The organism is Flavobacterium cutihirudinis (assembly GCF_003385895.1).
GTDB lineage: Bacteria > Bacteroidota > Bacteroidia > Flavobacteriales > Flavobacteriaceae > Flavobacterium > Flavobacterium cutihirudinis.
The window spans coordinates 57672-115342 of record NZ_QRDQ01000011.1; the positions used below are offsets into that span (position 1 = coordinate 57672).

Annotated in this window: 52 protein-coding genes and 2 tRNA genes (2 of these 54 cut by a window edge); 29 read left to right on the plus strand and 25 right to left on the minus strand. The window is 33.6% G+C overall.

All coding sequences use genetic code 11. The features are described from left to right. Nucleotides 1–451: the 5' portion of a CBS domain-containing protein gene (locus BD847_RS16755; RefSeq protein WP_115889431.1), read on the minus strand. The gene continues 209 nt to the left of window position 1, outside the view; the window shows 451 of its 660 coding nt (coding positions 1–451); it begins with the start codon at nt 449–451; the stop codon falls past the left edge of the window. A 116-nt stretch (nt 452–567) separates the two neighbouring features. Between BD847_RS16755 and BD847_RS16760 the strand changes: the two genes are divergently transcribed. The 3 genes from BD847_RS16760 to BD847_RS16770 all read left to right on the plus strand — a co-directional run bounded on the left by BD847_RS16760 (nt 568) and on the right by BD847_RS16770 (nt 4496). Next, entirely contained in the window at nt 568–1281 is a 714-nt protein-coding gene (locus BD847_RS16760) for a pyridoxine 5'-phosphate synthase (protein WP_115889432.1), read from the plus strand. 80 nt (nt 1282–1361) lie between these two features. After that, nucleotides 1362–3638, plus strand: coding sequence for a TonB-dependent receptor (locus BD847_RS16765; protein ID WP_115889433.1), 2277 nt, complete (start codon nt 1362–1364; stop codon nt 3636–3638). A gap of 3 nt (nt 3639–3641) precedes the next feature. After that, on the plus strand, nt 3642–4496 hold the full coding sequence (locus tag BD847_RS16770) for a DUF4249 domain-containing protein (protein WP_115889434.1): 855 nt from the start codon (nt 3642–3644) through the stop codon (nt 4494–4496). Between the two features lie 48 nt (nt 4497–4544). Here BD847_RS16770 and BD847_RS16775 read toward each other — a convergent pair whose 3' ends face one another. Continuing rightward, entirely contained in the window at nt 4545–5819 is a 1275-nt protein-coding gene (locus BD847_RS16775; protein ID WP_115889435.1) for a hypothetical protein, read from the minus strand. A 222-nt stretch (nt 5820–6041) separates the two neighbouring features. Between BD847_RS16775 and BD847_RS16780 the strand changes: the two genes are divergently transcribed. From BD847_RS16780 to clpX, 5 genes are all read left to right on the plus strand, one after another. Next, nucleotides 6042–6806 carry an alpha/beta fold hydrolase gene (locus tag BD847_RS16780; RefSeq protein WP_115889436.1) on the plus strand — a complete coding sequence of 255 codons (765 nt, stop codon included), beginning with the start codon at nt 6042–6044 and terminating at the stop codon, nt 6804–6806. Nucleotides 6807–6862: 56 nt separating this feature from the next. Next, nucleotides 6863–7207 carry a phage holin family protein gene (locus BD847_RS16785; RefSeq protein ID WP_115889437.1) on the plus strand — a complete coding sequence of 115 codons (345 nt, stop codon included), beginning with the start codon at nt 6863–6865 and terminating at the stop codon, nt 7205–7207. A 113-nt stretch (nt 7208–7320) separates the two neighbouring features. Continuing rightward, a complete protein-coding gene (locus BD847_RS16790) occupies nt 7321–8643 on the plus strand; it encodes a trigger factor (protein WP_115889438.1) in 1323 nt (440 codons plus the stop codon). Between the two features lie 329 nt (nt 8644–8972). Continuing rightward, a complete protein-coding gene (gene clpP, locus BD847_RS16795) occupies nt 8973–9647 on the plus strand; it encodes an ATP-dependent Clp endopeptidase proteolytic subunit ClpP (RefSeq protein ID WP_115889439.1) in 675 nt (224 codons plus the stop codon). Nucleotides 9648–9812: 165 nt separating this feature from the next. Beyond that, a complete protein-coding gene (clpX, locus tag BD847_RS16800; protein ID WP_115889440.1) occupies nt 9813–11045 on the plus strand; it encodes an ATP-dependent Clp protease ATP-binding subunit ClpX in 1233 nt (410 codons plus the stop codon). Nucleotides 11046–11502: 457 nt separating this feature from the next. On the opposite strand, the gene BD847_RS16805 is transcribed toward clpX, so the two are convergent. Further along, entirely contained in the window at nt 11503–12465 is a 963-nt protein-coding gene (locus BD847_RS16805; RefSeq protein WP_115889441.1) for a GlxA family transcriptional regulator, read from the minus strand. 140 nt (nt 12466–12605) lie between these two features. On the opposite strand from BD847_RS16805, the gene BD847_RS16810 reads away from it, so the two are divergent. The 6 genes from BD847_RS16810 (at nt 12606) to serB (ending at nt 16471) form a co-directional block, all read left to right on the plus strand. Continuing rightward, nucleotides 12606–13016, plus strand: coding sequence for a VOC family protein (locus BD847_RS16810; protein WP_115889442.1), 411 nt, complete (start codon nt 12606–12608; stop codon nt 13014–13016). 32 nt (nt 13017–13048) lie between these two features. Further along, nucleotides 13049–13453 carry an SRPBCC family protein gene (locus BD847_RS16815; RefSeq protein WP_115889443.1) on the plus strand — a complete coding sequence of 135 codons (405 nt, stop codon included), beginning with the start codon at nt 13049–13051 and terminating at the stop codon, nt 13451–13453. Nucleotides 13454–13584: 131 nt separating this feature from the next. Further along, complete coding sequence (locus BD847_RS16820) at nt 13585–13992, plus strand: VOC family protein (RefSeq protein ID WP_115889663.1); 408 nt, start codon at nt 13585–13587, stop codon at nt 13990–13992. A gap of 2 nt (nt 13993–13994) precedes the next feature. Further along, entirely contained in the window at nt 13995–14432 is a 438-nt protein-coding gene (locus BD847_RS16825; RefSeq protein WP_115889444.1) for an SRPBCC domain-containing protein, read from the plus strand. Nucleotides 14433–14482: 50 nt separating this feature from the next. Continuing rightward, on the plus strand, nt 14483–14917 hold the full coding sequence (locus tag BD847_RS16830) for a VOC family protein (RefSeq protein ID WP_115889445.1): 435 nt from the start codon (nt 14483–14485) through the stop codon (nt 14915–14917). A 324-nt stretch (nt 14918–15241) separates the two neighbouring features. Then, nucleotides 15242–16471, plus strand: a complete 1230-nt coding sequence (gene serB / locus BD847_RS16835) for a phosphoserine phosphatase SerB (RefSeq protein WP_115889446.1) — start codon at nt 15242–15244, stop codon at nt 16469–16471. Between the two features lie 220 nt (nt 16472–16691). Here the strand turns inward: serB and BD847_RS16840 are convergent, their stop codons facing one another. Both BD847_RS16840 and BD847_RS16845 read right to left on the minus strand, forming a co-directional pair. After that, nucleotides 16692–17114, minus strand: coding sequence for a DUF695 domain-containing protein (locus BD847_RS16840; protein WP_115889447.1), 423 nt, complete (start codon nt 17112–17114; stop codon nt 16692–16694). Nucleotides 17115–17139: 25 nt separating this feature from the next. Then, the gene (locus tag BD847_RS16845; protein ID WP_115889448.1) at nt 17140–18648 is read right to left on the minus strand and encodes a GH3 auxin-responsive promoter family protein; all 1509 of its coding nucleotides are present in this window, start codon (nt 18646–18648) and stop codon (nt 17140–17142) included. A 241-nt stretch (nt 18649–18889) separates the two neighbouring features. Here BD847_RS16845 and BD847_RS16850 point away from each other — a divergent pair, with 241 nt between their 5' ends. Both BD847_RS16850 and BD847_RS16855 read left to right on the plus strand, forming a co-directional pair. Beyond that, the gene (locus tag BD847_RS16850; protein WP_115889449.1) at nt 18890–19684 is read left to right on the plus strand and encodes a DUF2797 domain-containing protein; all 795 of its coding nucleotides are present in this window, start codon (nt 18890–18892) and stop codon (nt 19682–19684) included. A 252-nt stretch (nt 19685–19936) separates the two neighbouring features. Continuing rightward, nucleotides 19937–21019 carry a glycosyltransferase family 9 protein gene (locus BD847_RS16855; RefSeq protein ID WP_115889450.1) on the plus strand — a complete coding sequence of 361 codons (1083 nt, stop codon included), beginning with the start codon at nt 19937–19939 and terminating at the stop codon, nt 21017–21019. A gap of 56 nt (nt 21020–21075) precedes the next feature. On the opposite strand, the gene BD847_RS16860 is transcribed toward BD847_RS16855, so the two are convergent. From BD847_RS16860 to sppA, 3 genes are all read right to left on the minus strand, one after another. Beyond that, nucleotides 21076–23676 (minus strand): AsmA-like C-terminal region-containing protein, encoded by a 2601-nt coding sequence (locus BD847_RS16860; protein WP_115889451.1) that lies wholly within the window; start codon nt 23674–23676, stop codon nt 21076–21078. A gap of 170 nt (nt 23677–23846) precedes the next feature. Continuing rightward, a complete protein-coding gene (locus tag BD847_RS16865; RefSeq protein WP_115889452.1) occupies nt 23847–24791 on the minus strand; it encodes an alpha/beta hydrolase in 945 nt (314 codons plus the stop codon). A 10-nt stretch (nt 24792–24801) separates the two neighbouring features. Further along, entirely contained in the window at nt 24802–26559 is a 1758-nt protein-coding gene (gene sppA / locus BD847_RS16870; protein WP_115889453.1) for a signal peptide peptidase SppA, read from the minus strand. 138 nt (nt 26560–26697) lie between these two features. On the opposite strand from sppA, the gene folK reads away from it, so the two are divergent. Further along, on the plus strand, nt 26698–27831 hold the full coding sequence (gene folK / locus BD847_RS16875; RefSeq protein ID WP_115889454.1) for a 2-amino-4-hydroxy-6-hydroxymethyldihydropteridine diphosphokinase: 1134 nt from the start codon (nt 26698–26700) through the stop codon (nt 27829–27831). 84 nt (nt 27832–27915) lie between these two features. Here the strand turns inward: folK and BD847_RS16880 are convergent, their stop codons facing one another. The 3 genes from BD847_RS16880 to BD847_RS16890 all read right to left on the minus strand — a co-directional run bounded on the left by BD847_RS16880 (nt 27916) and on the right by BD847_RS16890 (nt 32364). After that, nucleotides 27916–31212 (minus strand): Ig-like domain-containing protein, encoded by a 3297-nt coding sequence (locus tag BD847_RS16880; protein ID WP_244201629.1) that lies wholly within the window; start codon nt 31210–31212, stop codon nt 27916–27918. Between the two features lie 105 nt (nt 31213–31317). Next, nucleotides 31318–31860, minus strand: coding sequence for an RNA methyltransferase (locus BD847_RS16885; RefSeq protein WP_115889455.1), 543 nt, complete (start codon nt 31858–31860; stop codon nt 31318–31320). Between the two features lie 75 nt (nt 31861–31935). Then, nucleotides 31936–32364 carry a DUF1573 domain-containing protein gene (locus tag BD847_RS16890; protein ID WP_115889456.1) on the minus strand — a complete coding sequence of 143 codons (429 nt, stop codon included), beginning with the start codon at nt 32362–32364 and terminating at the stop codon, nt 31936–31938. Between the two features lie 153 nt (nt 32365–32517). On the opposite strand from BD847_RS16890, the gene mutS reads away from it, so the two are divergent. The 4 genes from mutS (at nt 32518) to BD847_RS16910 (ending at nt 35974) form a co-directional block, all read left to right on the plus strand. After that, complete coding sequence (gene mutS / locus BD847_RS16895; RefSeq protein WP_167443878.1) at nt 32518–35124, plus strand: DNA mismatch repair protein MutS; 2607 nt, start codon at nt 32518–32520, stop codon at nt 35122–35124. Nucleotides 35125–35284: 160 nt separating this feature from the next. Then, a tRNA-Gly gene (locus tag BD847_RS16900) sits at nt 35285–35357 on the plus strand. A gap of 14 nt (nt 35358–35371) precedes the next feature. Further along, nucleotides 35372–35457 (plus strand) — tRNA-Leu (locus tag BD847_RS16905). A gap of 136 nt (nt 35458–35593) precedes the next feature. Further along, nucleotides 35594–35974, plus strand: coding sequence for a DUF1508 domain-containing protein (locus tag BD847_RS16910; protein ID WP_115889457.1), 381 nt, complete (start codon nt 35594–35596; stop codon nt 35972–35974). A 216-nt stretch (nt 35975–36190) separates the two neighbouring features. Here the strand turns inward: BD847_RS16910 and BD847_RS16915 are convergent, their stop codons facing one another. Both BD847_RS16915 and BD847_RS16920 read right to left on the minus strand, forming a co-directional pair. Next, nucleotides 36191–36415, minus strand: a complete 225-nt coding sequence (locus tag BD847_RS16915) for a PG1828 family lipoprotein (RefSeq protein ID WP_115889458.1) — start codon at nt 36413–36415, stop codon at nt 36191–36193. Between the two features lie 338 nt (nt 36416–36753). Continuing rightward, on the minus strand, nt 36754–37995 hold the full coding sequence (locus BD847_RS16920; RefSeq protein ID WP_115889459.1) for a 3-deoxy-D-manno-octulosonic acid transferase: 1242 nt from the start codon (nt 37993–37995) through the stop codon (nt 36754–36756). A gap of 133 nt (nt 37996–38128) precedes the next feature. On the opposite strand from BD847_RS16920, the gene BD847_RS16925 reads away from it, so the two are divergent. The 5 genes from BD847_RS16925 to BD847_RS16945 all read left to right on the plus strand — a co-directional run bounded on the left by BD847_RS16925 (nt 38129) and on the right by BD847_RS16945 (nt 41861). Then, nucleotides 38129–39262 carry a DegT/DnrJ/EryC1/StrS family aminotransferase gene (locus BD847_RS16925; RefSeq protein WP_115889666.1) on the plus strand — a complete coding sequence of 378 codons (1134 nt, stop codon included), beginning with the start codon at nt 38129–38131 and terminating at the stop codon, nt 39260–39262. A gap of 44 nt (nt 39263–39306) precedes the next feature. After that, nucleotides 39307–40323, plus strand: a complete 1017-nt coding sequence (gene galE, locus BD847_RS16930) for a UDP-glucose 4-epimerase GalE (RefSeq protein WP_115889460.1) — start codon at nt 39307–39309, stop codon at nt 40321–40323. 80 nt (nt 40324–40403) lie between these two features. Beyond that, the gene (locus tag BD847_RS16935) at nt 40404–41309 is read left to right on the plus strand and encodes a DMT family transporter (RefSeq protein WP_115889461.1); all 906 of its coding nucleotides are present in this window, start codon (nt 40404–40406) and stop codon (nt 41307–41309) included. Nucleotides 41310–41361: 52 nt separating this feature from the next. Beyond that, entirely contained in the window at nt 41362–41556 is a 195-nt protein-coding gene (locus tag BD847_RS16940) for a hypothetical protein (RefSeq protein ID WP_115889462.1), read from the plus strand. Then, the gene (locus BD847_RS16945; protein WP_115889463.1) at nt 41544–41861 is read left to right on the plus strand and encodes a hypothetical protein; all 318 of its coding nucleotides are present in this window, start codon (nt 41544–41546) and stop codon (nt 41859–41861) included. The genes BD847_RS16940 and BD847_RS16945 overlap by 13 nt, the downstream gene beginning before the upstream one ends. 89 nt (nt 41862–41950) lie before the next feature. On the opposite strand, the gene fabD is transcribed toward BD847_RS16945, so the two are convergent. Both fabD and BD847_RS16955 read right to left on the minus strand, forming a co-directional pair. Further along, nucleotides 41951–42826, minus strand: coding sequence for an ACP S-malonyltransferase (fabD, locus tag BD847_RS16950; RefSeq protein WP_115889464.1), 876 nt, complete (start codon nt 42824–42826; stop codon nt 41951–41953). Nucleotides 42827–42898: 72 nt separating this feature from the next. Then, nucleotides 42899–43261 carry a DUF983 domain-containing protein gene (locus BD847_RS16955; protein WP_115889465.1) on the minus strand — a complete coding sequence of 121 codons (363 nt, stop codon included), beginning with the start codon at nt 43259–43261 and terminating at the stop codon, nt 42899–42901. A gap of 172 nt (nt 43262–43433) precedes the next feature. Between BD847_RS16955 and BD847_RS16960 the strand changes: the two genes are divergently transcribed. Next, complete coding sequence (locus tag BD847_RS16960) at nt 43434–44297, plus strand: helix-turn-helix domain-containing protein (protein WP_115889466.1); 864 nt, start codon at nt 43434–43436, stop codon at nt 44295–44297. A gap of 274 nt (nt 44298–44571) precedes the next feature. Here the strand turns inward: BD847_RS16960 and BD847_RS16965 are convergent, their stop codons facing one another. The 5 genes from BD847_RS16965 to BD847_RS16985 form a co-directional block, all read right to left on the minus strand. After that, nucleotides 44572–45105, minus strand: a complete 534-nt coding sequence (locus BD847_RS16965; protein WP_115889467.1) for a YceI family protein — start codon at nt 45103–45105, stop codon at nt 44572–44574. Between the two features lie 282 nt (nt 45106–45387). Then, the gene (locus tag BD847_RS16970) at nt 45388–45618 is read right to left on the minus strand and encodes a (4Fe-4S)-binding protein (protein WP_115889667.1); all 231 of its coding nucleotides are present in this window, start codon (nt 45616–45618) and stop codon (nt 45388–45390) included. A gap of 172 nt (nt 45619–45790) precedes the next feature. Beyond that, complete coding sequence (locus tag BD847_RS16975) at nt 45791–46507, minus strand: pirin family protein (RefSeq protein WP_115889468.1); 717 nt, start codon at nt 46505–46507, stop codon at nt 45791–45793. 646 nt (nt 46508–47153) lie between these two features. Further along, nucleotides 47154–47513 carry a hypothetical protein gene (locus BD847_RS16980; RefSeq protein WP_115889469.1) on the minus strand — a complete coding sequence of 120 codons (360 nt, stop codon included), beginning with the start codon at nt 47511–47513 and terminating at the stop codon, nt 47154–47156. A 6-nt stretch (nt 47514–47519) separates the two neighbouring features. Beyond that, on the minus strand, nt 47520–49001 hold the full coding sequence (locus BD847_RS16985; RefSeq protein ID WP_115889470.1) for a helix-turn-helix domain-containing protein: 1482 nt from the start codon (nt 48999–49001) through the stop codon (nt 47520–47522). 209 nt (nt 49002–49210) lie between these two features. Here BD847_RS16985 and aceB point away from each other — a divergent pair, with 209 nt between their 5' ends. Both aceB and aceA read left to right on the plus strand, forming a co-directional pair. Continuing rightward, nucleotides 49211–50812, plus strand: coding sequence for a malate synthase A (gene aceB, locus BD847_RS16990; protein ID WP_115889471.1), 1602 nt, complete (start codon nt 49211–49213; stop codon nt 50810–50812). Between the two features lie 195 nt (nt 50813–51007). Beyond that, nucleotides 51008–52288 (plus strand): isocitrate lyase, encoded by a 1281-nt coding sequence (gene aceA / locus BD847_RS16995; protein ID WP_115889472.1) that lies wholly within the window; start codon nt 51008–51010, stop codon nt 52286–52288. A 192-nt stretch (nt 52289–52480) separates the two neighbouring features. Here the strand turns inward: aceA and BD847_RS17000 are convergent, their stop codons facing one another. From BD847_RS17000 to BD847_RS17020, 5 genes are all read right to left on the minus strand, one after another. Further along, on the minus strand, nt 52481–53056 hold the full coding sequence (locus tag BD847_RS17000; RefSeq protein ID WP_115889473.1) for a Crp/Fnr family transcriptional regulator: 576 nt from the start codon (nt 53054–53056) through the stop codon (nt 52481–52483). Beyond that, a complete protein-coding gene (locus BD847_RS17005) occupies nt 53056–53376 on the minus strand; it encodes a DUF6370 family protein (protein WP_115889474.1) in 321 nt (106 codons plus the stop codon). The genes BD847_RS17000 and BD847_RS17005 overlap by 1 nt, the downstream gene beginning before the upstream one ends. Nucleotides 53377–53379: 3 nt before the next feature. Next, nucleotides 53380–54597 (minus strand): formate-dependent phosphoribosylglycinamide formyltransferase, encoded by a 1218-nt coding sequence (gene purT, locus BD847_RS17010; RefSeq protein ID WP_262511892.1) that lies wholly within the window; start codon nt 54595–54597, stop codon nt 53380–53382. Nucleotides 54598–55092: 495 nt separating this feature from the next. After that, entirely contained in the window at nt 55093–56961 is a 1869-nt protein-coding gene (locus tag BD847_RS17015; protein WP_115889476.1) for a peptidase U32 family protein, read from the minus strand. A gap of 157 nt (nt 56962–57118) precedes the next feature. Further along, nucleotides 57119–57671, minus strand: the 3' portion of a protein-coding gene (locus tag BD847_RS17020) for a hypothetical protein (RefSeq protein WP_115889477.1). It continues 41 nt past the right edge of the window; the window shows 553 of its 594 coding nt (coding positions 42–594); its start codon lies off the right edge, out of view; its stop codon occupies nt 57119–57121.

A 57671-nucleotide genomic window follows, 5' to 3' on the forward strand; every position in this document is an offset into this window, starting at 1 on the left:
TACTTTCTACAATCTGAGTAACCTGACCCATCGAATAGTCTAAAAGCCCTTTTTGAACGATGATAATGCCACCTTGTTCTTTTAAAAAAGGTGTTTCCTGAAAGAATTTCATGATGTCTTCCATTTCATAATATCCTATATAGGTATTATTTTCATCCAGGACCGGAATGGTATTAGTGTGGTTTTTGGCAAAAACTTCCAAAACGTCCAGCCAAATCATTGATTTTCTGGCAAAAAAACGCTCTAAAGTATATTTGTAATCTATCGTTTTTTTGTCTGAATCAAAAGTTTCAATATCATCGGCAGAGATACTGCCAATAAAGATACCATCTTCTATAACTGGGAAATGCGAAAAATCAACATCAGCAAAAAAGTCCTGAACAGACGCTATCGTTTCCTGACTATCAATCGCTTTGAAATCATTGGTGATATAGTTTGTAATTTCTGTCATAAATCAATTGAAGATATTTCCTTGCAAAATAATCAAAAAATACCAAAAACTACGACGTTTTACTTTGTATTTTTGTCTTTACAAATATAGTGTTACTAGAATTAATTATTAGTTATATGACAAAGTTAAGTGTAAATATCAATAAAATTGCAACCTTAAGAAATGCTCGTGGAGGGAATGTGCCAGATTTATTAAAAGTTGCGGCAGATATTCAGAAATTTGGTGGGCAGGGAATCACCATACATCCTCGTCCGGACGAACGTCACATTCGTTATCAGGATGCTCGCGATCTAAAAGCAATTGTTACTACAGAATATAATATTGAAGGAAACCCGCAGCATAATTTTATTGATTTGGTTTTAGAATGTAAGCCGGATCAGGTTACATTAGTTCCGGATGCAATTGGTGCAATTACTTCATCGGCAGGTTGGGATACCATAAAAAATCAAGAATATTTGACTGAAGTTATTCAGGAATTTCAGAGAAACGGAATCAGGACTTCGATTTTTGTTGATCCGGTTTTGGAAATTATTGAAGGAGCAAAAAAAACAGGAACAGACCGAATTGAATTGTATACCGAAGCTTTTGCGCATCAATATGATTTAGGAAATAAAAACGGAATTGAGCCTTACACGAAAGCTGCAGAATTAGCAAACGAATTAGGTTTAGGAATTAATGCCGGACATGATTTGAGTTTGGATAATATTCAGTTTTTTAAACAAAATATTCCGGGATTATTAGAAGTTTCAATTGGTCACGCTTTAATTTCTGAGGCGCTTTATCTTGGTTTGGATAATGTTGTTAATATGTATTTGAATAAATTGAAATAAGATTAAAAATTAAACAATTATAACCTGAGATAATTGGGTTATAATTGTGTATTTTCGCACTTTTCTTATTAAAAATCAAAGTGCCGAAATCTATAATTCTACTGTTTTTACTCTGTTTTTCTACCGTATTTTCGCAATCTAAAGCAATAATACAAGGGACTTTAAAATCTTCTGAAAATGAAAATCTGATTGGTTCAGGTGTTTCTATTCAATCCAAAAATCAAATTTTTTATGTTATTTCAGATTCGGCAGGAAATTTTTCTTTAAAACTGGATTTAGGAAAAACACATATTAAAGTTAAGCAATTAGGATATCTAGAAAAGCAATTTGACTTTGAACTTAAAAAAGATACGATACTTTCAGTAGTTTTAGAAAAGGATGTTTCCGTTTTAAATGAAGTTGTTGTTGCAAACACAAAAAAAAGTGCCATAACCAATCTTTCCGGTGGTAAACTGTCTTTTAATTTAAAAGAGTTGTCAGGTGTTCCAACAGTTTTAGGAACTACAGATATAATTAAGCTTTTGCAATTGACCCCCGGTGTACAAAATTCAGGAGATGCAAATGGTTATTTATACGTTCGTGGAGGAGATCCTGGACATAATGCTATTTTGTACAATGGAACTCCTGTTTATGGAATGTCACATTTGCTCGGGATTTTTCCTTTTTATAATACGGATCATATTAAAGACGTAGAATTTGATAAATCAAGTTCGAATGCGAAATATGGCGGGCGTTTAAGTTCGACTACACTTTTAAATTCCAATAAAAAAACACCTTCCGAATTTGAAGTTCAGGGAAATCTTGGAATTCTGGCTTCGCAATTGACATTCGCAGTTCCGTTAACGGCTAAAACAGGATTTTATATTTCCGGTAGAAAAACCTATATCGATGAAATTGTTGGGCCAATAGTGAAATCTGGTTCGAAAAGCAATGATGTTCAGGATATGAAATATGGTTTTTCTGATGGAAATTTTACTTTCTTATCGCAACTTTCAAAAAAGAATCTTTTGGCTATTGATGCTTTTTTAACTGGTGATGAGTTGAAAATTAAAGACGGGAATCTTGCTTTGAAAAGCAGTTTAAAGTGGAGCAATTTTACAATATCACCTTCCTTAACGACAGTTATTTCTCCAAAAGTAACGATGTCAAATTCGGTTTATTTTAGTCAATATTCAAATAATCTGAATATGGAACAAGCAACAATTCAATTCGATGTTTCGTCCTCTGTTAAAGATTTTGGCTTTACAAACGCATTTCGATATTCAGTCAAAAATATTCCTTTTGAAACTGGGCTGCAATATGTTTACCATGATTTGCAACCTCAAAAAGTAAATGTTGAAAATTTTACAACAGTAAATGATATTTTTCGAGATAATATTACTGCCAATGAAGCTGCAGTTTTTACTACGGCAAAACCAAAATTATTTGAAAATCTTACTGCCGAATTAGGTATTAGAATCAATTACTATACTTCTGGATCTAGTGATTCTTATTTGCATTTTCAACCTAGAGTTTTGTTGAACTATTATCCAACTGAGAAATATTCTTTTTATGCTTCCTATAACAAGCAGTACCAGTATTTGAGTTTGATTACGACTTCTAGTGTCGGAATTCCGACAGATTTTTGGATTGCCAGTTATGACGGAATAAAACCGCAATCTTCAAATGAATTTTCTATTGGTTCTAACCAGAATTTATCTAGAAATTTTTCATCTTCTTTTGGAGGTTTTTATCGTTCGATGAAAAATCTGCTTGAATATCCTTATGGGATAACTCAATTTAATGAAATTACAACTTTCAAAAATGATTTATATGTAGGCAAAGGAAAGGCATATGGATTAGAAATGATGCTGAAGAAAAGTAACGGGAAATTTAGCGGCTGGCTGAGTTATACATTAAGTTGGTCAGATCGAAATTTTGATGAATTAAATAATGGAGAAACCTATTTTGCAAAATATGACAGACGCCATAATCTTTCAGTTGTTGGAATGTATGATTTAAATTCGAAGTGGAATTTTGGCGTTACACAGGTTTTTAGTTCGGGTAATCGTTTTACAATGCCAACTTCCTGGTATTTTATAAATAATAATCCGGTGAAAGAGTATTCGGGATATAATAATGCACAAATGCCAAATTATATTAGAACAGACATTTCTGCGAATTACTTTTTTGTGAAAAATGCAAAGAAAGAAAGCGCATTAAATTTTTCAATTTACAATACATTTAATATAGCCAATCCAATTTATGTGGTTCTGAATGTTCAGGTTAACGATGATAAAAATAGTGTGATTGTAAAACAGGAGAAAAAGGTTTTATATCGAATTCTTCCTTCAATCAGTTGGAGATTTAAATTTTAAGACATGAGAATATATATATTACTTTTTTTAGCAGTACTAATGACAAGTTGTTCAAATGATGATTTTAGCGAACAAAAAAGTATTGAATCTAAAATAGTTGTTGAAGGTTGGATCGAAGAAGGCGATTTTGCTAATGTTTTATTGTCCAGCAGTATTCCGGTTGCAGATGTTATTGATTCGACAAATGTTTTAAATCATGTGATCAGATCTGCAAAAATCACAATTTCTGATGGGGAAACTTCAGAAGTTTTAAAAGTGAAAAGTGATAAAAACAGAGTTCCACCGTTCGTTTATTTTGGGAATACTTTAAAAGGTGTTGCCGGAAAAGAATATTCTCTAAAAATCGAATATTTAAATCGAGTAGTTGAAGCCGTAACGACAATTCCAAAATCAGTACCGCTTAAAAGTGCCGAGTATATAAAGAAGAACCCGACAGATACTACAGGTTATGTTTTTGTAAAATTTGATGATCCTGTTAATGAGAAAAACTATTACCAGATTGCAACAAAAATTGATGGAGAAGAACCCATTTTTGTTCCTTCGTTTTATGGCAATCTAGATGATAAAAATTTTGAAACACCTTCAATTGCTGTACAGATTAACAGAGGTGTAATTTTGTTTCCTAAAACTAAATTCACGCCTTATTTTGCCGATGGTGATTTGATTTTTGTGAAATTAAGAACACAAACAAAAGAAGCGTTGGATTTCTGGAACAGCTGGCAAAATGAAATTGTAAACAGCAGAAATCCAATATATCCTGCAAACACAAGTCTGAAATCGAATATTAAAGGTGGAATTGGAATTTGGGCTGGCTACGGTAAAAGTATGCTAATTGTAAAAACGCCACCAAAAAAATAAAGCCGATTTGAATTGTTTCAAATCGGCTCTAAAATATATTTTTAAAAACTATTCTTTGTTGAAAGCTTTTAAGAAATCTTCAAATTTAGTTTTAAGATTCTCAAAACCTGTTGAGAAGTAAGCTCCCATTTCTACTTCAGTACTGTCATTGAATTTTAAATAACTTGTGCTGTAGTAATAATCAACTGTTGAGCCGTCGTTTTCTTCTTTATCTGCATGCTGAACAACATCTGCAATTTTAGTTCCGTCTTTTTTAGAAACTAGAATTAATTTCATGTTTTTATTGAAGCTGTTCGCTTCACCTTCTGCAGTTTTTTTGTAATAATTGCTTAAGTCAGCGTCGAATGTTGGTGACTCATAGTTCGTAGGACGAACTACAGATTTTTCTAATGCAGCTTCATCTGCAGCAGCAGCAGCTAAATCCATCTCAGCAATAATAACAAAATTGTCCATAATTTGGATTAATCCATTTGCTTTACCTCTGTATTGAACAAGTTCATCGTTGTCGATCAAAGCGTCGATTTGTGCTGTGCTTCCTGCATTAAATGAAATTAAGTTTTTACCATTATAAGTAAAAGATGCTTTTGAAGTGTTAGCAGTAGCTTTTGATCCGCTCATTTCCCAGCTGTAACCATCGTTTACTGTCATTTTGTAAGCAAACTCATTTGGAACTTCTTTTCCATTAGAATATTTTGCTGTTTGAGTAAATGTAGCAGATGAAGTACCATCAATAGTTAAAACTGCATCTGATGAATTAGGAAGGAAGAACCAGTCGTTTATTTCAGTAGCTCCGTTACCGCTATAGATATAGCTATCATTGTATTTTACTTTAATATCAGAAGAAACGCTTTTAGCAGAAAAAGTTGCATTATTTGCCGTTTGAGTTTCTTTAGCAGGGAAAACAAATTTTAATTCTGTTTCTGAAGCTGTTTTAACCCATTTTTTATCACCATTGTTCCAAGTGTAAATTCCGTAAACGCCAGATACATTTAAAATGTCTTCTACTTCGTTATCGTTTTTGCCATCAAAAATGTCAATAGAACTTAGGTCTAATAATCTGTTTAAGTTTTCGATTGCTTCGATAGCATTTGAGCTTTTAGATTTGTCTAATTGAACTAACATTTCATTAGCATCAATCTCTAATTTTGCTTTTTGTTCAGTAGGAGCTAGTTTTGAGTAAGGTTGTTTTGCTAGGTTAGCAATTTGTTCTTCAAGCGTTAACTCTGTGTCTGGTTTAGTTTCGTCAGGGTTGTTGTCGTCACTTGAACAAGAAATCATAAGTTGAGATGCAACTAATGATAATAAAACGAATTTTTTAATCATGGTTTAAGTTTTTATTAAATGAATAAAATCAAGATTTTTCTTACTTAATTTCGGAATGCAAGATACATCTTCGCGTTGAAATAACATTACGGAAAACCGTAAAATTGTAATTATTTTTCTGTTAAATGAAAAACCAAAAATAATTCCAGAGAATATATTCTGTCACAGATTAATAGATAAGTTTTTTACCTTTGTAATCAGATTTTAAAAACCAAAACATAAATGTTATACTCAAAAATAGAAGGCGAAGGAAAACCTTTCGTGATTATGCATGGATTTCTGGGAATGTCAGACAACTGGAAAACACTCGCCGGACAATATGTGGAAGCAGGATTTCAGGTTCATCTTTTAGATTTAAGAAATCATGGACGTAGTTTTCATTCCGATGAATGGAGTTATGAAGCGATGGTTCAGGATGTTTTCGAATATTGTCAGGCAAATAATTTAGAAAGAATTGATCTTCTTGGTCATTCGATGGGCGGAAAAGTAGCAATGCTTTTTGCTACGACTTATCCGGAAATAGTAGATAAATTAATCGTAGCAGATATTGGCCCAAAATTCTACAAGCAACATCATCAGGATATTCTAGCCGGATTAAACGCTGTTGATTTCTCAGTAAAACCAAGTCGAAATGATGTTGAAGAAATCGTTTCTCAATATGTTTCCGATTTTGGGACGCGTCAATTTTTGTTGAAGAATTTATATTGGAAGGAACCAGGACAATTAGCTTTTAGATTTAATCTGGAAGTTTTTAATAATAATCTCGATGCTATTGGAAAACCTCTGGCTGAAGGTTTAGTTTTTGATAAACCAACTTTATTTATTCGCGGAGGAAATTCAGGTTATATTCAGGATTCTGAAATTGATTCGATTCGGGAACATTTTCCAAACCTAAAATTAGAGACAATTCCAAATGCCGGACATTGGCTTCACGCCGAAAATCCTAAAATGTTTTTTGAAATAACAACAGGCTTTTTGAAAGAGTAGTTCTTTTTTTGATAAAAATTTTATTACTTTTAAATAAATTTTAAACCTGAAAAACTATGAAATTATTACTTAGACTCCTCGTTACTGCTGCCTTGGTTTTGTTATTGTCTAATCTTTTAACCGGGGTTCACGTTGCTAGTTTTGGTACTGCCGTAATTGTTGCAGTGGTTTTAGGATTACTGAATCTTTTTATAAAACCAATTTTGGTACTGTTGACTTTGCCGGTAACGTTCGTTACGTTAGGCTTGTTTTTATTGGTTATAAATGCCGTAATAATTTTGCTGTGTACAAATATTGTGGGCGGATTTGCAGTCGACTCGTTCTGGACGGCATTAATATTCAGTGTTATTTTGTCAATTCTGCAATCTATCACGTATAAGATACTTGGAGACGATAAATAAAACAAATTGAGCAGATTAAAACTGCTTCAAATACAATAGATTAAAAACTTGGTTGGGTTGCAAAAATTTTATAATTTTGCAACCCAATTTTATTATGTAAATTAAAGAAGAAGATGGATATTAAAAGAGTAGCAACAGACGCTGTGAACGAAACAATCGTATTAAACGTTGTTCACATGGATTATAAAGGTCAGGTAGCAAAAAGAATAAACGAAAAAATGCCATTGGCAACTGTAAAAGGTTTTAGAAAAGGACAAGTTCCTAAAGACCTTGTTGAAAAACAATACGGAAAAGCAATTAAGCAAGAAGAAGTTAAGAAAGTAGTTGATTTGGCTTTGGAGCGTTTTGTTCAATCTGAAAGATTAAATCTTTTAGGAACTCCTCTTGCTAAAGAAAACGAAAACTTTGATTGGGATGCTGAAGAACTAACTTTCGAATACGAAATTGGTTTAGTGCCAAACTTCGAAATTGATCTTGAAGCTAAAAACAATATCGTAAAATATATCGTTACTGCTGATGATAAATTAATCGACGGACAAGTTGAGCGTATCCAAAAACAATTTGGAAAAGCAATTCCTCAGGATAAAGTTGAAGCTGATTCAGATTTAACTGGAACTTTCACAAACGAAGAAAAAGGAATCAACAATACAACTACAATTTCTGTATCTACTTTCAACAAAAAAGCGGGTGATAAATTCATCGGTAAAAAAGTTGGAGATGTTGTTGCAGTAAGCACAAAAGGTTTATTCGAAGACGATCACCAATTAATGGACTACTTAAAAGTAGCTCATGATGATGTTCACGGTTTAGATATCGAAGTAAACTTTACTATCGAAGCAATCAACGGTGCTGAATTGGCTGAATTGAACCAAGAGTTATTTGATAAACTTTTTGGTGAAGGAAAAGTAGCTTCTTTAGATGAATTAAAAGCTAAAATTAAAGAAGATGCAGAGTCTCAGTTTGCACAACAAGCTGACCAAAAATTATTATTAGATGTTCAGGATTTCTTGATTGAAAATACAAAATTTGATTTGCCAGCTGAATTCCTTAAAAAATGGTTGCAAACTGTTGGAGAGAAAAAACTTTCTGCAGAAGAAGCTGAAGTTGAATACGCAAGATCTGAAAAAGGTTTACGTTTCCAATTAATCGAAGGAAAAGCATTAGCGCAAAGCAATATCCAAATTACATTTGATGATTTGAAAGAGTTTACTTCAGGTGCTATCAGACAACAAATGGCTCAATTTGGACAAACTAATCCAACTGACGAAGAAGTTCAAGGAATCGTGGCTAGAGTTTTATCTAACCAAGAAGAAGTGAAAAGACTTTCTGAGCAAGTTGTAGCAGCTAAATTGTTAGATATCTTCAAAGAAAAAGCAAACCCAACAACTAAAGAGGTTACTTACGAAGAATTTATTGCTGCTTCTTACGGAGAATAAATTTTAGTCTGAAAGTCAAAAATTGTAAGGTCAAAAGTTAAGAAGCAGACTTCATTAACTTGATTTTAAAAATTAAGATTTTATTACAGAAGCTGAAAGATAAAAATAATTATATTTGAACGTCAATGGAAGTTTTTCTTCTATTGACGTTCTTTTTTTGTTTCAGGTTTCAAGTTGGTAAATGTTTCTTAGCAAAAAAACTTAGAAGCTTAGTACCTTAGAATCTTAGCATCTTAAAAAAGAAGACAAATTGACATCCTTTGCAAAAGGGTATGACCTTTGTGTAGAATAAAAAATATATACACCAAATAAACGTAAAACAGATACATATGAACTACGGTAAAGAATTCAAAAAATTTGCTACAAAGCACCAAGGAGTAAACGCAATGTATTATGATAAAATCATAGCAGCGATGAACCCAACAAACATGACTCCATATATTATTGAAGAACGTCAGTTGAATATTTCTCAATTAGACGTTTTTTCAAGATTAATGATGGACAGAATTATCTTTTTAGGAACAGGTATCGACGATCAAATCGCTAATATTGTTCAGGCGCAGTTATTATTTTTAGAAAGCGCTGATGCATCAAAAGATATTCAAATTTACTTAAACTCTCCAGGAGGAAGTGTTTATGCAGGTTTAGGAATTTATGACACTATGCAGTACATCAAACCAGATGTTGCAACAATTTGTACAGGAATGGCAGCTTCTATGGGAGCAGTTTTATTGTGTGCAGGAGCAGCAGGAAAACGTTCAGCCTTACCACATTCAAGAGTAATGATTCACCAGCCATCAGGAGGAGCACAAGGCGTTGCTACAGATATGGAAATCAACTTACGTGAAATGTTGAAATTAAAAGATGAATTATATCATATCATTTCACAACATTCAGGTCAGTCTTTTGAAAGAGTTCACAAAGACAGTGAGCGTGACTACTGGATGATTGCTGATGAAGCAAAAGAATACGGAATGATTGATGAAGTATTAAGAAGAGGATAAAAATTAGTTTCAGATTTAAAGTTTCAAGTTGCTTTGGCGAACCTGAAACTTTAAACTTTAGACTTTAAACAAAAAAATATTAAGCTGTAAGGAGTTAAGTTTTAAAGTTTTAATTGAAAAGCTTAGAAACTTAGTATCTTTGCAGCTTAGTAACTTAAATAAAGAATGGCAAAAGTAGTATTAGAATGTTCGTTTTGTGGAAGAAAAAAGCCAGAAACTAATTTATTAATTGCCGGTATTAATGCACATATTTGTGATAAGTGTATTGAACAGGCGCACGGAATTGTATTAGAAGAACTAAAATCCAGCGGAAGTGCAAAACTTGTTGGCGATTTAATTTTAAAGAAACCAAAAGAAATCAGAGCTTTTCTGGATCAATATGTTATTGGTCAGGACCAGACTAAAAAAGTAATGTCGGTTGCGGTTTACAATCACTACAAGCGTTTAATGCAACAGCAATTAGACGACGAAGTTGAGATTGAAAAAAGTAACATCATTATGGTTGGTCAAACCGGAACAGGGAAGACATTGGTAGCAAAAACTATCGCAAAAATGTTAGATGTTCCTTTAGCTATCGTTGATGCAACTGTTCTTACAGAAGCGGGTTACGTAGGAGAAGATGTTGAAAGTATCTTGACACGTCTTTTACAAGCAGCAGATTATGATGTTGCAAAAGCAGAAAGAGGAATCGTATTTATTGATGAAATTGATAAAATTGCCCGTAAGAGCGATAATCCATCAATAACGCGTGACGTTTCTGGCGAAGGTGTGCAACAGGCTTTATTGAAATTACTAGAAGGAACTGTTGTAAACGTACCACCAAAAGGAGGGCGTAAGCATCCGGATCAGAAATTTGTTGAGGTAAATACTCAAAATATCTTGTTTATTGCAGGAGGCGCTTTTGATGGAGTAGAACGTATTATTTCTAAACGTTTAAACCGTCAGGCGGTTGGTTATTCGACTTCTAAAAATGTAGATAATATTGATAAAGACAATTTGCTTCAATATATTATTCCAAAGGATATTAAAGATTTTGGTTTAATTCCTGAAATTATAGGTCGTTTACCGGTATTGACTCACATGGATCCTTTAGACAGAGAGACTTTGCGTGCAATTTTGACTCAGCCTAAAAATGCATTGGTAAAACAATATCAGAAATTATTCCTGATGGATGAAGTGGAATTCAGTATTACTGATGAAGCTTTAGATTTTATTGTTGATAAAGCTTTAGAATACAAATTAGGAGCACGTGGATTACGTTCGCTTTGTGAAGCTATCTTAACAGATGCAATGTACGAATTGCCAAGTTCAGACGATAAAGTTTTATCTATCGATAAAGATTACGCAGAACATACTTTAAGTAAAAATTTATTGAAGCGTATGGAAATTGCTTCGTAAATCTTAAAAGATATTTTTTTCAAAACCTGTTCATTTAGTTGAGCAGGTTTTTTTGTTTTCGAAATTATGAAAATGAAATTTCTCGTTTAGCCCTGATCGAAACGGCATCCTTTTGTTGCGGGGTTCGCAACAAAAGATATAGTGAAGAGCAGGACCAAACTTTCTTGTAAAAACTAATGTTGTGCTCAAAATTAATAATATGCTGAGTTACTTATTTGAAAGAATTTTTTATTGAGAACGATGTAAGTATTTGCTTATATTTGCTAAAATTAAATTGATATTGTGGATAAACTTATTGATAATTTCGAGGTGGGCTTATTTATCTGGCAGATAGTACTTCTTATTATTTTTGCTTATATGGTATATCTGCTTTATCTAATTACTAGATTTTTAAGAAGAGAGCTTAGAAAATAAAATTCGGAATTTCTGTAAAGCAGGTTTAGTTTTAATTAAAATCTTATTGCACTCTAAATTTCTCTCTATACTCAATAGGCTTCATTCCAACCATTTTATAAAATACTTTTCGGAATGCCTTTGGATCATTATAACCGGTTTTTTCGATAATTTCTGAAATCGAAAGCTGTGTTTGTTCTAAGTACTTTTTAGAGCTTTCGACTCTTATATTTTGCAGATATTCAATTGGCGGAATTCCGGTTACTTGTTTAAATCGGCGTGTCATATTTCTGGCACTTGTCGGGATATCTTTTGTAATTTCTTCCAGTTTTTCAATAGTTTGATATTGACTTTCGATTTTTTGCTGAAGCATGGCCACCAAAGTGTCATTGTGTAGATGGTTAGGTCTGAAAGTACTGAAATAACTTTGTTTGTAGCGATTCAAATCGATTGAGAAGATTTTTGCAATTTGAACTGCAATTTCGTTTCCGCAATATTTTTGAACCAAAAGAATGAGCAAATGAAAAGATGAGGTAGAACCGCCGCTAGTGTAAAGGCTTCCGTCTGCAGTTAAAGTTTCATCGGGTTTAAGATTTACAAGCGGAAATGCTTTCGTAAAGGCGCTGCAAGCGTCAACGTGTGTTGTGGCTAATTTGTCGTTCAATAATCCTGATGCCGCAAACAAGAAGGCACCGGTGCAAAAACTGGCAAGTTCGGCTCCGGACTGATGTTGTTTTTTTAGCCATGGAATAAAATCTCTATTTTTTGCAATCATTTCTCCCATATTGTCTGTGGTGAAAGCCGGAATCAGAATCAGTTCGAGCCGAATATCTGAAGTTTCGATTGGGTGAACATCATAGCCAAATACTTGTTCTGAAGTAATTTGTCCGGCCAATTGAAAAATCATGATTTCAAAAGGCTTTTCTCCACTGCTTAGTTTATTGGCTGTTTCAAAAACTTCTAAAATTGCTGCAATGCTTAATAATTTATAGTCATGCGGTACGATTAAACCTGTTTTCTTGCTCATGATTTGTGTTATTTGAAAGATTAGCAATCTAACAAAAGTAAGTAAAATGTCTCAAATGACCCTAAAATTGACTTTTATTAGCATTTTTAAGTAATCTTAAAAAATTACATTTGTTTTAATTAATTCGTAATTTTATCAAGATGAAAACAAAAATCTTCTTAAATCTTCCTGTAAAAGATTTAAATAAGGCGGTAGCTTTTTATAATGAACTTGGTTTTTCGACCAATCCAAAATTCACAAATGAAAAAGGAGCCTGTATAGTTATTGACGAAAATATATTTGTGATGCTTTTGGTAGAAGAGTTTTATCAAACCTTTACCAACAAACAAATTTGTGATGCTGCTACAACTAGCGAAGTTCTGATTTCAATTTCTTTGGATTCTCGTGAACAAGTAGATAAAATGATAGAAAAAGCTATTAAAGCTGGCGGAGTAGATTATATTCCGGCAAAAGATTATGGATGGATGTATCAAAGAACTTTTCTGGATGTTGACAATCATCATTGGGAAATTTTCTATATGGATGAAAGTCAGATTCCAGAGAGTATGTAATATTTAAAAAAAAACGATTAACTAGCTATAAAATGATAACAGTACAAACAACAGTTAAGAACACGATAGACAAAGTGTGGGAATTTTGGAATAAACCAGAGCATATTACAAAATGGGCATTTGCATCTCCAGAATGGCATGCGCCTCGTGCTGAAAATGATTTAAAAGAAGGTGGAAAATTCTCTACAACTATGGCAGCTAAAGATGGTAGTATGAGCTTTGATTTCGGGGGAGAATATACTTTGGTAAAACAAAATGAAGCAATAAATTATACAATGGGAGATGGAAGAAAAACTGAAATTATCTTTAAAGAAAGTCCTGAAGGAGTTGAAATAATCGAAAGTTTTGACCCAGAATCTCAAAATCCTGTAGAAATGCAACAAGCAGGATGGCAGGCAATTTTGGATAATTTTAAAAATTACGCCGAGAATAATTAGTTCTTTTCTCAAGTTCAAAGACTCAAAGTCGCAGAGGTTCAAAGGTTCAGTATATCGTCAATCTGTGCTTGCATTACTTATATAACTTATATGGTTTAAAAAATAAATTGTTTAACAAAAAAAATCAAAAAATGACAAAACAAATATGGTTGAATTTGCCTGTTAAGAATATTGCGAAAGCGAAAGACTTTTTCTGGAAAATAGGTTTTTCTTTTAATGAGCAGCACGATACGCCAAGTTCTACTTGTATGGTGATTGGTGAAAGTCATTTTGTAGTAATGCTTTTTGAAGAATCACTTTTTTCTACTTTTTCGCAAAATAGTATTACTGATACCGGTTCCAGTTCTGAGGTTTTGATGTCAATTGACGCCGAAAGCAAAGAGGAAGTTGATGAATTAGCAAAAAAAGTGACAGAAGCAGGTGGAACTGTTTTTGCAGCTCCAGCTGAAAGTCAAGGATGGATGTACGGCTTTGGGTTTGCTGATTTAGATGGTCATCGCTGGAATGTTTTGTTCATGGATTTTAGTAAATTATCGTAATAATGGAAAAATTAGTTTTTAATATTGACATAAAGGCTTCTAAAGAAGAGATTTGGAAAGTATTGTGGGATGACGAAACGTACAGAAAGTGGACAAGCTCTTTTTGTGGTGAAAGTTACGTTCAAACGAGTTGGAACGAAGGTGATAAAATTTATTTTTTAGGTGAAGGCGGCGAGGGGATGAATAGTATAATTGAAACTAAAATTCCTAACGAATACATGGCGTTTAAACATATGGGAGAAATTAAAGATTTTAAAGAAGTGCCACCAAATGAAGAAACGTTGAAATGGGTTGGAGCAATGGAAACCTACAAATTGATTCAAAAAGGCGATTTGGTCGATCTTCATGTAGAAGTAGATGTAATCGATAAACATATCGACTTTTTTAAAGAAGCTTTTCCAAAAGGAATGGAAACGATTAAAGAATTGTCTGAGAATTAACTTCTCAATACACTAAAAAAAAAACAACAAACATTAAAACAAAAGAAATCATGACATCAGTAAATCCGTATTTAATTTTTAATGGAAATTGCGAAGAAGCATTTCTATTTTACAAATCAGTTTTTGGAGGTGAATTTCCTTATATAGGAAAATTTAAAGATATGCCGGCAGAAGACGGCTGCGAGCAAATTTCAGAAAAAGATGCCAACCGTGTAATGCATGTTTCATTGCCAATTGGTGATACAATCTTAATGGGAAGCGACAGTAACGAACAATCGGGAGATGTGACTTTTGGTGGGAACTTTTCAATTTCAATAAATGTAGAAAGTGCAGCCGAAGCGGATAGAATTTTCAACGGACTTTCAGCTGGCGGAACAGTTTATATGGCAATGAACAAAACATTTTGGGGCGCTTATTTCGGAATGTTCAAAGATAAATTTGAAGTTAGCTGGATGGTAAATTTTGATGAAAACAAACCGGCTTAAAAAATAAATTTTAACACATAGAAACATAGATTATTGCTTCTAAAGAAGAGATTAAAAGAAACAAGTTTCCACACATAGATAAACTATGTGCATTTAAATTAGTGAAACGCCTTTTGTAAATCTTAAAAAAACTATGTCTCTATGTGTTAAAAATAATTGCAGCAACAGGATAAAGTTATGTTATTCTTATAGCAAAGCATAATTGTTAAATTACTTGAAAAAGCACATGATTATGTGCTTTTTCTTTTCAAAAAAACAATGATTATTCTTTTTTATCATCGATAGATTGCCGATTTTTGTCGCTTCAAAAACAATAGAGAAAAAATGGCAATAGAGGATAAAGAAATTATTTTATTAAAAGTTTCAGGACATGATAAAATAGGGGTTACAGCTGGATTAACTGCTGTATTGGCGACTTATGATGCTAACATTTTAGATATTGGTCAGGCCGATATTCATGATACACTTTCTTTAGGAATTTTGTTCGAAATTGCCGCAGGTTCGTCATCGGCACCAGTTTTAAAAGACTTGTTGTTCAAGGCTTACGAATTGGAAATTAAGGTAAAATTTATTCCAATTTCTATCGAAGACTACGAAACATGGGTAAAATCGCAATCAAAACAACGCTACATAATTAATATTTTAGGTGAAAAACTAGCTGCTTCACAATTGGCTGCCGTGACTAAAATTATGTCAGACCAAAACCTGAATATTGATTCTATTATACGATTAACAGGAAGAACTTCAATTGTTGAAAAAGAAGAATATCCGCGTTCTTGTATCCAGTTATCTGTGACAGGCGAAATTGTAAATAAAATTGTCATGACGGCAAGTTTTATGGAAATTTCAAGAACGTTAAACGTTGATATTTCATTCCAGGAAGATAATATTTACAGAAGAAACCGCCGTTTGGTTTGCTTCGATATGGATTCTACTTTGATCCAAACCGAAGTTATCGACGAATTGGCAGAGCTTAATGGAGTAGGCGATCAGGTAAGAGCGATCACAGAATCGGCAATGAACGGTGAAATTGATTTCAACGAAAGTTTCAAACAACGAATGGCTTTATTAGAAGGTTTGAGCGAAGAAGTTTTACAAAATGTTGCCATAAATTTACCAATTACCCAAGGCGCGCATCGTTTGATGAAAGCGCTTAAGTATTACGGATATAAAACGGCAATTCTATCTGGAGGTTTCACTTATTTTGGAGATTATCTGCAAAAAGAATTAGGAATCGACTACGTTCACGCCAATCAACTTGAAATAAAAGACGGTAAATTAACCGGTAAATATTTAGGTGATATTATAAACGGAGAAAAGAAAGCCGAATTACTAAAAACAATCGCCGAAAAAGAGGGAATTCACATCAATCAAACCATCGCAGTTGGAGACGGAGCAAACGATTTGCCAATGCTAAATTTGGCTGGACTCGGAATCGCTTTCCACGCCAAACCAAAAGTAAAAGAAAGTGCTTCAACGTCAATTTCTAGTTTAGGTCTTGATGGAGTTTTGTATCTTTTAGGATATCACGATCGATATATTGATATGATGTAATTATCAATTTGATACGTCATTTTTGTCATTTCGACGAAGGAGAAATCTTCGCAAGTAACTCGACAAGATTAGTGATTTTGATTACGGAGTTTCTAACGAAGATTTCTCCTTCGTCGAAATGACATGCTGAACTTAATAAAAATAAAAATCTTAGCTTTTTCAATAAAGGCTAAGGTTTTTTTATGGATAAAAAAGGATAAGCAAAGATTCAAATTTTTGATCAGATTTTTTTATATAAAGGAACAGGATATTCTTCTAAGAATGTCCAATCAGAATGATTTTGAGAATCTAGTTCCAATTTATTCTTTGAATATTTGTTTTTTAAATCATTGAAAAGACTGGAAATAGATTCTGAATTCTCTCCAAAAAACCAATAATTTCTTGCTCCGCCATAAGTCTCGACTAGAAAAATAATTCCATTATTTTTTTCTTGAAAAATGTTTACTACCTCGTTGTCAAAATCTATTAGTGATTTGTTATATTCAGAAGTTGGTAATCCATTGTCTTTAACATTATCGAATTCATGTGTTATACAGATTAATTCAGGATATTTTGTTTTGTATTCGTAAATGTTTTTATAATTAGGTTTTCTTAAATAGAGAGGAAGCCCTTCGTATTCAGTTTGTAGTGTTGACCATTCCATTTTTTTCTATAAACATTAAATTATCTTACATCTCCTTCAACTGCTCCAAATAATCCCTCTGATTAGAAAGTCTCGGAATCTTATGTTGGCCACCAAGTTTATCTCTTTCTTTCAACCAATCATAAAACAAGTTCTCACGAGCAACATTAATCACCAAAGGATTTAACGTCATATTGTTGTAGCGTTTTGCTTCATAATCAGAATTTAAAGTCTGTAAAGTTTCATCCAGAACTTTTTGGAAAAGACCAACATCAGCCGGGTGTTTTTTAAATTCGATCATCCATTCGTGTGCACCTTTTTCTTTGTCTTGCATAAAAATAGGAGCAACGGTATAATCAATAACTTCAGTTTGAGTTACCTGACACGCTTTGGCAATAGCCTGATCGGTATTTTCTACCATTAATTCTTCACCAAAGACATTAATATGATGTTTGGTTCTTCCTGTAACTCTAATTCGATAAGGATTTAAAGAAGTAAAGCGAACGGTGTCGCCAATTAAATAACGCCACAAACCGGAATTTGTCGTAATTACGATTGCGTAGTTTTTATTCAGTTCAACATCGGCAAGGCGAATTACTTTTTGGTCTGGAGTTCCAAAAGTGTCCATCGGAATAAATTCATAGAAAATTCCGTAATCCAGCATCAATAATAAATCACTTGAATTATTTAAATCCTGAATAGCGAAAAAGCCTTCCGAAGCATTGTAGATTTCGTAATATTTAAAATCCTTGCTTGGTAAAATTTTCTTGTACTGTTCTTTATAAGGAGAAAAACTTACGCCTCCATGAAAATAAACTTCAAGGTTTGGCCAGAGTTCAAGCAAATTTCCTTTTCCTGTATTTTCTAAAACTTTATTCATTAAAACCAACATCCAGGAAGGAACACCTGCAAAACTGGTCACGTTTTCATTTTTTGTTTCGTTGATAATGGCCGCGATTTTTGTTTCCCATTCGGTCATTAACGAAGTTTTACTGCTTGGCGTGCTGCTGAATTCGGCCCAAATTGGCATGTTTTCAATCAGAATTGCCGATAAATCTCCAAAGAACGTATTGTTGTTTTCATAAATCTGAGAACTTCCACCTAAGCGAAGACTTTTTCCCAAAAATAATTCAGAGTCTTCATTATTATTTAAATAAAGACAAAGCAAATCCTTGCTTCCTTTATAATGACAATCTTCCAGTGCTTCGTTGCTTACCGGAATAAATTTGCTTTTAGCATTTGTAGTACCGCTCGATTTAGCGAACCATTTTATAGGCGTTTCCCAAAAAACATTTTGTTCGCCTAAACGTGTACGTTCAATCAACGGCTGTAATTCTTCATAAGTCGAAATTGGGACTCTTTCTTTAAAAGTCTGATAGGAATTTATCGAGGCAAAATCATACTGTTTTCCAATAACCGTATTTTCTGAAGCTGTCAATAAATTATGCAACAGCTCTTCCTGAACTTCATTCGGATATTTTAGAAAGAGTTCGATTTGATGTATCCTCTGTTTTAGGACCCATGATGCGAAAGAATTGATTATGGATAAGGGCATGAATGATTTTTGATTTTAGATGTTAGTTTTTGTGCGTAAACGCAAAAACAGGAAACTTAAAATTTGAATATCAACAGACAAATATTAACTTTGTCGTTGTATCAAAAATAGTGTTTTTTTGTAAAAAACAATTCTATTTGTAGTAAAGATTCCATTTCAAAATTGGAATTTTAACACTAAAAGCGCTAATTCTTCGGGTTTCCTGAAATCTCTAATCAACAAATAAAAAAATAAAATTCTAATGACTTATCAAGGCGTACTTACAAAAATGCAGACAGAAATAGGAAATCCAATTCAGTATTATTTGGTTTTCGAAGATAGCTTTTTGAGTATGAATCAGTTATTGGATAAAGAGATTGAAATAAACTTTTCAGGCTATCAATGCTTAAATTGTAACAAGAAGAAAAAAATATACAGACAAGGTTTTTGCTACGATTGTTTTTACTCCAGTGCAGCAGTTGGTGATTGGATCATGAGACCGGAATTAAGTACAGCGCATCTCGGAATTGCCGATCGCGATTTAGAATACGAATCAAAAGTACAATTGCAACCTCATATTGTATACTTGGCTTTTTCGACCGAAGTAAAAGTAGGCGTAACCAGAAAAACGCAAGTGCCAACAAGATGGATCGATCAGGGTGCAACGCAGGCAATTGCGATAGTTGAGGTGCCAAATCGTTATTTGGCCGGAATAACTGAGGTTGCCTTGAAAGATCATTATACAGATAAAACGAACTGGAGAAAAATGCTTCAAGATACTTCCGAATCTTGTGATTTAATTTTGGAGAAAGCGAAAGTAGAAAGCTTAATTCCTGCTGAAGTGAAAGACTATTTTTATAGCCAGAAAAATGATGTCTACGAATTAAATTATCCGATATTAAGTTATCCTCAAAAAATTAGTAGTTTAAACTTAGAAAAGACACCATCTTTTAATGGAAAGCTGGTTGGAATAAAAGGACAATACCTTTTATTTGAAAACGGAACTGTATTTAATGTTCGTGGTTCTGAAGGTTATGTTGTTACTATAAACGTCTAGGTTTATCAGGGAATCGTCGATATTTTTCGTCTAACTATCTATTAGTTTGTTGGTTACATAATAATTTATTGTAATTTTATATCACCTCCAAAAGCAAAAACATGTAAATATTGATACATTTGGTTACAATTTTGTAACAAATGCTTATTGGAAGAATTTATTTTTAGAAAATAAAAGAGGTTAGCTTTGAAAGCTTTCCTTAATTGATTTTTCAAATTTAATTAAGATTTAAATTCATAAATTATTCCATAAATGAGTGTTGTACGCAAAATAAATAATTACAGACGCAATATTATGCGTAGTCTGACTAAGAATGTTGGAAAACCAACGATGCAGGATGATTTTATTTTAGTTGATAAAAGCGAAATAAAAAAAGTTCTGATCTGCAGACCAAATGGAAGGTTAGGAAATCTTTTGTTGATTACACCACTTGTGCAGGAAGTGGCTGAAATGTTTCCAAACTGTAAAATTGATTTATTTGTAAAAGGAACTCTGGCTCCAATTATTTTTGAAAATTACGATGTAATTGATAAGACAATTCATTTACCTAAAAAGCCTTTTAAAAGTCTAGTTGAATATTCAAAGGTTTGGATTTCGCTAAAGAAAACACCTTACGATTTAGCGATTAATGTTGACCAAAACTCATCTTCCGGCCGATTGGCAGTTCAGTTTTCAAATGCGAAATACAAATTTTTTGGAGATTCCGGCGAGGAAGACATAGAGCGAAAAAGCGATTTTGAACACATTGCAAAGTATCCAGTTTATAATTTCCGAAATTATTTGTCAAAACTTAGACTACCAACCAACAGCAATAAAATAATTGCTCCTTTAGATCTTAAATTAACTTCTTCTGAAATTGCCGATGGCAGAAAAAAATTAAGCGAGATTACGAAAAACGACAAAAAAACAATTTGCATTTTTACCTACGCAACTGGACCAAAATGTCTGTCAGAAGAGTGGTGGGAAAAGTTTTATTCGCAACTTGTTACAGAATATAAAAATTATAATATTATTGAAATTTTACCTGTAGAAAACGTATCACAAATTGGATTTAAAGCTCCAACATTCTATAGTAAGGATATTCGCGAAATAGGATCGGTTATTGCAAATGCTGATTTGTTTATTGGTGCCGACAGCGGAATTATGCATTTATCGAGCGCTGTACACACACCAACAATTGGATTGTTTTCGGTTTCTAATATGAAAAAATACGAGCCTTATGACAATTGCAGTACTGCAATAGATGTTAATTTATGTACGAAGAAAGAATACATAAAAACGATAAATTCGATTTTGAATAATGGCAGATTAGATATTTACTCAAGAGCAATATAAAATATATAAACATAAAAAAAGAGAGGCATTCAATTCGAATGCCTCTCTTTTTTAGTTTAGTTTTTCTTCTTAAACAATCCGTTCAGTAAATCACTAGCTTTTTTGGTGACTTCCTGAGTTTTTTGTTCTTTTTCTGTTTTTGCAGCTTGCGTAGTATCTTTTGCTTTTGTGTTCTTGTTGATTAAATCGGTTAATGCAGCGGTACCTTTTTGTGTTAGCTTATCTTTCTGTTGATTAGCAACTTGAGAAGCAAGAGCGGTAACAGCAGTTTTCATATCGGTACTAATTTTTGGATTAGAGAAGTTACCGGTTATCATAGCATTAATCGGAATGTTTTGCAGTTTCGCAGCATCAGCAGGCGACATTTTTGCGATAAAAGCATTTGCTTCACTTCCTAAATATTTAGCTGGAACATCAAATTTTAAATTGTAGTTCATAGTCTGGTCAAAACCATGAGTTCCACCAACAGTTACTTTTATGTCTTGATATTTGATATCGAAAGGTTTTACATTCACTTTTCCGTTCTCAAAAGTAAGTGCCGCTTTAATGTCGTTCAAATTCACTTTATTCATATCGATAAACTTAATATTTGAACCAAGAGCATTAAGCAAAGTAGAATTTTTGGCATTTACCGTTGTCGAAAGTAATTGTCCTAGCAAATCTCCAGAAATTGATGCTAAATCAGGAGTTAGTTCTTTAGAGTCTAAGTTACCATTCAGTTTTATAGTCGAATTTAATTTTCCGTTGATGATTCCCGCAATTGGAGCAATTTTTTTCATCATGTCCAATTGTGTGAAAGTTTGCGCGATATCAACCTGATTGAAACCTAAATTCATATCAAAAGTTGGAACTTTTTCTTTTGTAGAAACCGCTCCCGTCAAACCAATTGTTCCTCCAAAGATGGATGTTTTAAAGTTTTCTAAAAGTGCCTTTTCGTCTTTTATAATCAGTTTTCCAGAAACATCTTTTAGTTTTAAATTATCATATAAAACGGTTGTAGCTTTTGCATTTAATGTACAGTTCAGGAAAGCTGGAATTTTCATGGCTTCAGCTGGTTTTGCAGCTGTTTTTGTTTCTTCTTTTGCAGGTTCTCCAGCTGTCATAAAATCATCAACAGCCAATTGATTTGAACTCATGTTGAAATTCCCTCTTAATTCCTGTTTTTTGAACATAAATCCATAGAAATTTTCAAGAACACCATTGATTGCTAAATCACTTTTTCCTGTTGTGGCATTAAACTGTTTTAAGTTGATTTTACTCGGATTAAATTCAACCAATGCCGTGCTGATATTCATTGATTTGTTGTTTTCGTCAGTATATTTAAATCCTGACAAACTCATTGTTCCGGCATTTTTAATGTTTTGATATTGGCTTTTTTCTACAGATGCCATATCAAAATTTGTAGTAACATCTGCTTTTAGGATACCTGCCAAAGGTTTATCCATTTTGATCGGATACGCTTTTGAAAGATTAGCCAAATTGATAGTTCCTTTCAAAGCTGCATCAATAATTGGATTAATGGTAATGTTTTTAATATTTGCTTTAGCGTTAAAAACATCCTGATCAATTCTGAAAGAAAGCTTATCTAAATTAACGTACGTATCATTTAGAATTCCTGTTTCGTTAATAATTTTGGTATCGATTACAATGTTTTGAACTGATTTTGGTAAGTTAGGATATTGGAAAGAAGCATTGTTCGATGCAATTTCGATATTGAATTTAGGAACAGTTGTATCTGTTAATTCTCCTTTTGCAAAACCTGCAACAGTAAAATCCCCCGTTGTTTTTACGCCATCTAAACCTGACGCATAAGCAGAAGGAATCAATCCTAAGAAGTTGGTGAATGATGAAGTTGGAGTTTTAAACTTTAAATCATAAATCTGTGCTTTATCCGTCATTTGGATAAATCCGTCAAATTCTAAAGGCAATTGATTTATTAAAGCTTTATTTTCCTTAAAAGTATATTTACTTTTATCAAGATCGATTCCCAAAATAGCATCCAAAGTCAATTTTACATTTTTCATGTAATTGATTTTGTCCATATCCAAAGATACTTTTGCAGTAGATTTTGTAGTTAAATCTAATTTTGAATTGGTGAAATCTCCCGTTCCTTCGTGGTTTAGACTGTCAATAACCATTTTAATTTTAGATCCCTGATCAATATATCTAAAAGTAAAGTTCTCGATTTTGTAGTTCTGTATCTTTAGCGAAAGCGGTTTGCTTTTATCATCGCTTGGTGTTTCTTTTTTATCTTTTAAAGCAATATCAAAGTTTCCAACACCATCTTTATTGAAGATAATGTTAATTAATCCATTTTGAGAACTGATTCCTTGGATGCTTAACGGTTCATCTTTTCCTTTGAAAAGTTCCTTGATACTCATTTTTAAATTCAGCTCACCTAGTGAAACTAAGGTATCACCTTCAAATGGGGCTTTGTTGATGATTACCAATTTTTCTATCCCAACTGCTGCATTTGGAAAATTTCTGAAAAGGCTTAAATCTGCATCAGCAAAACTTACTTTCGCATCAACACTTTCGTTGATTGCAGCAGCGATTTTAGCTTTGATTTGGTCTTTAAAGAAATACGGAATGGCAAATAGTGCGGCTACGAAAACCACAAGAACAATGGCGGTTATTTTTAAAACTTTCTTTAACATATTTATAGATTTGAGGGTTTACAAAAAAAATAGACTGCTGCAAAAATAGTTTTTTTTACTTCAGTTTGCAGATAAAGTTTTCTTAATAAGTAAGAAATGTATTAGTTTTTTGTGTAAAAAAAATCCGTCTGAAATACTATCAAACGGATTTATTATCTTTTATATTGCATTTATTTTTTAATGAATGCAACTATCTTATTGATCATTGTTTCTGAAATGGGAAGGCTTTCATTATTATAACTTTGAAAATTTGCCTGTTTATCTCCTTCAATGATTTTCATAATATGATTCATTTTATCGATGATTTCTAAAGTTGCATTTTTGTTTGCTTTTGCTAAATTCTCAGCATCTGCAACTGTAACCTGTAAATCATTATTTCCCTGAACAATCAAAATTGGGACTGTCAATTTTTTAATTTCGGTTTGTGGATTGTATTTAAACCACGAAATTAAATAAGGCTGAATACTTGCTCTGAAAAGCGAATTAAGCAACGGATCAACCTTATTGACTTTATTACCACTTTTTAAACTGTCGATAATTGGAAAAGTCATTTCTTCGACTTGCTTATTTCCTTTGGATGAAATTTGTGATTTTAATAATTGGTCTGCAGATTCTCCTGCGCCGGCAATTGAAATGAACTTATTTGCTTTTGCTCCGGCAATCATTCCAATTAATGCTCCTTCGCTATGACCAATAACCGTCAATTGTGTAAAGCGTTTGTCTTGTTTTATGAAGTTAATCCAGCTTTTGACATCTTCGATGTAATTTTCAAAAACCAAACTCGATTCTTCAACAGCAGCGGCTTTGCTTTCGCCAATTCCTCTTTTGTCAAAACGTAGTGATGCAATACCATTTTTTGCTAAAGCTTCTGCCAGCATTTTCATGGAATTGTTTTTCATCATCGGGTTGTTTCCGTTTCTGTCCGTTGGACCTGAGCCCGAAATTAACAAGGCAACCGGGCATTTTTTTGTATTATCAGGAACGGTGAGCGTGCCAAAAAGCTGTACAGTATTTATTTTTAAAGTAACGTTGGTTTCTTTAAAAGTATCCGGTGCATTTTGAGCTTTTAAAAAGGAAAAGAATAGAAGACTCAAATAAATAATTGCATTTCTCATTTCTAAATGACTATTTAATGTTTAGTCCAAAAGGCATCATTGCCTGAACACCTTGTTGTTTCTGAAATCTTTTTACCTGCTCAATTAGCATATAGTTTTCTTCGCCAATTTCTTCTTTTATAAAAGCTTCTTTAGATTGTGCAAAAGGCATTTTTGATAAAAGATCACCAAAAGTTTTCTCATATTCTGGATAATTTTGTGTGCGGTAGTCTTTTATTTTTGCAATTTTAGCAGCTTCAGCGATAGCGTCGTTAAGACCTCCGATTTCATCTACAAGTCCAATTTTTATTGCCTCAGAACCTGACCAAACTCTTCCTTGCGCAATTGCATCAACTTGCGCAAATGTCATTTTTCTTCCTTGCGCGACATGTGTTACAAAAGTGTTGTAAATATGTTCAACGCCTTCTAAAGTAAAAGCTTTGAATTTTTCATCGACTGGAACAAACGGACTATAATTCGCAGAGTTATCGTGTGTTTTTACCTGTTCTGTATTAATTCCTAATTTATTTGCCAAAGGACTAAAGTTTGGTAATATTCCGAAAACACCGATAGAACCTGTAATCGTATTCTTTTCAGCAAAAATTTTATTCGCGTTGCAAGCAATATAATAACCGCCTGAAGCAGCGTAATTACCCATAGAAACAATTACCGGTTTTACTTTTTTCGTTACTTCAATTTCTCTCCAGATTAAATCAGAAGTTAAAGCGCTTCCGCCCGGACTGTCAATTCTTAGTACAATTGCCTTTACATCTTCATCCTTTCTAGCTTCCTGAAGTGAACGTCTTATAGAACCTTCGCCAATAACGGTAACATCTCCTTCGCCACTTTCAATTTCGCCTTGAGCATAAATAACTGCAATTTCATTATCTGCAGTATTGGTCAGGGCAGTAGTGATATTATTTTGAGTATAATCTAAAATCGAAATTTTATTGTAGTCATCATCACCGGTTACTTTCAGTGCTTTTTTAATAGCATTGTGGTAAACATCTTCGTAAGCTACAATATCAACTAAGCCATTGTTTTTTGCCATTTCGGGAGTTCTGGCCAATAAACCATTCGCAATTTCATTTAATTTAGGAAGCGGAATATTTCGGCTTTTTGAAATATCAGTCGAAACTGTTGTCCAGATGGAGTTCAGTAAAGCTGTAATTTGTTCTCTGTTGGCATCGCTCATTTTATTTTCTAAAAATGGCTCAACAGCACTTTTGTATTTTCCGTGTCGAATCACTTCCATATGAAGTCCCGACTTATCTTGAAAATCTTTGAAAAACATTACTTCAGATGAAAGCCCTTTAAAATCAAGATCTCCGGCTGGATTCAAATAAATCGTATTGGCAACAGAATTAAGATAATATTCTTTTTGGGAATAAGTATTGGCGTAGGCCCAAACAAATTTCCCTGATTTTTTGAAGCTTTCAAGAGCATTTCGGACGTCTTTATATTGTGCCAGTCCAAGCGAAGATTCATCGTTTAAGATTGAAATTCCTTTAATATTATCATCCGTTTTAGCTGCTTCGATTGCATTGATAACATCGCTAAGACCTACTCCTTTTTGTTCAGAAAAAACAGTAACCCAAGGATCTTTATATTTTCCGGCATAATCATTTTTGATTTCTTTTAAGTTCAGTTCAATAACCGAATCTTTTTTGACAGAAACCGTATCATCGCCTCCAAAAATGGCTCCAAGTAGGATTATTCCAAAAAAAGACAGCATAATAAATACAAAAATACCAATTACTGTGGCGATTACATTTCCTAAAAATTTCATATAATTTTTTTTTTAATAAGTAGCAGTGACAGCTAATATGTTACACTTTTTAACACTTAATTTTAGAATTGAATCTTCGTGTCGTTTCACAAATATATTGGTTAATTCTAAAATAGTTTTAGTTAATTTGCATTAATTATGAAGTCACAGCATCAAGTCGTTTTATCTATAGGAAGCAATCAGGGAAACAGATTGGAAAATATCGAAAGTTGTATTGCTTTAATACATCAAGAGGTAGGGACCGTAATCAGGGTTTCCAGACTATATGAAACTCCCGCCTGGGGATTTGAAAGTGATGCTTTTTATAATTGTGCCTTGCTTTTGCACAGTACTTCATCAGCACAAAAAATACTGAATCAGGTTTTAAAAGTAGAAAAACAGTTAGGAAGAATAAGGTCGAACGCAGAAGGTTATCAATCCCGAATTATTGACGTTGATGTGATTGCTTTTGATGAAGAAATTATTGATTCGGAAAAACTTCAGGTTCCGCATCCATTAATGCAAAACAGAAAATTTGTTTTATTGCCATTCGAAGATTTAAAGCTAAATTGGAAACATCCTGTTCTTCAGAAATCTATTTCAGAATTAATCGCAGTTTCTCCAGACGATAGTGTTTGTACAGTTGTTCAGAAGTTGAAAAGTCCTTTGCAGGAGATTCCGCTTGAAAGATTCAATTATATAGCTTTTGAAGGAAATATAGGAGCTGGAAAAACGACTTTAGTTCATAAAATTGCACAAGATTTTAATGCTAAAACAGTTTTGGAAGGATTTGCGGATAATCCGTTTTTGCCTAAATTTTATAAAGATCAAAGCCGTTATGCATTTCCTCTCGAAATGTCTTTTTTGGCAGATCGTTACCAGCAATTAGCAGATGATTTAAAACAATTTGATTTGTTTAAGGACTTTATTGTAGCGGATTATCATATTTTTAAATCATTGATTTTTTCCAAAATAACATTGGGAGAAGATGAATATCGTTTATATCGAAATTTGTTCGATATTATTTATAAAGAAATGCCAAAGCCTGATTTGTATATTTATTTATATCAAAATACAGAAAGATTACTTCAAAACATCAAGAAACGTGGACGTAGTTACGAGCAAAATATAGAAGCCAGTTATTTGGATAAAATCAATACAGGTTATTTGGATTATATTAAATCACAAACCGATTTGAATGTTTTGATTATAGATGTTTCTGATCGTGATTTTGTAAAAAGACACGAAGATTATCTGTTTATATTGAATGAAATTCAGAAGAAATTGAATTAGATAATTAGAAAATGAGTCAATTAGATAATTGAGCTCATTTTTATGAATGTTCTAATTTTCTAATTGCCACATTACCTCATTAATTTATCTTTTCAATGTAAAGTGACCTCTTAAAACAGGTTGCGTGTCATCAACTTTTAAGGCGTACCAATAATCTGAAGCGGGTAGCGGAGATTTATTGAAAGTACCATCCCAACTCATTTTTGAAGCGCTTAACTGGGCTACTAATTTTCCGTATCGGTCAAAAATAGTTACTTCAGCTTGCGGATAATTTTCCATTCCGCTTACTTCCCAAACATCATTAAAAGTATCATTATTTGGAGTAAAAAATGCAGGGAAAACCAGAACTACAAAGTTAAATTGTGCTAATGTATCGCAACCGTCTTTATCTTTTACTGTTGCCGTATGTAATCCGGCAGGCACATTATAAAATATATTTGAATTTTGAAAATCTTCCCCATTATCATCAACAGAATATTCAAAATAATCCTGTTCATTTTTGAGATAAATAATTACTCTGGTTCCTTCAACATTTATGCGGTCAATTTGTGGAATTTCATGTTCTTCGACTTTAATCGTTTTTACACTTGAACAGAAATTTTCTAATGGATTTGATACTTTAACCGTATAGGTCCCGCCTACAGTTACGTCGATCGTTTGTGTTTTTTGGCCATTTGACCATTCATAATCCATTCCGGAAATTCCTGCGTCTAAAGTAAGAGTCTGAAATTTACACAAGGTTAACTTTTCATCGACAACAGCCGGAGGAGTATAAATTATGATTTCGACAGGAGTTCGTTGCGTATTAGGACACTCTCCATTTGAAGCTTCTGCATAATATGTAGTATTTGTAGAAATTATTGGAGTTGTAAAAGTCGATCCTTCAAAAACGCTTTGATTGCTTGTAGCAGTCGTGTACCATTTTATAATACCAATATTTGAAGTTGCTTTGATGGTTACAGCGCCTGGTCCACAATTTGTGTATTGAGCCTTTTCGGCAACTGGCGTTGTTGGAGTTTGATTTACAGTTGCAGTAACTGGCTTTCGATTTGATTCACATCCTGCGTCAACATAATAAGTTGTTGTGGCGGTTAATGGCAGTGGTGTTGTAAAAGTATTTCCGCTAGCTAATAAATTTCCGCCAACGGCTGCGTCATACCAACCAATGTTTGTTCCGCTTGTTGTGGTTGCATTAAAAGTGAAAATTCCAGAATCGCAAACAGGATTAGGGTTTGCAGATGGTGTTGCAACAGGAATTGTAATTTTTGTACTGGCAGCAATTTGTAAAGGAGCTTCGCCAGGCATTCCGCCATATTCAACAATGTATCCTTTTGGCTGATAATCTCCAGATGTTGCTCCTGTATTTGATAAATCATTCCATGATCCTTTAATTCCAACATTTGTGGTAATATGAGCATAATCCTCATCTCCTTGATTATTTGGTTCGCCGGTATTCCAAAAAGTATAACTCATAACAGTTCCTGCTTCTGGTCCTGTTACCCATTTCCAGACGCCTTCTGTCTCGGCATCGCTTCCTCCAATCCAGCCCGCACCTGTAGCTTGTTTTCCAGATAAGACAGCTTCTTCAGCTGTTAAAAGGGTAGCTAAATATCCTTGTAAACCATAATATGAACTGTTTTCAGCAGCCACTTTTGCATCAGACCAAGTTATTCCAATGCTTGGTTGGAATAAGTAAAAATGACCTGTTGAGGGCAAATAGTTTGCTTGTCCTATCGTAATAGAAAATGTCCTTGATCCGGAAGCTGCTCCAGACAAATTACTAAAAACAACATCTTTAACGGCCGAAATTAAATCAGTATAAGGAACTTTGGCACCTGCTGTTGGGCTTGTTAAAGTCAATTTTCCTGTTGGAGGCTCCCATTTTGCAACAATACCGGGATGTAAAGACATGTTTAATAATTCCAAATTATCGAACCCATTTGAATATCCGGATGATATTTGAATGTATAGTGCTTCAGTTCCTGTTTCGGCTATATCATGCTCGATATTAAAAGTTTCTACAATTTTTATAGATCCACTACAATATATTTGGTCTCCTGTAGCTGTTACTTTTGGAGCGGCAGTTGCCGGAGCTGCAGTGCAGTCGTTTGAGTATGTTACTGAGAGGTCTTTTGCCGTGGGCCAATTGTTATTAGAAAATATTTCGTTATCTACAGTTATACAACTAAGACTTGAATTGGATTTAAAGTCTATACCAAAAAGTTTTGAATTATTACCATTTTTTAAATTCAAAGAAGTGAGTTGGTTTTTACCGCAGAAAAAATTGGATAGATTAGGATTTTTAGTAGCATCTAAAGTAGTTATGCTGTTGTTTTCACAGCTTAATACTATAAGATTTGAATTTTTAGAAATATCTAATGAAGATAAATGGTTGCCTGGAAGCATAAGATTTTCAAGGACAATATTTTTAGAAATATCAATATTTGATAAATTATTGTTACCAGAGCCTAGGTTTTTTAGTAAAATATTTTTTGAAACATCCAGATTTGTTAATTGATTATTGTCTATAGAAAGATTTTCAAGGGCAATATTTTTAGAAATATCAATTGTTGTTAGTTGATTAGAAACACAACCCAGATTAATCAATTTTGTGTTTTGCGAAACATCTAATGTGCTTAATTTATTTTCGGGACATAGTAAGCTGGTAAGAAAAATATTTGTGCTAACATCTAAATTGGTTAATTGATTATTTCCGCAAGTTAGATCTACTAATTTGGGCGCTTTAGAAACATCTAGATTTAATATTGGATTATTGCTACAGCTTAAATTTTGTATTTTGCTGTTGTTAGAAATATCTAATGATGATAATTGATTATTGTAACAAGTAATATTTGATAAATTTAAGCTTTTGGAAATGTCTAAACTTGTTAATTTGTTGTCGTTACAATAGAAAGTGGTTAAAGATGTGTTTTTTGAAATATCGACACTAGTAAAAATATTATTATCTAAATATAAAGTAAGTAAATTAATGTTTTTTGAAAGATCAAGACTGGATAATTTATTATAACTGCAAACTAAAGTTTGTAAAGATGTATTCTTAGAGAGGTCTAGATTGGAAATATTGTTTGTTATAGTAGGATTCGTGTCGAATCGACCAAGGTTTAACATTTCTAATTTTACGAAAGCTTCAATTCCTGTTAAATCTGAGATCTCTTTAGCCCGTAAATCTAATGATTTTACATTACTTGCATTTGCTGTTAAAACTCTACCGTCAATAGCGCCGCTGTCAATATTTAAATCAATTAAAGCCTGCTCGAAGTTTCGATCAGGAATTGAAGTATAAGTTTGAGCAAATCCAAAATAATTGGACAGCAAAAGAAAGAGTAAAAAAGAAATTTTCAGGGAACCATTATTTTTCATTTCATAAAAGTATCAATTTTATGATAATAAAAAAATATATTTCAATTTCTAACATTTATGGCTAAAAAGTGCTGTTAAATAACATTTTAGCTTTGGTGTATTTTTTTAAGAAGTGGCCGGCCATTTCAATTTCTTAAACAAATCCCAAACAACAATTCCTGCACTGACAGCGATGTTAAGTGAGTGTTTTGTTCCTAATTGCGGAATTTCAATACAACCATCGCAAATTGCAACAGCTTCTTGCGCCACACCAAAAACTTCATTTCCAAAAACCAATGCATATTTCTGATTGTTTTCTACCTTAAAATCCTGAAGAAAAACAGCACTTTCTACTTGTTCAATCGCAAGTGTTTTGATGTTGTCTTTTTTAAGTTTTTCGATTACTTCCAATACATTTTCATGATGTTCCCAAGCAACAGTTTCAGTGGCTCCGAGTGCTGTTTTGTGAATTTCCTTATTTGGAGGTGTAGCTGTAATGCCACAAAGTATTATTTTTTCGATTAAAAAAGCATCAGCAGTCCTGAAAACAGAACCTATATTATGCAAACTACGAATATCATCCAATACTAATATTAAAGGAGTCTTGTCAGATTTTTTAAAGTCTTCAATAGATTTGCGATCAAGTTCGCTGTTTTCAAGTTTTCTCATTTGTGTTGCATTGAGGTAATAAAAAAAGCTTCCAAAGATAAGGAAGCTTTTTCGAATATTTAATGTTTTTTCAGATTAGCTTTTTACTGGATCTGGTAAAACAGTACCTTTAATAGTAAGTACTTTTGTTGGCTGTCCTTCAGCATTAGAAGTAACAGTTACGGTTTTTGTAAATGCACCAACTCTGTCAGTAGCATATTTTACACCAATAATACCTTTAGCACCTGGAGCGATTGGCTCTTTTGGTGTTGTTGGTACAGTACAACCACAAGATCCCTGAGTGTTTGTAATGATTAACGGTTTAGTTCCGTTGTTTACAAAAACGAATTCTCTTTTACCATCAGCATTATGAGCGATAGTTCCGTAATCGATAGTTTCAGTTTCAAAAGCCATTCCAGCTCCTTCTACTTTAGCAACTTTTGCTGCTTTAGTTTTTGTACTTTGTGCTTGAGAAGCTGTAATACCAGCTACAGCTAACATAGCGAATAAAATTATTTTCTTCATTTTAAGGTCTTTTTAATGATAAACAAAGCTATGTAAAAAACTTAAATGTCCGCTTAAAAATTTCTTAAAATATTTTAATTTTTCAAGCCTTCGATATTCCTTCAAAATATTATAAATTCGCTGTCATTAATTTTCATTTAAAAATACAATAAATTGGCAGCAAAAGATAAAGTAGTAAAGGAAACTCCCTTAATGAAACAGTACAACGAGATCAAGAGAAAATATCCTGATGCCTGTTTGCTTTTCAGAGTTGGGGATTTCTATGAAACCTTTGGGGAAGATGCCATAAGAGCTTCTAAAATCCTTGGAATAACATTGACAAAAAGAGGCGCGGGCTCTGATACCGAAACGGCGTTGGCTGGTTTTCCGCATCACTCTGTTAATACTTATTTGCCAAAATTGGTTAAAGCCGGACTTCGTGTAGCGATTTGTGATCAGCTTGAAGATCCGAAAATGACAAAAACTATTGTAAAACGTGGTGTTACTGAGTTGGTAACTCCAGGTGTTTCTTTAAATGATGAGGTTTTACAATCTAAATCAAATAACTTTTTAGCTTCGGTGTATTTTGCAAACAAAAATATTGGAGTTTCTTTTTTAGATGTTTCGACAGGAGAGTTTTTAACAGCTCAGGGAAATGCTGAATATATTGATAAGCTCTTGCAGAATTTTAGTCCGAGTGAGGTTCTTGTTCCTAAGAATAATAAAGGTGATTTTAAAACTGCTTTTGGTGAAGATTTTCATAGTTTCTATTTGGAAGATTGGATTTACAAAGAAGATTATGCCTTAGAAACGCTTACAAAACATTTTCAAACTGTTTCTTTAAAAGGATTTGGTGTTGAGGAACTGAAAGAAGGAATTATTGCTTCTGGAGCGATTCTGTATTATTTGTCAGAAACACAACACAATCGCGTACAACATATCACAGCAATTCAGCGTATAGCAGAAGATGCTTATGTTTGGATGGATCGTTTTACAATTAGAAATCTGGAATTGTACCATAGTTATAATCCAAATGCTGTTACACTTTTAGATGTTATTGATAGAACGCTTTCGCCAATGGGAGGGCGTTTGTTAAAGCGTTGGTTGGCACTTCCTTTAAAAGATAGTAATAAAATAAAAGGACGTCACGATGTGGTGTCTTATCTGAAATCTAATGCTGAAGTACTTCAGAATATTCAATATCAAATCAAGCAAATTTCAGATTTAGAACGTTTGATTTCGAAAATCGCGACAGGGAAAGTTTCGCCTCGCGAGATTGTTTATTTAAAAGAGTCTTTGGATGCAATTATTCCGATAAAAACATTGGCTTTGCAAAGTCCGCAGGAAGCTGTTAAAGTTATAGGTGATAGTTTACATGCTTGTGATTTACTAAGAGAAAAAATTAAAATCACTCTAAATCAGGATGCGCCTGTTGCGATTTCGAAAGGAAATGCAATTGCAAAAGGTATTAGTGAAGAGTTGGACGAATTACGCGCGATTTCTACTTCTGGAAAAGAATATTTAGAGGCTATCGAAAGCAGAGAGTCCGAGCGAACCGGAATTTCTTCTTTAAAGATTTCGTTCAATAATGTTTTTGGTTATTATATAGAAGTAAGAAACACGCATAAGGATAAAGTTCCTGCAGAATGGATTCGTAAACAAACGCTCGTAAATGCTGAGCGTTATATTACTGAAGAATTGAAGGAGTACGAAACTAAAATTTTAGGAGCAGAAGAACGTATTTATAAAATCGAAACCGATCTTTTTGAGCAATTGGTTGCCTGGATTGCAACTTACATTAAACCGGTTCAGATGAATGCTAATCTGGTAGCGCAATTAGATTGTTTGTGTTCGTTTACGCAATTAGCAATTGAGAATAAATATGTTTGTCCTGAAATTGATGAAACATTTGAATTGGATATCAAAAACGGAAGACATCCTGTTATCGAAAAACAATTACCGGTTGGAACTCCTTATATTGCAAATGATGTTTTCCTTGATAGGGAAACTCAACAAATTATTATGATTACAGGTCCTAATATGTCTGGTAAGTCGGCAATTTTAAGACAAACTGCTTTAATAGTTCTTTTGGCTCAAATGGGAAGCTTTGTTCCGGCTGATAGTGTTAGAATGGGAATTGTAGACAAGATTTTTACAAGAGTAGGAGCTTCGGATAATATTTCGATGGGAGAATCTACTTTTATGGTTGAAATGAATGAAACGGCTTCTATTTTGAATAATATTTCAGATAGAAGTTTGGTTTTGCTGGATGAAATTGGTAGAGGAACCAGTACGTATGATGGTATTTCGATTGCGTGGGCAATTGCTGAATTCCTGCATGAACACCCGGGAAGAGCGAAAACACTTTTTGCTACCCACTATCATGAATTAAATGAAATGACAGAATCTTTGCTAAGAATTCAGAATTTTAATGTAGCGGTCAAAGAACTTAAAGATACTGTTTTGTTTGTTAGAAAATTGGTAAAAGGAGGAAGTGCGCATAGTTTTGGAATTCATGTTGCAAAAATGGCCGGAATGCCTCAGCTTGTAATTTCTAAAGCGCAAAAACTTTTGAAAAAACTGGAAAAGAATCATTCAAGTGACGCTTTAAACGGAATAAAATCGGCTAATGACGAAATGCAAATGAGTTTCTTTAACTTGGATGATCCTTTATTGGAAGAAATAAAAGAAGAAATTCTAACGCTGGATATAAATGCGATTACTCCGGTTGAAGCATTGATGAAATTGAATGAGATCAAAAGAATGTTGGTGAAGAAATAAATTTTTAGATTTTTAAAAGTTTAAAGTTTAGGTTATCAGAATGTTATAAAATAAGTAGATTTTTTTTCTAAAAATGCTTGTATAATTGAATAAATGTCCTAAATTTGCACTCGCAATACGGAACAAATCAGGTGTTGCGGTTCTTAAAAAGATCTGAAATGCGAAAATAGCTCAGTTGGTAGAGCGCGACCTTGCCAAGGTCGAGGTCGCGGGTTCGAGCCCCGTTTTTCGCTCAAAACCATATAATGCTCGGATGGTGAAATTGGTAGACACGCTGGACTTAAAATCCAGTGAACAGCAATGTTCGTGCGGGTTCAAGTCCCGCTCTGAGTACTAAAGCCTCTTCTTTTGAAGAGGCTTTTTTTATGGCATAAACTCAATAATAAAATCAATTTGTGAGGTAAATTGATTTTAAAGAATCTAAGAATCTAAGAGCCTAAGGCTAAAATCAACAATCTAAAATCAGAATATGGGTGCTTTCGTTATTAGTAGGCGATTTAATGATGAGTATAAATTTACGTTCACTTCGAGAAAAGGGAAGGTGATTTTTACGAGTTTGAGTTATGAACTTCGATTTGAATGTGAAGAGGATATTCAAAGGTTTAAGGTGAATATAGATCTTTCTAAGTTTTTAAAGTTTAAAGGATCGGGAGGGAAGTATTTCTTTAAATTGATGTTGGGTGATGTTCATTTTGCAACAAGTCGAAAATACACAACAGAATTGCTTTTGCAGAAAGGAATTAAAGAAATTGTGACATATGCATCCAAATCGGAGATTTTGGATTTCTCTTCAAATGAGGCGATTTTTGAAGATGAAGAAGTTGTTGAGGATGAAATAGAAATGGAGTAAATGAAATTCCAAATATTTTAAAATTTCAAATTCCAATAAAGAATCTACTCTAGAGAATAATATAAAAGTCTTTCAATAATGTAAAATTCCAAATTCCATTAATGCACAACGTGTTTTTGGGATTTGGAATTTTATTTTATTGGAATTTGCTGAATTTTAAGCATAAAAAAACCATCACGATGGATGGTTTTAAAATCTTTAGAATTTAGGTTCTAATTATTTTTTTACTTCTTTAGCAGCTTCTTCTACTTTAGCAGCAGCAGAATCAACTTTTGCAGCAGCAGAGTCAACAGTTGTAGCAGCAGAATCAACTACAGCAGCAGCAGAATCAACAGCAACAGCAGTAGAATCTACAGCAGTTTCAGCTGCAGCGTCAGCTTTTTTACAAGATACAACAGTTAAAACAGCAACAACAGCTAAACTTAAAAATACTTTTTTCATCTTACTTTATTATAAAAGGTTAATTATTAATTCGTGGCAAAGATATAAATTTTTTAATATGTAAAATATTTTTTCACTTTTTTTTTAAAATATTTTCCTCGCTCACGATTATCTTATTTATCAAATAATATGCCAAATTAGTAAAAATAAATTATATTATTGTATTTAAGGTCTAAATTATTTTTTACTGATGATTCTATTGTTGTTTTGGCTCTTTTAATCTTGTTTCTTGTGGTTTATTTTGTTTTTTATGGAATATGCTGAGTAGTCAAATACGAAGAAAAAGCACTTTTATGAACGTATTTATCTCCAAAAAGTTTTGACAAATTAGAAAATTGCTATAAAAGAGGTTTGTAGACCACTTTTATAATGGTTTCTGTAGCACCTTTATTGTCCTGAATAAAGGCTTTACAAATTTCGCTTTTTTCATTATAGAAAGAATTGTTTGATAAAAGTAAGTCTAAAGCCTCTTTTAGTTGATCGTAATTAGAGATAACGGAACATCCTTTTAATTTTACAAGCGAAACCGCTTCTGCAAAATTAGAGTAATTTGGTCCTATTAGAATAGGCATTCCGAAAGTAGCGGGTTCCAGAATATTGTGTATTCCAGGGTTTCCAAATCCTCCGCCTACATAAGCAATAGTTCCGTAGCTGTAAATTTTGGTTAATAAACCAACGGTATCTACTATGAGAACATCATAATTGGACAAGTCTTTATTTGTTTTCTCAGAAAATAAAACTGTCGATTTTGTGATTTGTGATTGAAGTTCTAAAATCTGATTCGGCTTGATATTATGCGGTGCAATTATGAATTTTAAGTTTTCTGGTGCCTGATTAATATATTCCGCGAGGATAGCTTCGTCTTTTGGCCATGAACTTCCAATGACTATAACTGGTTTGTTGTTTTTAAAGTTTTCTACAAAATCCAATGAATTATCACGTTCTAAAATAGAATTCACACGATCAAATCTTGTGTCGCCGGAAACTACTACATTGTTAAATCCGAGGCTTTCTACTTTTTGTTTAGATTTTTCGTTTTGGACAAAGAAGTAAGTAAAGGCTTTTAGAGCTTTTCTGTAGAATCCGCCATACCATTTAAAAAACATTTGATTGTCTCTGAAAATTCCGGAAATTAAATAAGTAGGGACTTTATTTGTTTCTAATTCCTTTAAATAATTTAACCAAAATTCATATTTGATAAAGAATGCAAGTTCGGGATGAACTAATTTGATGAATTTTTTCGCATTCGATTTTGTGTCTAACGGTAGGTAAATAGTGATGTCTGCAACTGTGTTATTTTTACGCACTTCGTATCCAGATGGCGAAAAAAAGGTTACAATGATCTTGTGTGATGGATACTTTTCTTTGATTTTTTCTATAACTGGAAGACCTTGCTCGTATTCACCAAGTGAGGCCGAGTGAAACCAAATTGTTTTATCTTCTGGTTGTATTTTTTCTTCTAAAATTGAAAACACGTTTTTTCGGCCTTCAACAAAAAGCTTAATTTTCGGACTAAATAGCGCAACAATTTTCAGAAAAAACCCTGCAATAGAAATAACTAAATTGTATAGAAAAAGCATCTGTTTGTTTTTGTGGCTAAATTACATTTCTTTCGATTATTTTCATTGGTTTGAAGCTATTAATAACTATTTTTGTTGCTCCTTTTAAAGATTATGTTTAAAAATCAGGTCTTTATTTTAAATGTTATTCAAAATGAAAAAAATTCAAATGGTTGACTTAAAGAGTCAATATGAAAAAATAAAATCTACAGTTGACGCTTCAATTCAGGAAGTTTTAGATACAAATACTTACATAAATGGACCATTGGTTCATCAGTTTCAGAAAAACCTTGAAGATTATTTAGGCGCTAAACACGTAATTCCTTGTGCAAACGGAACAGATGCTTTGCAGATTGCCATGATGGGATTGGGGCTTCAGCCTGGTGACGAAGTTATTACTGCCGATTTTACTTTTGCAGCAACCGTTGAGGTTATTGCTTTGTTGCAATTAACGCCGGTTTTGGTTGATGTTGATATGGTAAATATGAACATTGATATTGAAGCAATTAAAAAAGCAATCACTCCAAAAACAAAAGCAATTGTTCCGGTACATTTATTTGGACGCGCTGCAAGTATGGATGCGATTATGGAAATTGCTGCCGAACATAATTTATATGTAATTGAAGATAATGCTCAGGCAATTGGAGCTGATTATATTTCTAAATCGGGTACAAAAACTAAGGTTGGAGTAATTGGTCATGTTGCGGCAACTTCATTTTTCCCATCTAAAAACTTAGGTTGTTATGGAGACGGTGGTGCGATTTTTACAAATGATGATAAATTAGCACACATTATCCGCGGAATCGTAAATCACGGAATGTATGAGCGTTACCATCATGATGTTGTTGGTGTAAATTCACGTTTAGACAGTATTCAGGCTGGTGTTTTAAATGCAAAACTACCTTTATTAGATGAATATAATAAAGCGCGTCGTTTGGCAGCAACAAAATATAATAGCGCTTTCGCTGGAAATGCACACATTATTACACCAGATTTTGATGCAAACGAAAATGATCACGTTTTTCATCAATATGTTTTGAGAATTATTGATGCTGATAGAAATGCTTTAATGCAGCACTTATTGGATAAAGGAATTCCATGTGCAATTTATTATCCAATTCCATTGCATTCTCAAAAAGCATATTTAGATCCTCGTTATAAAGAAGAGCAGTTTCCGGTTACGAATCAATTAGTTCAGGAAGTCATTGCTTTGCCAATGCACACAGAACTTGATGATGAGCAGATTAAATTTATTACCGATTCTGTTTTAGAATTTTTAAATAAGTAAAATAAATTAAACCAAATAAACAACAGCACAAAACAACCCAAAAAATGAAAGTATTAGTAACAGGAGGATTAGGATTTATTGGTTCCCACACCGTAGTTGAATTGCAAAATGAAGGCTTCGAAGTTGTGATAATTGATAATCTTTCAAACTCTTCAGAAGATGTTTTAAAAGGAATTACAGCCATAACAGGAAAAACACCTTTATTCGAAAAATTAGATTTAAGAGAAAAAGCAGCAGTTAGCGATTTCTTTAAAAAACATAATGATGTTACAGGAGTAATTCATTTTGCGGCATCAAAAGCTGTAGGAGAAAGTGTTGAGCAGCCTTTATTGTATTATGAAAACAATATTAGCAGTTTAGTATATCTTTTGCAGGAATTGCAACAAAAACCAGAAGCAAGTTTTATTTTTAGTTCATCTTGTACGGTTTACGGTCAAGCCGAAAAAATGCCAATTACAGAAGATGCTCCAATACAAACTGCGATGTCTCCTTATGGAAACACGAAGCAAATAGGAGAAGAGATTATTACAGATACTGCTAAAGTAACCAGTATTAATGCTATTTTATTACGTTATTTTAATCCGGTTGGGGCACATGCTTCAAATGAAATTGGAGAATTGCCATTAGGAGTTCCGCAAAACTTGGTTCCTTTTATTACACAAACAGGAGTAGGTTTACGTAAGGAATTGTCTGTATTCGGAAACGATTATCCAACACCAGACGGAACAGCAGTTCGTGATTATATTCACGTCGTAGATTTAGCAAAAGCACACGTTATTGCATTGCAACGTTTATTCAACAAAAAGAATTTAGCGAAAGTTGAAACTTTCAACTTAGGAACTGGAAAAGGAAGTTCAGTTCTTGAAGTGATTAATAGTTTTGAAAAAGTAAGTGATAAAAAACTACCATATGTGATTAAGCCACGTCGTGAAGGTGATATTACTGAAGCTTACGCTAATACAGATAAAGCAAATAATGTTTTAGGCTGGAAAGCTGAATTAAGTCTTGACGAAGCAATGGCGAGTGCATGGAAATGGGAACAAAAAGTGAGGAGTAAATAATTCTTCATATTTAAAATTATAAGATTTTAAAATCCCAAATTATAGTTATATAGTTTGGGATTTTTTTTTAGATGATTATCATGAAACAAAATTTAGATTATAAATTGATTTTTGCTCTGGCGGCTGTTGGAATTATCTGGGGTACAACATTTTTAGGAATCAGAGTTGCAGTCGAAACGATTCCGCCCTGGTTTGTAACTTCGATTCGTCAAGGTTTGGCGGGATTGATTATGATGACTATTTTGTTGTTCAAAAAAGAATTAAAATGGATTGGTTGGGGGAATTTTAAGCAACAGCTTATTCCTTCAGTTTTAATGATTGTAATTGCGAATGGTTTTACCACAATTGCAGAGAAAACATTGCCAAGCGGATTGGCATCTGTGATAAGTGCTTTATCTCCGATATTAATATTTCTTGGAAGCATTTTATTCGGATTACAAAAAATGAGTTTAAAGGGATTTGTCGGGGTGTTAATTGGGTTTTCTGGAGTCGTTTTTATATTCAAAGACGGACTAGGATCATTTTTAGATGCTGATTACAGAACTGGAATGATGTTCATGGGGTTTGCAATTTTAGCTTGGGCAGCGGGAACAATTTACACTAAAACACATGCTGTAAAATCGAATAATATTGTACTTAACTTGTTTTATCAATTTACTATGGCTTCTTGTATTCAGCTGGTTTTAGCATCTATTTTTTCGCCAAATCCAGACTTGAGTTCATGGAGTTCAAGAAGTATTTTTGCGGCTTTGTATTTGTCGCTTTTTGGATCTGTGATTGCTTTTTTCTGTTATAGTTATGCTTTGAAACATGTTACAGCAGTTCAAGTTTCTATTTTAGCTTATATAAACACGATAATTGCAGTTTTTCTGGGTTGGTTGCTTTTGGATGAAGTTATTACAATTGATTTTATTATTGCAACGGCGTTAATTATTCTTGGGGTTTTTATTGTGAATTACAAGAAGAAGGAAAAGAAAGTTGTATAAATTTCGCTTCAATTTATTTTGTAAATTTGTAAGAATTAAAAATGTAGGAATAATGGATTCGGATAAAGAAAATAAAAAAAACAAGGTTGAAGAGCCAAGAGTTGAATATGAAATTCAAAAACCTAAATTTAAAGGTATAGACCCTGAAACTTTTGATTTTGATGCCGAGTTTGCAAAAGGGTTAACGCCAGAGGAATTTAAAGCTGAAATGTCTAAAAGAATAAAAGCTTATCCTTGGAAGAAATAATTTTTAAAGAAGCAGTTCTTGAATATTTTGACGATTTAGTTTTTACGCTTTTTGAAGATGAATATTTTGGCTTTCCTGATTCTGCTCAAAATTATGTTAATAAAATAGTTGATTTTATAATTTCGAGTATTTCAAGTTTTCCAAATAAGAAAACTCCAGACTCTCTTCGGTATTTAGGAGCTAATTATATTTTTTACAGAACTAATTTAAGAACAACTTGGTATGTGTTTTTTGAAAAAAGTAATCAAAATTACGTGGTTACTGGAATCTTAAATAATTACAACGAAGAAGCAAAAGAGCTATAAAAATAAAATCCTCATAAACTGATTAAAGTCTATGAGGATTTTTTTATGTGATTTAGATACGAAAGACGCACTGCAGTGCGCCTCTACGATTAAGCATTCGCAGTAACCGCTTCTTTATCAATTTTATTAATCAAACCAGCTAACACTTTTCCTGGACCAACTTCAGTAAACAAAGTAGCGCCATCAGCGATCATTTGTTGTACAGATTGTGTCCATTTTACCGGAGCAGTCAATTGGATGATTAAGTTCTTTTTAATTTCATTTGCATCAGAAACCGCATTTGCAGTTACGTTTTGGTAAACTGGGCAAATAGGAGTTGAGAAAGTTGTAGCTTCAATTGCCGCAGCCAATTCTTCTCTTGCTGGCTCCATCATTGGCGAGTGAAATGCTCCTCCAACAGGCAAAATTAAAGCACGTTTTGCTCCCGCAGCTTTCATTGCTTCACAAGCTTTTTCAACTGCAGTAGTTTCTCCTGAAATAACTAATTGTCCTGGGCAGTTATAATTTGCAGCAACCACAACACCATCGATAGAAGCGCAAACTTCTTCGACAATATTATCGGCTAAACCTAAAACTGCAGCCATTGTTGACGGTGTGATTTCGCAAGCTTTTTGCATTGCCAAAGCACGTTGAGAAACTAATTTCAAACCATCTTCAAAAGATAAAGTTCCGTTAGCAACCAAAGCTGAAAATTCTCCTAAAGAATGTCCCGCAACCATTTCTGGTTTAAAATCTTCGCCTAAAGTTTTAGCTAAAATAACTGAGTGTAAAAACACTGCAGGCTGCGTAACTTTAGTTTCTTTTAGTTCTTCGGCAGTACCTTCAAACATAATATCTGTAATTCTAAAACCTAAAATTTCGTTAGCTTTTTCGAATAATTCTTTGGCTAAAGCCGAATTTTCATATAAATCTTTGCCCATTCCTGTGAACTGCGCACCTTGACCTGGAAATACGTATGCTTTCATTTGTCTAATTTGTTTTTTTATTTTTTTGGAATTGAAAATTAGTTTCAATTGAAAGGCAAAAATAACACTTTTTTATTTCGTATAATCCTTAAACATGTAAATCCATGCTAACCTTGAAAATCTTAGATTAAAAGGAGTTAGTAAAGTAATCACAACAGCAATAATTGGAATGATTCTTAAATCGAAATTTTTCTCAAAGAAAAACTGTGCAATACAATATGTTGCAATTCCTTGAGCGACTGTTAATCCGTAGTTTACGTACATGGCGCCAAAAAAGTAACCAGGTTCTTTTTGGAATTTATAATTACAGTTACTGCAGTATTCGTTCATTTTTGGAAGACCGAAAGTCAAAAAAATACTTTTATCTGTAAATACTTTTCCTTTGTGACAAATCGGACATTCGTTGCTTAAAATATGAGTTAGTGCATTTGACATGACTTTGTTGTTTTTTATTTGTACAAAGGTAAATCGGAGTAGGATAAAAGTCTTTTTAGTATCTTCGCTACTTATAGCATAATAAAGACATTTTTTGCTAAATTTTTAAAATTTAAATTCCTAATTCCAAATCGAAGTTCTGTAGTCAGAAAACAATAAATAGTAATTGTGTATGAAAAAGTATCCTGTTTATAGTGTTCAGAATTTTAGCTGTAACGATATTCATCGCGATTTTTATGTGAATACCTTTAAAGAGCATCTAAAAAGTCACAGTTTTGTCGAAGAGCCGCATCGTCATGATTCCTATTTGATGGTGTTTTTTACGAAAGGATCAGGAAAACACGAAGTAGATTTTGATCAATTCGAAATAAAAAGAGGAAGTTTGTTTGTGCTTCAGCCTGGACAAATGCATCACTGGAGTTTATCTGAAGACATAGAAGGTTTTGTGATTATCTTTTCGCAGGAATTGTATAATTTATATTTCGGACAAAAAAACATCAACGAGTATAATTTTTACCATTCGATTCATAACCGTCCGGAAATGGTTTTTGAAGAAAAAGAAATTCCAAAAATCCAGCCTTATTTTGATCTATTAATTCAGGAAAACAATCAAAATAATAAATATCAGCTTGATAAAATGTTGAATTTATTAGATTCAATTCACATCGAAATTGCCCGTAAATACAGTGAAACTTATTCGCATCAAACGCATTCGTACAATATTAAAATCAATAAATTCGAATCGCTTTTAGAAGAATATTTCAGAACAGAAAAATTGCCATCTTTCTACGCAGAAAAACTAAATATTACTTTAAAACATCTAAACAGAATCTGCAATGAAATTCTGCAAAAAACTGCCACAGAAGTAATCACGGATCGAGTGATTCTGGAAATAAAAAGAATGCTAATCGATAAACAATTAGCCGTAAACGAAGTAGCATTCAAAGTAGGCTACGAAGATTACTCATACTTCTCCAGATTCTTCAAAAAGCAAACAGGAATATCACCAACAGAATTTAGAAATACAGTGCGCTGATTTATTTTAGCCACGAATTACACTAATTCCCACGAATTATTATTTTAGTTTCTGCCACAGATTAAAAGGATTTTCACAGATTATTTATTTTCACAATACAGAAAAAAATCTTTTTTAATCTTTTTAATCTGTGGCAGAAAAAAATATTTCCAGTTTTGAAAGAAAAAAAATTCGTGGAAATTAATGTAATTCGTGGCAAACCCCAAAAAAAGCCTGCACTTCCTAAAAAAGTGCAGGCTTTTTAACCAATCAAATTAAAGTCTATTATAAAGTATTAAGCTTGTTTTACGAATTGTAATTCAATGTTTAATTTTACTTCTTCTCCAACTAAAACACCTCCAGTTTCAAGAGCTGAGTTCCAGTTTAAACCCCAGTCTTTACGATTAATTTTTCCTTCAATGCTTAAACCTATTTTTGTATTTCCCCAAGGATCAGTTAGGATTCCGCTATATTCTACTGGGAATTTTACTTCTTTTGAAATTCCTTTAATTGTTAAATCTCCAGTTAATTGATAATCTCCAGCATCAACTTTTTTGAAAGATGAAGCTTTGAAAGTCAATTTTGGGTTATTTTCAACGTCAAAGAAATCAGCGCTTCTTAAATGTCCGTCTCTGTCTGCATTTGCAGTGTCGATTGAAGCGATATCACCAGAAAACTGGATATCTGCATTTTCGAAGTCATCTCCTTCTGTAGTAATTGTAGCATCATAAGTTCCAAATTTACCTGAAACATTTGTAAACATCATGTGTTTAACTTTAAAACCAATTTCTGAATGTGTTGGGTCAATTGACCATTTTGTAGTTGCCATAATTTTATTTTTTAAATAATTAATTTATTTGTTTCATTTTGATAGGACAAAGTTACGGTGGTAGTAAGCGTAACGCACTTAACCTAGATTAAGAAATAAAAAATGGGATTTTTTTTGCCACAGATTGCACAGATTAGAAGGATTAAAAAAAATATTGCCACGAATTACACGAATTACCACGAAAATAATTGAATCAAAATTTGTGGAAATTTGTGTAATTCGTGGCGAATAAAAATCACTTTAATTTGTGCAATCTGTGGCAAAAAAACTAATGCGTAAAGCTTAGTTTTTCTTATTCATATAAAAACTCAACGCGCCCGAAGGGCATTTATGAATCGTCTCAATAATTTTATCAGTAGTCGAAGCTTCAGGCAAAATCCATGGTTTTTCTTTTGGATGAAAAACGTCAGGATTATTTTTTACACAATTGGCCGAATGAATGCATTTCCCGGATTGCCAAACAATCGTTACTTCGCCGTTAGTGTATTCTTTAGTTAGATTATTTGGATTCATGATTGAAAATTTTAAATAGTTAGTTTTAAATAAATTAAGACCAATTTTCATCTAATAAAATTACGGTTTCTTTTTGAGTTTTGATAAAATTTAAACAAAAAAAGAAACGATAATAAGTTGAAAATCAACTTAAATATCGTTTCTAAAAAAAATATTAATTGTAATCTTCGAATTAATAGTTCATAGGAATATCCATCAATAAAAATTCAGCATCTGAATTAGCTTTAATCGTTAAAGTGTCAGTTCCTGAAATTCCAACCGCATCACGAGTGCTTAGTTCCTGACCGTTGATGGTAACATTTCCCTTCAAAACAAAAGCATAAACTCCGTTTCCTTCTTTTTTAATTTTATATTCAGTTGCGATTCCGGCATCAAAATTTCCCATATTGAACCAAGCATCTTGGTGAATCCAAACGCCTTCATCATCAGCATTCGGAGATAAAATTTGAGATAATTTATTATGTCTGTCTGCAACATCTAAAGTAATTTGTTGGTAACGTGGCGTAACATTTCTTTTGTTTGGAAACAACCAGATTTGCAACAATTTAGTCTGTTGATCTGCATTTGGATTAAACTCACTATGCTGAACTCCAGTTCCGGCACTCATCACCTGAATATCACCATTTTTGATGATTTCAGTATTTCCCATGCTATCTTTATGAGCCAAATCACCTTCTAACGGAATTGTAATAATTTCCATATTATCGTGTGGATGCGTTCCAAAGCCCATTCCGCCTGCAATTGTATCGTCGTTTAAAACACGAAGTGCCCCAAACTGAATTCTATCCGGATTATACCAGCTCGCAAAACTAAAGCTATGATAAGCGTTCAACCATCCGTGATTTGCATTTCCTCTTGTGTCTGCTTTGTGCAATACTATATTTTCCATGATTTTGTGTGTTTTAATTTTTATAGTACAAAGATACGGTCGATCTAGAGGAAAAGCACTTAATGTAGATTAAGAAAAGGTTCTTTTGAGGTGCAAAGGTTCAGAGTTGCAAAGGTTCAGAGTTGCAAAGGTTCAAAGGTTTTTTTTGAGTTTTTACGATTCAGCAAAATTATCTAGTTATCATATTCCCAAATTATCTAATTATTTTTTTGAAGCAGAAATTTTCGTTTTCAACGGACGTGACGTCCCGCTATCCGTTTCAATCTTTTGTGGTGAACGCCACCACAAAAGGATTTCCACTTCTATCGGGGCTATACTAGAAAATTCATTTTCATAAGTCGTTATATGTATAGCTTAAAAAGAAAGTAACCGCACAGTTTGTCATCTCGACGAAGGAGAGATCACACAAGTGGCTCGGCAAAGATTGGCGATTGTAGGATCGGAGTTTCTAGTGTGATCTCTCCTTCGTCGAGATGACAAGACTGCGAGAAGGTACGGGTAAAGTAACCACGCAGTTTTGTCATTCCGAGAAACGAGGAATCTCCGTAAGTAGCTCCGCACAGCATGTCTTCAATCTTTGTCGAGCTTCTCGCGGAGATTCCTCGTTCCTCGGAATGACAAATAACACGTAATAAAAAGGCAGGGATTAATTATTAATTTTAATTAATTTTCCTTTTCCTGAAGAAATATCAAGATAATTCCCACCACCACTTTTGTCATGGATATAAAATTGAATAGTGTCTTTTTTGATTTGATCTTTTCGAATACTGATAATTAAATCTCTATTAATGAAATTCTCTAACAGTATTACATTTCCATATGAGATTTTTCCTTTTGGCATGTATTTGTTGTCAAAAATAAAAACACTATCCTTAAAAGTAATTTTGTTTTTTTGGGCGTATAAGCCGTAGTCTTCTAATAAATAATTGTAACGACCAGTAAGTTTGTCCGTTTTCTGAATTAAGTTAATCGAAACTAAAGTGATTAGCAAAGCAAGATATTTCATTATATTCTAACTATATTGATTTATAAACTGCTGAACAACGGCATCCGTATTTTCATGGCGTTTCTCTTTCTCCAAAACAGTCGGTGGAGCACTTCTTTCCAGACAATCTTTTACAGCGCAGGTCTCACAAGTTACACCAACAATCCGTTTTACTAAAGGTTTTCCATCAATGAATTTGAATTTCTTTTTCATTGTCGGATTAATTAAAATTCCAACAGAAATACTGCGGATATAATTCTCCGCAAAAGGATCTTTTGTAGCCGATGAAAAAACTAAATATTCGTTTCCGCTATTTGCATAACTTGAAATTTGAGCATCAAAAAAATGAGATTTATTTTGTTTGATGGCTTCGTCAATTGTTTTTACGGAAACCCATCTTCTGCAATAATGCTCATTGGTTTCGTTAGCATGTGGTTCTTGCTGATGCGTAATGTGTAATTCTTTATTTATCTGATAAAAATCAGAACCAATTTTATGCGATAATCTTAAGAAAAAAAGATTCTTCAACTGAAAATCTTTCGGTAATAAATTGGTTAATCGCTGATAAAAAGATTCAGGTGAAACTTCAAAACTTTCAATTAATTGAACAAATTCTTCCGGCTTTGGATTTTCATTTTCCAAGAAAGAATTGATTTTATCTACAACCAATTTTCTCGGCAATAATAAAGCGCCGGCAAAATAAGAAGCGTAAAAATTATTCAAAACCTGATCAAAATTTTCAAACTTAATCCAGCTAAAAGTCAATAATCGGTCTGATATTTTCAAATAATTATAAGCAATTTCTTTGGCTAAAATAAAAGCTTTCTGCGGAGCGTCAAGTTCTGTAGAGAGTAATAAAGTTTTGCTTTTTGGAACATAAATCGAACGCAAATCGTCCAAAGCTTCTTGGTCTGCAAATGCAATTTCTTTGATATTGTATTCGTATTCTTCTTTTAAAATCGCTTCCAATTCTTCTACAGTAATTTTAGAATCTAAATTGATTTGAAACGACTTCGAAAACGAAATTACCTTTTCTTCTAAATCTTCAAAGTAATTGCTGTGTGCTTCCTGATAGGAACGTAAAGCAGCCAAAAAGAAACTTTCACGGCTTAAATTGTAATGCTGTGCAATCTCGATAATCGTACTGATAAACGCGTTGACTTTTGCCGGAGCATTTGCAATAATATCAATTAAATCGGCTTCTTGAATTCCGAAAAGCTCGAGCGGAATCTCTTTTAAAATTCCGGATTTCAATATTTCGCCAATCGGAGCGAGATTGTTATCGAGTTTTAGAGATACCATTTGGTCGTAAGTCACGTCCAAATGTTCGCAGAGCAATAAAATTTTATCTGTTTTTGGATATTTTTTTCCCTTTTCAATCTCGTTTAAGTACGATTTTGAAAGATTTGTCAATTTGGCCAGGCCAAAAAGTGACAGATTTTTTTGCGTTCTGACTTGCTTCAATTTTAGTCCGAAGATCAGCTTTATATAGTCTTTTTCGATATCCATGAACCAAATATAGTTAATCTAAAAACAATCGCCAAAAAAATATTTTTGATATTTAGCGAACGTTCGCTTGTTTTGTAAAAAACTTTTTTCTAATATTGTCATGTAGAAATTATTAAAAATCAAAGTGTTACGATTTTGATATTCTGAAATGAATAAACAATAATCTAATAATGAGATTTTTTTTATAATAAAAAAATAAAACCACAGCTATGAAAAACCAATTAGAAATTACCGAAACGGCAATGGAATTTTTAGCCGAAAAGAAGCTTCGTTATCCAAAAATTTGGACAGAAGAAGCGATTGCTTTTATAACCGAATTGCATAGAAAATTCGAATCACAACGAAAACTATTGCTTTTGCAACGCGAACAAAAACAAGTCACTTTTGATCAGGGAATCATGCCGGTTTTTATTCCGGAAACCAAAAGTGTTAGAGAAGGCAATTGGAAAGCTGGAGAAATTCCGAAAGATTTATTAGATCGAAGAGTTGAGATTACTGGGCCAGTTGATCGCAAAATGATCATCAATGCTTTGAATTCGGGAGCGAAAACATTTATGGCCGATTTTGAAGACAGTACTTCACCAACCTGGCAAAACCTTATGGACGGACAAGTAAATCTAATCGATGCAGTTAATAAAACAATTACCTATACCGATTTGGTAAAACAAAAATCCTATCATTTAAATGAAAAGATTGCAACGCTAATTGTACGTCCGAGAGGTCTGCATTTGCCGGAAAAACATCTTTTGATTGAAGGAAATGAAGTTTCGGGTTCTTTGGTAGATTTTGGTTTGTATGTTTTTCATAATCATAAACGACTTTTAGAAAACAATTCAGGACCGTATTTCTACATTCCGAAATTAGAACATTATCTGGAAGCACGCTGGTGGAATAATGTAATTGATTTTACCGAGGATTATTTGAAATTAAAACGCGGAACGATAAAAGTGACAGTTTTGATTGAAACGATTACGGCAAGTTTTCAGCTCGATGAAATCATTTACGAATTGAAAGAACATATCGTAGGCTTGAACTGCGGACGTTGGGATTATATTTTCTCATACATCAAAAAGTTCAGAAAAAATCCAAAATTCATCGTTCCAGATCGCGATCAGGTAAATATGACTTCGCCTTTTATGAATGCCTATTCGAATTTGGTTATTCAAAGATGTCATAAAAGAGGAATTCATGCAATTGGCGGAATGGCTGCTCAAATTCCGATTAGAAATAATGAAGAAGCTAATGCTGTCGCTTTCGCAAAAGTAAAAACAGATAAGGAGCGTGAAGTTCGAAATGGTCACGACGGAACTTGGGTTGCGCATCCTGATTTGGTTTCCCTAGCAAAAGAAATTTTTGACAAAGGAATGCCAACTCCAAATCAGATTCAGATTAAAAGAGAACATCGAAAAATCACAGAAGCTGATTTAATTGAACCACCAATTGGAATCATCACTGAAAACGGCGTTCGAAAAAATATCAATGTTGGAGTTCTATATCTAGCTTCATGGCTGAATGGACAAGGCGCTGCCGCATTGCATAATTTAATGGAAGACGCCGCAACCGCCGAAATTTCAAGATCGCAATTGTGGCAATGGCTTCAGAATAAAGTGCTTTTGGATAATGGACGAAAATTAGATTTGGCTTATTATCATGAATTGGCTTTAGATGAATTCAGAAAAATAAAAGAGGAATTAGGCGAAGAAAATCACGAAAAACAACAATTTCCATTGGCTGAAAAAGTGCTGGAAAGATTAGTAGTAAATACTGAGTTTGTTGATTTCTTGACGATTCCGTGTTACAAATATTTATAAAAAAATCCGCTAAATCCGCTAAATCCGCAAGATCTGCGAGAGAATAAATTTTTCACGCAGATTTAGCAGATCAGGCAGATAGAATGAGAATGAAAAGATTTACGCAGATCTTCTTAAAACTATTTAAGTCCGGTTAAAACTGATAACTGAGACTGAAAACTATAAACTTTACTAACCACTTTAACTATACTATTTATGAAAACAACAGAAGACAGAATTCAGGAATTGATTAACGATTGGATCACGAACCCGAGATGGAAAGGTGTTGAACGTCCTTACACTGCGAGTGAAGTAGTTACGCTTCAGGGTTCGTATCATATTGAGCATTCTATTGCTAAAATGGGAGCGCAAAAATTATGGAGAAAGTTAAAAAGTCAGGATTTTGTAGCTGGTTTGGGCGCGTTGACTGGAAATCAGGCGATTCAGGAAGTCGATGCGGGTTTAGAAGCGATTTATTTAAGCGGATGGCAGGTTGCTGCAGATGCAAATCTTGCAGGCGAAATGTACCCTGATCAATCACTTTATCCGGTAAACAGCGTTCCGATGGTGGTTAAAAAAATTAATAATGCATTGTTGCGTGCTGATCAAATTCAGACGGTAAACAATATTGAAGATAAAAAAGATTATTTAGTTCCGATTGTGGCCGATGCCGAAGCAGGTTTTGGGGGAAACCTGAATGCTTTCGAATTAATGAAGTCGATGATTGAAGCTGGAGCTTCTGGAGTTCATTTTGAAGATCAATTAAGTTCTGCTAAAAAGTGCGGGCACTTGGGCGGAAAAGTATTAGTTCCAACTCAAGAAGCGATTAATAAATTAATTGCAGCGCGTTTGGCTTCAGATGTAATGGGAGTTTCAACTTTAATTGTTGCAAGAACAGATGCTGATGCGGCTAATTTATTAACCAGCGATGCAGATCCAAGAGATAGGAAGTTTTTGACAGGAGAAAAAACTGCCGAAGGTTTTTTCTACGTAAAAAACGGAATAGATCAGGGAATTGCAAGAGGTTTGAGTTATGCCCCATATGCCGATTTAATTTGGATGGAAACCAGTAATCCTGATTTAGATTATGCAAGAAAGTTTGCAAAAGCAATGAAAAAAGAATTTCCGGATAAGATGCTGGCTTACAATTGTTCTCCATCATTCAATTGGGCTGCAAAATTAACAGTTCCCGAAATGGAAACGTTCAGAGAAGATTTGGCTGCAATGGGATATAGTTTCCAATTCATCACTTTAGCTGGATTCCATGCTTTGAACACCAGTATGTTTGAATTGTCAAGAGCGTATAAAGAACGCGGAATGGCAGGATATTCTGAATTACAGGAACGCGAATTTGCTTTACAGAAAAACGGATTTAGAGCGGTAAAACATCAGGCTTTTGTAGGGACTTCTTATTTTGATGCTGTTCAAAATACGGTAATGTTAGGAAAATCAGCAATAACAGCGATGGAACATTCTACAGAGGTTGAGCAATTTTAATTCAAGAGAAAAGCCAGTTCAATGAACTGGCTTTTTTATAGCAACAGATTTCACAGATTAAAGGGATTTTTTTTCGCCACGAATTACACAAATTTTCACGAATTTCATTTCAATTTAATTTGTGAAAATTTGTGTAATTCCTGGCAACATTTTTTTAATCCTTTTAATCTGTGAAATCTGTGGCTAAACCTTTTATTTCTTCAAAAGGCGAGCTTTCATTTTACTGAAAAATTCGGGTGTAACTCCAATGAAAGAGGCGATTTGTTTTTGAGGAACTTTGTGAACCAATGTTCCGTACTTCTTGGTGAATTTTTCGAATCTTTCTTCGGCAGGTAAACTTAAGTTGTCCATTAATCTTTGTTGATTGGCGACTAATGAATTCTCAATTAAAATTCTGAAAAAGCGTTCTAGTTTTGGAATTTCAAGATACAATTGTTCCTGATTTTCTTTGGATAAAGAAACAACTTCGGCTTCTTCTAAAACTTCAATAAACAGCTGTCCTGGTTTTTCCGAAAAATAACTGTACATATCACTTATCCACCAGCCTTCGCAGGCAAAAGATAAAACATGCTCAACAATATTATCGTTGATATTGAAGCTTCTTAAAATTCCTGAATTTACAAAATACGAATGTTTACAGATTTCGCCGGCGTTTAACAAAAGTGTTTTGGCTTTGTAAGTGTGCGTTTCTAATTTGGATAAAAAAAGCGCTTGTTCATCTGGCGTAAGAGAAACATGTTTAGCAATATTTTCGAGAATTAATGCCATTATTTTTTCTCGTCGATTAAGGTAAATGAAGTTGCTTTGAATCTGTTTCCTTTAATTTCTCCTGTAACTAAAGCTTTACTGATTGCATTACAAAAACCTTTTTCGGCATGTGCATCACCATGATCGTGAATAGTGGTTCCGTCAACGAAATACGATTTTCCGTCAATACGAACTGCTAAATCGCAGCTTTTGCCTTTCATTCCGAATTGACATTCTCCGCATGAAGCTTCAACAATTGTTGGTTTATCAAATTTCTTTTTGTCTTGTGCTTGTGTTGAAATTCCAATAAATAGGAAAATCATGAATATAAGTTTTTTCATTTTCTAAGAGTTTACAATTATTAATTTCGCCGTTTCCTTGGCGCGTTCTGTTACTTCATTGATTGGAGTTGAAAGTACATCATGGCTCAAAACAACTCCCATTCTTCGGTAAGGTCTTGAAGTTGGTTTGCCAAAAATCCTGAAATCTGTTTTTGGTAAAGCCGCTACTTTTTCGATTCCGGTAAAAGTTGGATTTGTAGAATCTTCTGAAGCTAAAATTACGGCACTTGCTCCGGCTTTTTCCAAAGTAATTTCAAAAATTGGAAGACTTAGAATTGCTCTTAAGTGCAATTCAAATTCGTTGAAATTCTGCGTTCCCGCTAAAGTTACCATTCCCGTATCGTGAGGACGCGGAGAAAGTTCAGAGAAATAAACGCCTTCTTTTGTTAGGAAAAATTCAACACCAAAAAGTCCGGCACCGCCAAGCGCTTCGGTAATTTTTTCGGCCATGTCCTGAGCTTCGTACAAATCTTTTTCTGAAACTAAAGCAGGCTGCCAGCTTTCCTGATAATCGCCACGTTCTTGTCGGTGACCGATTGGTGCACAAAACAAAGTTGGATTATTATTTTGAGTAATTGTTAAAAGTGTGATTTCCGAATCAAAATTGACAAAAGCTTCTACAATAACTTCGATAACATCGCCACGCGAACCTGCAACAGCATATTGCCATGCTTTTTCGATATCGCTTTCTGTTTTGATAGTCGATTGCCCTTTTCCAGACGAAGACATTAAAGGTTTTACCACACACGGAATTCCAACTTCCTGAACGGCTTTTTGCAGTTCTTCTGCTGAAGTAGCGTATTGATATTTTGCTGTTCTTAGTCCAAGTTCTTTTGCCGCTAAATCACGAATGGCTTTACGGTTCATGGTAAAGTTTGCCGCTTTCGCTGAAGGAACAACCGTGATTCCTTGTTTTTCGTAATCGTAAAAACGTTCGGTGCGAATGGCTTCTATTTCTGGAACAATAAAATCGGGTTTATGTTTGGCTACAATTCGGTCAAGTGACTCGCCGTCGAGCATATTGATGACTTCAAAACCATGTGCAACTTGCATTGCTGGTGCATTTTCGTAACTATCAACTGCGATTATAGTTTGTCCGATTCGTTGTGCGGCAATGACAAATTCTTTGCCTAATTCGCCTGAACCTAGGAGTAATATTTTCATTTTGGAGTGTTGTAATGTTTGAGTAGTAAAAGTACAGAAAAATGTTTTTAACCGCAAAGTTCTATTCGTTTGTGTTAATATAGAGGCGCACTGCAGTGCGTCTACACAATCTATGTCTAAACGCAAAGAGCGCAAAGAATTATGCAAAGTTTTTGTTTTTAAGTTAAAAAAGGGCACAGAGAATTCCTCACGCAGATTTTGGAGATTCAGCAGATTTAATTTCGCACTTGATTTTAGTTTTAAGACAAAGTAACCATACAGTTTGTCATTTCGAGGAACGAGAAATCACACTAGAAGCTCGACAAAGATTGACGCTTTACTTTGTGGAATCCCGTGTGCGATTTCTCGTTCCTTGAAATGACAAGATTGTGTGTATGTGAATACTGGAAAAACGAAAACGCTCTTATGAAACCGTTTGCGTGAGGGATAGAAGTGGAAAGCCCACAGTCGTGAGGAACGAACAGGCGAGGACTTGTAACGGATAGCCCGACCCGGAGGGACACGCCCAAAATAAAAAACCGATACTTCTTTTAAAAAGTATCGGTTTGTATATTAATGAAAATGATCTTCTTCAATCTCAAATTCGGCATCTTTTTCCCAGATTTCCATTTCACAGGGTTTGCAGTTGAATTTTAGTTTGTATTCCAATTCTCCCTGTTTTAAAACTAATGGTTCTTTTACTTTAACACCAACTATATCTTTTTGGTGAATCGGACATTTTTTTAATTCGTATTTGATGCAATATTTCGTTGTCATTACACGAGATTTTCCTGGATCCCATTGTAATTCGAATGCTTTTTCGATTTCAGTTACACCATGGCGTTCGTAGAATTTACGAGCCGTTTTATTCGAAACGTTGTACATGAAATCTAACTTAGTTTCAGGATACGGATGTGACGTTTTTACCAATTGGTGCTCCTCACGAACGTAATTTGCCAAACGAATTTCTGATAATTGTTCGTAAACCGTTCTTCTCATTTCATTAATTTTTGAAATAGGAAGGAACCAGTTTTGAGAAAACATAATGTTGATTTCGTCAGCGCTGTAAGGTGTAAAACCTGTTTTTGCCAATTGAACTTTAATGTTTTCTTCGATTGATTCGCCAGTTTTAGTCTGCTCTTTTGAATGTTCTAAAATAACTGTACTTACGTTTCCGTCTTCGTCGGTTGCGATTAATTCAAAACCGTTTTCATTTTCTGTAAGCAATAAAGTCGTTCCGATTTTACGAATTGCACTGTCTTCTCTTTCTACAATTTTGATGAAAGCGATATCGTTATTACGGTAAATGAAAGTTCCGTCTTTAATTTCTTTTAAAACGTTTGGATATACTTTTCCGTTTTCGGCTTTGTTTACGTAGATTCCGTCAGCTTCATTATTTTCATTGATGAAGCAAAGTCCATCTCCGTTGTTTAATAACTCGCCGTTTTCGATTTCGTAAGCGTTTCCAACAGTTCTGATTAATTTTCCGATATATTGACCTTTTGATTTTGGACTTTCCCAAGAACCAATCGAGCTGTGTCTTTCGTTTACGAAATAATCGGTATAACCACGATTGAAAGTTCTGCTTAAAGTAGAATCGAAAGTATACGTACATTTTCCAGAAGAAGCTTTTGTGTATTTATCGCTTCCTTCTAAATAACTGTCTAATTTTTGACGTAAATAAGATACGTTGTTTTTAACGTAAGCTACATCTTTTAATCTTCCTTCGATTTTGAAAGAAACAATTCCAGCTTCGATCAAATTCGGAATCTGATCTGAAACATCTAAATCTTTAATCGAAAGCAAGTGACTGTTTCGGATTAAAGTATCTCCGTTTCCGTCAATTAAGTTATAAGGTAAACGACAGTTTTGAGCACAAGAACCACGGTTGGCGCTACGTTCTCCGTTTGCTACACTCATATAACAGTTTCCACTGAAAGAAACACATAAAGCTCCGGTTACGAAAAATTCTAATTCAACATCAGCTTCGTCGTATATTGTTTTAATTTGATGAAGGTTTAATTCACGTGCTAAAACTACACGTTTGATTCCGGCATCTTTTAGGAATTTGATTTTATCTGCATCACGATTGTTGGCTTGTGTGCTGGCGTGAAGAACGATAGGAGGCAAGTCCATTTCCATAATCGCCATATCTTGAATGATCAAGGCATCAACACCAATGTCATATAACTCCCAGATCATAGCGCGACAAGTTTCTAACTCGTTGTCGTACAAAATGGTATTCATAACCACAAAAACCTGTGCGTTAAATAAGTGCGCGTATTTTACAAGTTCGGCAACATCTTCAATAGAGTTGTTTGCATTAGAACGTGCTCCAAATTGTGGTGCACCAATATATACTGCATCGGCACCACTGTTTATGGCAGCGATTCCTCCAATTAAATCTCTAGCAGGAGCTAATATTTCGATTTTCTTCTTCATTTCTAAAACTTTAGACTTTTGTGGTATTCCCGAAAAAAAGTGTGCAAAGGTCTAATAAATTATTCGAGTTTGCTAGTGATGAAGCGATTTTTTTGAATTTGTTAACTTAATATGGAATGATGATAAATGGATTTTTTATAAAAACTGTTTCAAGAGATTAATCTAAAGGAAAAGTATATCCAAGAGCAAATACTCCCGTAGATTGTTTTGCAGCGGGATGAAAGTATCCAGAAATGCCGATTTCAAAATTATGATGTCTTCCCACTGCTAGTCCAACACTAAATGGGATATGCATTAAAATAGTGCTTTTATTAAAATTAACGTTTGGTGTAAAGGTTTCGAATTTACCAATCGAAGTTCCAATACCACCTTCAATAAATGGAGCAACCCAAGGTATTGGCGCACAAATGCGAACTTTTCCTCCCATTAAAAAGGCGTTAGTAGTTACTTTATATTGAGGTTGATTTTGCACATTTTGATCTTTATCAACAGATTCAAAAATGGCGCCAGCGTAAGGTCTTATGCTAAACCATGATTTTAATCCAATAATGTATTCGCCTTGAAGATACAGACCACCACCCATAACATCTACTTCGTCTTGAGTGCCATAATCTTCTATATAATAAGATCCGCTTGATGCAAAACCTATTGATGCTTTGATGAATTTGCCTTCAGTTTGGGCTTTTGCAAGGTTTGGAAACAAAAATAAA

Excerpts from the sequence above, each read along its gene's own strand:
- BD847_RS16775 (WP_115889435.1), bottom strand. The coding sequence starts at position 5,819 with ATGATTAAAAAATTCGTTTTATTATCATTAGTTGCATCTCAACTTATG.
- BD847_RS16785 (WP_115889437.1), top strand. The coding sequence starts at position 6,863 with ATGAAATTATTACTTAGACTCCTCGTTACTGCTGCCTTGGTTTTGTTA.
- clpX (WP_115889440.1), top strand. The coding sequence starts at position 9,813 with ATGGCAAAAGTAGTATTAGAATGTTCGTTTTGTGGAAGAAAAAAGCCA.
- sppA (WP_115889453.1), bottom strand. The coding sequence starts at position 26,559 with ATGAAATTTTTAGGAAATGTAATCGCCACAGTAATTGGTATTTTTGTA.
- BD847_RS16855 (WP_115889450.1), top strand. The coding sequence starts at position 19,937 with ATGAGTGTTGTACGCAAAATAAATAATTACAGACGCAATATTATGCGT.
- BD847_RS16910 (WP_115889457.1), top strand. The coding sequence starts at position 35,594 with ATGGGTGCTTTCGTTATTAGTAGGCGATTTAATGATGAGTATAAATTT.
- folK (WP_115889454.1), top strand. The coding sequence starts at position 26,698 with ATGAAGTCACAGCATCAAGTCGTTTTATCTATAGGAAGCAATCAGGGA.
- aceB (WP_115889471.1), top strand. The coding sequence starts at position 49,211 with ATGAAAAACCAATTAGAAATTACCGAAACGGCAATGGAATTTTTAGCC.
- BD847_RS17015 (WP_115889476.1), bottom strand. The coding sequence starts at position 56,961 with ATGAAGAAGAAAATCGAAATATTAGCTCCTGCTAGAGATTTAATTGGA.
- BD847_RS16890 (WP_115889456.1), bottom strand. The coding sequence starts at position 32,364 with ATGAAGAAAATAATTTTATTCGCTATGTTAGCTGTAGCTGGTATTACA.
- BD847_RS16925 (WP_115889666.1), top strand. The coding sequence starts at position 38,129 with ATGAAAAAAATTCAAATGGTTGACTTAAAGAGTCAATATGAAAAAATA.
- BD847_RS16980 (WP_115889469.1), bottom strand. The coding sequence starts at position 47,513 with ATGAAATATCTTGCTTTGCTAATCACTTTAGTTTCGATTAACTTAATT.
- BD847_RS16820 (WP_115889663.1), top strand. The coding sequence starts at position 13,585 with ATGACAAAACAAATATGGTTGAATTTGCCTGTTAAGAATATTGCGAAA.
- fabD (WP_115889464.1), bottom strand. The coding sequence starts at position 42,826 with ATGAAAGCATACGTATTTCCAGGTCAAGGTGCGCAGTTCACAGGAATG.
- BD847_RS16840 (WP_115889447.1), bottom strand. The coding sequence starts at position 17,114 with ATGGAATGGTCAACACTACAAACTGAATACGAAGGGCTTCCTCTCTAT.
- BD847_RS16935 (WP_115889461.1), top strand. The coding sequence starts at position 40,404 with ATGAAACAAAATTTAGATTATAAATTGATTTTTGCTCTGGCGGCTGTT.
- BD847_RS17005 (WP_115889474.1), bottom strand. The coding sequence starts at position 53,376 with ATGAAAAAACTTATATTCATGATTTTCCTATTTATTGGAATTTCAACA.
- BD847_RS16810 (WP_115889442.1), top strand. The coding sequence starts at position 12,606 with ATGAAAACAAAAATCTTCTTAAATCTTCCTGTAAAAGATTTAAATAAG.
- aceA (WP_115889472.1), top strand. The coding sequence starts at position 51,008 with ATGAAAACAACAGAAGACAGAATTCAGGAATTGATTAACGATTGGATC.
- BD847_RS16770 (WP_115889434.1), top strand. The coding sequence starts at position 3,642 with ATGAGAATATATATATTACTTTTTTTAGCAGTACTAATGACAAGTTGT.
- clpP (WP_115889439.1), top strand. The coding sequence starts at position 8,973 with ATGAACTACGGTAAAGAATTCAAAAAATTTGCTACAAAGCACCAAGGA.
- BD847_RS16790 (WP_115889438.1), top strand. The coding sequence starts at position 7,321 with ATGGATATTAAAAGAGTAGCAACAGACGCTGTGAACGAAACAATCGTA.
- BD847_RS16805 (WP_115889441.1), bottom strand. The coding sequence starts at position 12,465 with ATGAGCAAGAAAACAGGTTTAATCGTACCGCATGACTATAAATTATTA.
- BD847_RS16830 (WP_115889445.1), top strand. The coding sequence starts at position 14,483 with ATGACATCAGTAAATCCGTATTTAATTTTTAATGGAAATTGCGAAGAA.
- BD847_RS16860 (WP_115889451.1), bottom strand. The coding sequence starts at position 23,676 with ATGTTAAAGAAAGTTTTAAAAATAACCGCCATTGTTCTTGTGGTTTTC.
- BD847_RS16960 (WP_115889466.1), top strand. The coding sequence starts at position 43,434 with ATGAAAAAGTATCCTGTTTATAGTGTTCAGAATTTTAGCTGTAACGAT.
- BD847_RS16885 (WP_115889455.1), bottom strand. The coding sequence starts at position 31,860 with ATGAGAAAACTTGAAAACAGCGAACTTGATCGCAAATCTATTGAAGAC.
- BD847_RS16880 (WP_244201629.1), bottom strand. The coding sequence starts at position 31,212 with ATGAAAAATAATGGTTCCCTGAAAATTTCTTTTTTACTCTTTCTTTTG.
- BD847_RS16920 (WP_115889459.1), bottom strand. The coding sequence starts at position 37,995 with ATGCTTTTTCTATACAATTTAGTTATTTCTATTGCAGGGTTTTTTCTG.
- BD847_RS16970 (WP_115889667.1), bottom strand. The coding sequence starts at position 45,618 with ATGAATCCAAATAATCTAACTAAAGAATACACTAACGGCGAAGTAACG.
- BD847_RS16985 (WP_115889470.1), bottom strand. The coding sequence starts at position 49,001 with ATGGATATCGAAAAAGACTATATAAAGCTGATCTTCGGACTAAAATTG.
- BD847_RS16850 (WP_115889449.1), top strand. The coding sequence starts at position 18,890 with ATGACTTATCAAGGCGTACTTACAAAAATGCAGACAGAAATAGGAAAT.
- galE (WP_115889460.1), top strand. The coding sequence starts at position 39,307 with ATGAAAGTATTAGTAACAGGAGGATTAGGATTTATTGGTTCCCACACC.
- BD847_RS16865 (WP_115889452.1), bottom strand. The coding sequence starts at position 24,791 with ATGAGAAATGCAATTATTTATTTGAGTCTTCTATTCTTTTCCTTTTTA.
- BD847_RS16780 (WP_115889436.1), top strand. The coding sequence starts at position 6,042 with ATGTTATACTCAAAAATAGAAGGCGAAGGAAAACCTTTCGTGATTATG.
- BD847_RS17000 (WP_115889473.1), bottom strand. The coding sequence starts at position 53,056 with ATGGCATTAATTCTCGAAAATATTGCTAAACATGTTTCTCTTACGCCA.
- BD847_RS16955 (WP_115889465.1), bottom strand. The coding sequence starts at position 43,261 with ATGTCAAATGCACTAACTCATATTTTAAGCAACGAATGTCCGATTTGT.
- BD847_RS16845 (WP_115889448.1), bottom strand. The coding sequence starts at position 18,648 with ATGCCCTTATCCATAATCAATTCTTTCGCATCATGGGTCCTAAAACAG.
- BD847_RS16815 (WP_115889443.1), top strand. The coding sequence starts at position 13,049 with ATGATAACAGTACAAACAACAGTTAAGAACACGATAGACAAAGTGTGG.
- BD847_RS16975 (WP_115889468.1), bottom strand. The coding sequence starts at position 46,507 with ATGGAAAATATAGTATTGCACAAAGCAGACACAAGAGGAAATGCAAAT.
- BD847_RS16915 (WP_115889458.1), bottom strand. The coding sequence starts at position 36,415 with ATGAAAAAAGTATTTTTAAGTTTAGCTGTTGTTGCTGTTTTAACTGTT.
- BD847_RS16965 (WP_115889467.1), bottom strand. The coding sequence starts at position 45,105 with ATGGCAACTACAAAATGGTCAATTGACCCAACACATTCAGAAATTGGT.
- BD847_RS16760 (WP_115889432.1), top strand. The coding sequence starts at position 568 with ATGACAAAGTTAAGTGTAAATATCAATAAAATTGCAACCTTAAGAAAT.
- BD847_RS16940 (WP_115889462.1), top strand. The coding sequence starts at position 41,362 with ATGGATTCGGATAAAGAAAATAAAAAAAACAAGGTTGAAGAGCCAAGA.
- BD847_RS16825 (WP_115889444.1), top strand. The coding sequence starts at position 13,995 with ATGGAAAAATTAGTTTTTAATATTGACATAAAGGCTTCTAAAGAAGAG.
- serB (WP_115889446.1), top strand. The coding sequence starts at position 15,242 with ATGGCAATAGAGGATAAAGAAATTATTTTATTAAAAGTTTCAGGACAT.